This is a genomic window from Trinickia sp., assembly GCF_051953955.1.
Lineage (GTDB): Bacteria > Pseudomonadota > Gammaproteobacteria > Burkholderiales > Burkholderiaceae > Trinickia.
Map to the genome: position 1 here is coordinate 56,017 of NZ_JBQCIF010000084.1, position 49,684 is coordinate 105,700.

42 protein-coding genes and 1 pseudogene are annotated in these 49,684 nt (G+C 64.2%); 21 read left to right on the top strand and 22 right to left on the bottom strand.

Annotation, left to right across the window (positions count from 1 at the left end; translation table 11 throughout):
- Nucleotides 1-69: 69 nt before the first annotated feature.
- The 5 genes from ACTHNZ_RS16180 (at nucleotide 70) to ACTHNZ_RS16200 (ending at nucleotide 5,260) form a co-directional block, all read left to right on the top strand.
- A complete protein-coding gene (locus ACTHNZ_RS16180; RefSeq protein ID WP_440543539.1) occupies nucleotides 70-1,206 on the top strand; it encodes an enolase C-terminal domain-like protein in 1,137 nt (378 codons plus the stop codon).
- Nucleotides 1,207-1,222: 16 nt separating this feature from the next.
- Nucleotides 1,223-2,203 carry a hypothetical protein gene (locus ACTHNZ_RS16185; RefSeq protein ID WP_440543540.1) on the top strand — a complete coding sequence of 327 codons (981 nt, stop codon included), beginning with the start codon at nucleotides 1,223-1,225 and terminating at the stop codon, nucleotides 2,201-2,203.
- Nucleotides 2,196-2,906 carry a gluconate 2-dehydrogenase subunit 3 family protein gene (locus ACTHNZ_RS16190; protein ID WP_440543541.1) on the top strand — a complete coding sequence of 237 codons (711 nt, stop codon included), beginning with the start codon at nucleotides 2,196-2,198 and terminating at the stop codon, nucleotides 2,904-2,906. The genes ACTHNZ_RS16185 and ACTHNZ_RS16190 overlap by 8 nt, the downstream gene beginning before the upstream one ends.
- Complete coding sequence (locus tag ACTHNZ_RS16195) at nucleotides 2,896-4,539, top strand: GMC family oxidoreductase (protein WP_440543542.1); 1,644 nt, start codon at nucleotides 2,896-2,898, stop codon at nucleotides 4,537-4,539. Before ACTHNZ_RS16190 ends, ACTHNZ_RS16195 begins: the two co-directional genes overlap by 11 nt.
- A gap of 145 nt (nucleotides 4,540-4,684) precedes the next feature.
- On the top strand, nucleotides 4,685-5,260 hold the full coding sequence (locus tag ACTHNZ_RS16200; RefSeq protein WP_440543543.1) for a DUF3005 domain-containing protein: 576 nt from the start codon (nucleotides 4,685-4,687) through the stop codon (nucleotides 5,258-5,260).
- Nucleotides 5,261-5,347: 87 nt separating this feature from the next.
- Here ACTHNZ_RS16200 and ACTHNZ_RS16205 read toward each other — a convergent pair whose 3' ends face one another.
- Nucleotides 5,348-6,361 carry a cytochrome d ubiquinol oxidase subunit II gene (locus ACTHNZ_RS16205; protein WP_440543584.1) on the bottom strand — a complete coding sequence of 338 codons (1,014 nt, stop codon included), beginning with the start codon at nucleotides 6,359-6,361 and terminating at the stop codon, nucleotides 5,348-5,350.
- Nucleotides 6,348-7,790 (bottom strand): cytochrome ubiquinol oxidase subunit I, encoded by a 1,443-nt coding sequence (locus ACTHNZ_RS16210; RefSeq protein ID WP_440543544.1) that lies wholly within the window; start codon nucleotides 7,788-7,790, stop codon nucleotides 6,348-6,350. Before ACTHNZ_RS16210 ends, ACTHNZ_RS16205 begins: the two co-directional genes overlap by 14 nt.
- A gap of 231 nt (nucleotides 7,791-8,021) precedes the next feature.
- Between ACTHNZ_RS16210 and ACTHNZ_RS16215 the strand changes: the two genes are divergently transcribed.
- Complete coding sequence (locus tag ACTHNZ_RS16215) at nucleotides 8,022-9,035, top strand: SDR family oxidoreductase (RefSeq protein ID WP_440543545.1); 1,014 nt, start codon at nucleotides 8,022-8,024, stop codon at nucleotides 9,033-9,035.
- 112 nt (nucleotides 9,036-9,147) lie between these two features.
- On the opposite strand, the gene ACTHNZ_RS16220 is transcribed toward ACTHNZ_RS16215, so the two are convergent.
- From ACTHNZ_RS16220 to ACTHNZ_RS16255, 8 genes and pseudogenes are all read right to left on the bottom strand, one after another.
- The gene (locus ACTHNZ_RS16220) at nucleotides 9,148-10,944 is read right to left on the bottom strand and encodes a thiamine pyrophosphate-requiring protein (RefSeq protein WP_440543547.1); all 1,797 of its coding nucleotides are present in this window, start codon (nucleotides 10,942-10,944) and stop codon (nucleotides 9,148-9,150) included.
- An 80-nt stretch (nucleotides 10,945-11,024) separates the two neighbouring features.
- Complete coding sequence (gene ligD, locus ACTHNZ_RS16225) at nucleotides 11,025-13,985, bottom strand: non-homologous end-joining DNA ligase (protein WP_440543548.1); 2,961 nt, start codon at nucleotides 13,983-13,985, stop codon at nucleotides 11,025-11,027.
- A gap of 89 nt (nucleotides 13,986-14,074) precedes the next feature.
- A pseudogene (ku, locus tag ACTHNZ_RS16230) lies at nucleotides 14,075-14,890 on the bottom strand (non-homologous end joining protein Ku); the annotation flags it as partial.
- Between the two features lie 164 nt (nucleotides 14,891-15,054).
- Complete coding sequence (locus ACTHNZ_RS16235; protein ID WP_440543549.1) at nucleotides 15,055-15,213, bottom strand: DUF1328 domain-containing protein; 159 nt, start codon at nucleotides 15,211-15,213, stop codon at nucleotides 15,055-15,057.
- A 329-nt stretch (nucleotides 15,214-15,542) separates the two neighbouring features.
- Entirely contained in the window at nucleotides 15,543-16,154 is a 612-nt protein-coding gene (locus tag ACTHNZ_RS16240) for a hypothetical protein (protein WP_440543550.1), read from the bottom strand.
- A gap of 52 nt (nucleotides 16,155-16,206) precedes the next feature.
- Nucleotides 16,207-16,536, bottom strand: a complete 330-nt coding sequence (locus ACTHNZ_RS16245; RefSeq protein WP_440543551.1) for a DUF1488 domain-containing protein — start codon at nucleotides 16,534-16,536, stop codon at nucleotides 16,207-16,209.
- Complete coding sequence (locus ACTHNZ_RS16250; protein WP_440543552.1) at nucleotides 16,533-17,096, bottom strand: type 1 glutamine amidotransferase domain-containing protein; 564 nt, start codon at nucleotides 17,094-17,096, stop codon at nucleotides 16,533-16,535. Before ACTHNZ_RS16250 ends, ACTHNZ_RS16245 begins: the two co-directional genes overlap by 4 nt.
- 79 nt (nucleotides 17,097-17,175) lie before the next feature.
- Nucleotides 17,176-17,727, bottom strand: coding sequence for a ferritin-like domain-containing protein (locus tag ACTHNZ_RS16255; RefSeq protein WP_440543553.1), 552 nt, complete (start codon nucleotides 17,725-17,727; stop codon nucleotides 17,176-17,178).
- A 255-nt stretch (nucleotides 17,728-17,982) separates the two neighbouring features.
- Here ACTHNZ_RS16255 and ACTHNZ_RS16260 point away from each other — a divergent pair, with 255 nt between their 5' ends.
- Nucleotides 17,983-18,378, top strand: a complete 396-nt coding sequence (locus tag ACTHNZ_RS16260; RefSeq protein WP_440543554.1) for a DUF3175 domain-containing protein — start codon at nucleotides 17,983-17,985, stop codon at nucleotides 18,376-18,378.
- A gap of 22 nt (nucleotides 18,379-18,400) precedes the next feature.
- Nucleotides 18,401-19,735 (top strand): cation:proton antiporter, encoded by a 1,335-nt coding sequence (locus ACTHNZ_RS16265; protein WP_440543555.1) that lies wholly within the window; start codon nucleotides 18,401-18,403, stop codon nucleotides 19,733-19,735.
- Between the two features lie 37 nt (nucleotides 19,736-19,772).
- Here the strand turns inward: ACTHNZ_RS16265 and ACTHNZ_RS16270 are convergent, their stop codons facing one another.
- Both ACTHNZ_RS16270 and ACTHNZ_RS16275 read right to left on the bottom strand, forming a co-directional pair.
- Nucleotides 19,773-20,273, bottom strand: a complete 501-nt coding sequence (locus tag ACTHNZ_RS16270) for a hypothetical protein (RefSeq protein ID WP_440543585.1) — start codon at nucleotides 20,271-20,273, stop codon at nucleotides 19,773-19,775.
- Between the two features lie 193 nt (nucleotides 20,274-20,466).
- Nucleotides 20,467-20,967 carry a response regulator gene (locus ACTHNZ_RS16275; protein WP_440543556.1) on the bottom strand — a complete coding sequence of 167 codons (501 nt, stop codon included), beginning with the start codon at nucleotides 20,965-20,967 and terminating at the stop codon, nucleotides 20,467-20,469.
- Nucleotides 20,968-21,143: 176 nt separating this feature from the next.
- Here ACTHNZ_RS16275 and ACTHNZ_RS16280 point away from each other — a divergent pair, with 176 nt between their 5' ends.
- Nucleotides 21,144-21,998, top strand: a complete 855-nt coding sequence (locus tag ACTHNZ_RS16280) for a MipA/OmpV family protein (protein WP_440543557.1) — start codon at nucleotides 21,144-21,146, stop codon at nucleotides 21,996-21,998.
- Between the two features lie 55 nt (nucleotides 21,999-22,053).
- On the opposite strand, the gene ACTHNZ_RS16285 is transcribed toward ACTHNZ_RS16280, so the two are convergent.
- The gene (locus ACTHNZ_RS16285; RefSeq protein ID WP_440543586.1) at nucleotides 22,054-23,562 is read right to left on the bottom strand and encodes a PAS domain-containing sensor histidine kinase; all 1,509 of its coding nucleotides are present in this window, start codon (nucleotides 23,560-23,562) and stop codon (nucleotides 22,054-22,056) included.
- A 207-nt stretch (nucleotides 23,563-23,769) separates the two neighbouring features.
- Here ACTHNZ_RS16285 and ACTHNZ_RS16290 point away from each other — a divergent pair, with 207 nt between their 5' ends.
- The 5 genes from ACTHNZ_RS16290 (at nucleotide 23,770) to ACTHNZ_RS16310 (ending at nucleotide 28,361) form a co-directional block, all read left to right on the top strand.
- On the top strand, nucleotides 23,770-24,186 hold the full coding sequence (locus tag ACTHNZ_RS16290; protein ID WP_440543558.1) for a response regulator: 417 nt from the start codon (nucleotides 23,770-23,772) through the stop codon (nucleotides 24,184-24,186).
- A 248-nt stretch (nucleotides 24,187-24,434) separates the two neighbouring features.
- Nucleotides 24,435-24,647 carry a hypothetical protein gene (locus ACTHNZ_RS16295; RefSeq protein WP_440543559.1) on the top strand — a complete coding sequence of 71 codons (213 nt, stop codon included), beginning with the start codon at nucleotides 24,435-24,437 and terminating at the stop codon, nucleotides 24,645-24,647.
- Between the two features lie 320 nt (nucleotides 24,648-24,967).
- A complete protein-coding gene (locus ACTHNZ_RS16300) occupies nucleotides 24,968-27,145 on the top strand; it encodes a sensor histidine kinase (protein WP_440543560.1) in 2,178 nt (725 codons plus the stop codon).
- On the top strand, nucleotides 27,142-27,789 hold the full coding sequence (locus tag ACTHNZ_RS16305; RefSeq protein ID WP_440543561.1) for a response regulator: 648 nt from the start codon (nucleotides 27,142-27,144) through the stop codon (nucleotides 27,787-27,789). The genes ACTHNZ_RS16300 and ACTHNZ_RS16305 overlap by 4 nt, the downstream gene beginning before the upstream one ends.
- 161 nt (nucleotides 27,790-27,950) lie before the next feature.
- A complete protein-coding gene (locus ACTHNZ_RS16310; RefSeq protein ID WP_440543562.1) occupies nucleotides 27,951-28,361 on the top strand; it encodes a response regulator in 411 nt (136 codons plus the stop codon).
- 100 nt (nucleotides 28,362-28,461) lie between these two features.
- Here the strand turns inward: ACTHNZ_RS16310 and ACTHNZ_RS16315 are convergent, their stop codons facing one another.
- From ACTHNZ_RS16315 to ACTHNZ_RS16335, 5 genes are all read right to left on the bottom strand, one after another.
- The gene (locus ACTHNZ_RS16315; RefSeq protein WP_440543563.1) at nucleotides 28,462-28,779 is read right to left on the bottom strand and encodes a hypothetical protein; all 318 of its coding nucleotides are present in this window, start codon (nucleotides 28,777-28,779) and stop codon (nucleotides 28,462-28,464) included.
- A gap of 195 nt (nucleotides 28,780-28,974) precedes the next feature.
- On the bottom strand, nucleotides 28,975-29,619 hold the full coding sequence (locus tag ACTHNZ_RS16320) for a glycine-rich domain-containing protein (protein ID WP_440543564.1): 645 nt from the start codon (nucleotides 29,617-29,619) through the stop codon (nucleotides 28,975-28,977).
- 4 nt (nucleotides 29,620-29,623) lie between these two features.
- Complete coding sequence (locus ACTHNZ_RS16325; protein ID WP_440543565.1) at nucleotides 29,624-33,031, bottom strand: bifunctional diguanylate cyclase/phosphodiesterase; 3,408 nt, start codon at nucleotides 33,029-33,031, stop codon at nucleotides 29,624-29,626.
- 435 nt (nucleotides 33,032-33,466) lie between these two features.
- The gene (locus tag ACTHNZ_RS16330; RefSeq protein WP_440543566.1) at nucleotides 33,467-34,600 is read right to left on the bottom strand and encodes a porin; all 1,134 of its coding nucleotides are present in this window, start codon (nucleotides 34,598-34,600) and stop codon (nucleotides 33,467-33,469) included.
- Nucleotides 34,601-34,766: 166 nt separating this feature from the next.
- Nucleotides 34,767-35,660 (bottom strand): LysR family transcriptional regulator, encoded by an 894-nt coding sequence (locus ACTHNZ_RS16335; protein ID WP_440543567.1) that lies wholly within the window; start codon nucleotides 35,658-35,660, stop codon nucleotides 34,767-34,769.
- A gap of 99 nt (nucleotides 35,661-35,759) precedes the next feature.
- Between ACTHNZ_RS16335 and ACTHNZ_RS16340 the strand changes: the two genes are divergently transcribed.
- Complete coding sequence (locus ACTHNZ_RS16340; protein ID WP_440543568.1) at nucleotides 35,760-36,167, top strand: DoxX family protein; 408 nt, start codon at nucleotides 35,760-35,762, stop codon at nucleotides 36,165-36,167.
- Nucleotides 36,168-36,212: 45 nt separating this feature from the next.
- Here the strand turns inward: ACTHNZ_RS16340 and ACTHNZ_RS16345 are convergent, their stop codons facing one another.
- Nucleotides 36,213-37,400, bottom strand: coding sequence for a YncE family protein (locus ACTHNZ_RS16345; protein ID WP_440543569.1), 1,188 nt, complete (start codon nucleotides 37,398-37,400; stop codon nucleotides 36,213-36,215).
- Nucleotides 37,401-37,461: 61 nt separating this feature from the next.
- On the bottom strand, nucleotides 37,462-38,277 hold the full coding sequence (locus ACTHNZ_RS16350; protein WP_440543571.1) for a creatininase family protein: 816 nt from the start codon (nucleotides 38,275-38,277) through the stop codon (nucleotides 37,462-37,464).
- 483 nt (nucleotides 38,278-38,760) lie between these two features.
- Between ACTHNZ_RS16350 and ACTHNZ_RS16355 the strand changes: the two genes are divergently transcribed.
- From ACTHNZ_RS16355 to ACTHNZ_RS16370, 4 genes are all read left to right on the top strand, one after another.
- Nucleotides 38,761-39,399 (top strand): response regulator, encoded by a 639-nt coding sequence (locus tag ACTHNZ_RS16355; RefSeq protein WP_440543588.1) that lies wholly within the window; start codon nucleotides 38,761-38,763, stop codon nucleotides 39,397-39,399.
- On the top strand, nucleotides 39,396-40,133 hold the full coding sequence (locus ACTHNZ_RS16360; protein WP_440543572.1) for a sensor histidine kinase: 738 nt from the start codon (nucleotides 39,396-39,398) through the stop codon (nucleotides 40,131-40,133). Before ACTHNZ_RS16355 ends, ACTHNZ_RS16360 begins: the two co-directional genes overlap by 4 nt.
- A 216-nt stretch (nucleotides 40,134-40,349) precedes the next feature.
- Entirely contained in the window at nucleotides 40,350-41,078 is a 729-nt protein-coding gene (locus ACTHNZ_RS16365; protein WP_440543574.1) for a pirin family protein, read from the top strand.
- An 856-nt stretch (nucleotides 41,079-41,934) separates the two neighbouring features.
- The gene (locus tag ACTHNZ_RS16370) at nucleotides 41,935-42,951 is read left to right on the top strand and encodes a GlxA family transcriptional regulator (protein WP_440543575.1); all 1,017 of its coding nucleotides are present in this window, start codon (nucleotides 41,935-41,937) and stop codon (nucleotides 42,949-42,951) included.
- A gap of 124 nt (nucleotides 42,952-43,075) precedes the next feature.
- Here ACTHNZ_RS16370 and ACTHNZ_RS16375 read toward each other — a convergent pair whose 3' ends face one another.
- Together ACTHNZ_RS16375 and ACTHNZ_RS16380 are read right to left on the bottom strand one after the other, a co-directional pair.
- A complete protein-coding gene (locus ACTHNZ_RS16375; RefSeq protein ID WP_440543576.1) occupies nucleotides 43,076-44,281 on the bottom strand; it encodes a glycosyltransferase in 1,206 nt (401 codons plus the stop codon).
- A gap of 270 nt (nucleotides 44,282-44,551) precedes the next feature.
- Nucleotides 44,552-45,217, bottom strand: a complete 666-nt coding sequence (locus ACTHNZ_RS16380; RefSeq protein WP_440543577.1) for a DUF1345 domain-containing protein — start codon at nucleotides 45,215-45,217, stop codon at nucleotides 44,552-44,554.
- Between the two features lie 188 nt (nucleotides 45,218-45,405).
- Between ACTHNZ_RS16380 and ACTHNZ_RS16385 the strand changes: the two genes are divergently transcribed.
- Nucleotides 45,406-47,082, top strand: a complete 1,677-nt coding sequence (locus tag ACTHNZ_RS16385; protein ID WP_440543578.1) for a VRR-NUC domain-containing protein — start codon at nucleotides 45,406-45,408, stop codon at nucleotides 47,080-47,082.
- Nucleotides 47,079-49,370 (top strand): helicase C-terminal domain-containing protein, encoded by a 2,292-nt coding sequence (locus ACTHNZ_RS16390; RefSeq protein ID WP_440543579.1) that lies wholly within the window; start codon nucleotides 47,079-47,081, stop codon nucleotides 49,368-49,370. Before ACTHNZ_RS16385 ends, ACTHNZ_RS16390 begins: the two co-directional genes overlap by 4 nt.
- Nucleotides 49,371-49,684 lie beyond the last annotated feature (314 nt).

A 49,684-nucleotide genomic window follows, 5' to 3' on the forward strand; every position in this document is an offset into this window, starting at 1 on the left:
GCATGCAACGCCGCGACAACGCGCATTGCGTGCCCTTGCTCAGAAACGCCCGACACGATTCCGATGACCATGAGGTCCGCCACCGACCGCCCCTCGCACTACGCCGCCGCTCACGGCATGGCACCGATCGCAGCCGTGCGCGCGCACGCTTACACAATCCCGACGGATGCGCCCGAAGCCGACGGTACGTTCGAATGGACGTCGACGACGCTCGTGGTCGTGGAAATCGAAGCAGGCGGCTGCACGGGACTCGGCTACACCTACACCGATGCCAGCGCCGCGGCGCTGATTCGCGACACGCTCTCGCAAGTGCTGTTGCATGAGAGCGTCGACCGGATGACGGAGCTCACGGGACGTCTGTGGCGGCGCGTGCGCAACATCGGCCGATCGGGATTGTGCGCGAACGCCATCTCCGCGCTCGACTTTGCACTATGGGACGTCAACGCCAAATTGCTCGGCGTGCCGCTCGTGCAGTTGCTCGGAGGTGCGCTGCGCGAGCGCGTGCAGATCTACGGCAGCGGCGGCTTCACGAGCTACGACGACGGCCAGTTGCGTGATCAGCTCGCCCATTGGGTTCATGTCGATGGCTGCGTGGCCGTCAAAATGAAAGTCGGCTCCGATCCTGCGCGCGATCCGGCGCGCGTGAAGGCAGCGCGCCGAGCGATCGGCGACGCCGCCTTATTCGTCGACGCGAACGGCGCGCTGACCGTCAACGGCGCACTGCAATGCGCCGAGCAATTCGCCGAATACGGCGTGGCATGGTTCGAGGAGCCCGTTTCGTCGGACGATCTCGACGGCATGCGCCGCGTGCGGGACGGCGCCCCCGCGATCATGGACGTCGCCGCGGGCGAATACGCCTATAACAGCGACGATTTCCGCCGGATGCTGCAAGCGCAAGCCGTCGACGTTCTGCAAGCCGACGCAACGCGCTGCGGCGGCGTGACGGGCTTCATGCAGGCCGCCCAGCTATGCGATGCCTGGCATGTCCCGCTGTCCGCGCATTGCGCCCCCGCACTGCACCGTCACTTGGCCGCTGCCGCGCCGCGCTTGCGCCACATCGAATGGTTCCACGACCACGTCCGCATCGAATCAATGCTGTTCGACGGCGCGCCGAAGCCCGATCACGGCACCATCGCGCCCGATCTCGCCCGCCCCGGTTGCGGGCTCGAGTTCAAACGCGCCGACGCCGAGCCCTACGCACTATGAAAGGAGACGAATGCCGATGAATCGCACGGCCAGCGGCATCTTCACGGCTTTGGGGGTCGTCGCGGGCGCCGCGGCCGCGGCCGCCGTATTCAAGTCCGAACCCAAGTCCGAATCGTCGGCCGGCCCGAAGCGCGACACGCTCGCCTCGGGCGCATTGCAACTGCTCGGCAAAGGCGCTCGAATCGATGCGCACGTGCGGGCGGCACGGGCCTTCAATCGCAGCTCCGCGCTGCTTGCATGGTCCGCGCTCACGGATTCGGCGGTCGAGCACTATCGCGGTTCGTTCGAGAATCGCGCGATGTACACGCCGCTCGCCGTCGGCACGCTGTCGCTGCTCGCCGGCATCCATGGCGGGGCCGACGACGTCGGGAGCCGTCACCCTTTGCGCAACGCGGTCTACCTGGCTGCTGCCGGCGTCGGGATCGCGGGCACGGGCTTTCACTTGTACAACGTGACGAAACGCCCGGGCGGATTCAGTTGGCACAACCTCTTTTACGGCGCGCCGCTCGGGGCGCCCGCGTCGCTGCTGCTCTCCGGCGTACTCGGTGCCGTGGGCGAACGGCTGCGCGACGAACCCGTACACGATCCGCGGCTGTTCGGCATGCCGGCCGGCAAAGCGCTCTCACTCGTCGCAGCCGCCGGGCTGATCGGCACGGTCGGCGAAGTCGCGCTGCTGCACTTTCGCGGCGCGTTTCAGCATCGGGCCATGTATGCGCCCGTGACCGTGCCGCCCGTTGCGGCGGCATTGCTGGCCTGTGCCGCGCTCGCGCCGCCGCGGCCGAACTTCTGGACGCGCGTCTGGTTGCGCGCGACGGCCGCGCTCGGCGCCCTCGGCGTCGCCTTTCACATTCGCGGCGTGGCCCGTCAACGAGGCGGCTGGCGCAATTGGTCGCAAAACGTGCTGAACGGCCCGCCCATACCGGCACCGCCGAGCTTCACCGCACTGGCGATGGCCGGTCTTGCCGCCTTGCGTCTTCGAGAGACCGAACATGAGTAGTCGCTCCGATCAATCCCGCTACCCCGGCTACGACGTGCTGCTCAAACGCGACACGCCTTCGTGGGACGACGTCACGCGCGAAGTCGTCGATGCCCGTCTCGCGACGCGCAATGCGCCTCGCTTCTGCAACGACGCCGAGTGGCGCGCATTGAGTGCGCTCTGCGCGGTGCTCGTGCCGCGATCGTGCAGGCAAACCTCGAACGAAACCGCGGACGGCCGCGGCGACGACGGCTTGCGTTGGCTGGAACCGATCGTGCCCGTCGCCGCCATCGTCGATGAAAAGCTCGCGAACGATACGCGCGATGGCTACCGTGACGCACGGCTGCCGCCGGTTCGCGACGCCTGGCGCGTCGGGCTCGCCGCACTCGATGCCGAGAGCCGCAGCGCTTACGATTCCGCGTTCGCCGATCTCGACGGCGCCAAGCAGCGCGAGCTCGTCAAACGCATGCAGAAAGGAGAATTGAAAGACCCTGCGTGGGAAGGCATGCCGTCCAATGTCTTCTTCGAATTGCGCGCGATGCACGACATCGCCGCAGCTTACTACTCGCACCCACAGGCATGGAACGAGATCGGGTTCGGCGGCCCGGCCAATCCGCGCGGCTATGTCCGGATGCAAGCGAACCGGCGCGATCCGTGGGAGAGTGCTGAAGCGAAGCCCGGCGAGGAAGCGCAAGCGCATCGGGAGAACCGCCGTGCGCGATGACGCCCTTCATACCCCGCGCGGCAAGAACGGACGCGCGCCCGACGTCTTCACCGTGGGCGGCTGGATGCCGATGCGCGAATACCGCCAAGACGATGCCGTCGACTTCGCGATCGTCGGAACGGGCGCGGGCGGCGGCACGCTGGCCTGCCGGCTCGCCGAGCAGGGCTTTCGCGTCGTGGCATTCGATGCCGGCGCGTGGTGGCGCCCGCTCGAAGAGTTCGCATCCGACGAGACACATCAAGCGAAGCTTTACTGGACCGACGAACGCCTCTGCGACGGCGAGCAGCCGCTCAAGCTCGGCAGCAACAACAGCGGCAAAGCCGTGGGCGGCAGCACCGTGCACTTCGCGATGGTATCGCTGCGCTTCAGGCCCGAATGGTTCAAATCGCGCAGCCTGCTCGGCTATGGCGCCGATTGGCCCATCGATTGGCGGGAGATGTGGCGCTACTACGGCTACGTCGAAGATGCGCTGAAAATCTCGGGGCCGGTCAACTACCCCTGGGGTCCGCATCGGCCCCGCTACCCCTATCGCGCGCACGAGTTGAATGCGGCCGCGCTCGTGCTCGCGCGCGGCTGCGAAGCGCTCGGCATCGACTGGTGCCCGACGCCGCTCGCGACGATTTCCGCACCGCGCGGCCAAGCGCATCCCTGCGTCTATCGCGGCTTTTGCGTCGCGGGGTGCGCGACGAACGCGAAACAAAGCGCGCTCGTCACCTGGATCCCGCGCGCGGTCAGAGCCGGCGCCGAGATTCGCGATCTGGCGATGGTCGGCCGCGTCGTCGTGGACGAACACGATCGCGCCGTGGGTGTCGAGTATTTGCGGGAGGGACGCTGGCAATTCCAGCGTGCGCGCAACGTGGTCGTCGCGGGCTATGCGATCGAGACGCCGAGGCTGCTGCTCAACTCCGCGACGCCCCGCTTTCCGCAAGGCCTCGCGAACCGATCGGGCCTCGTCGGCAAGAACCTCATGGTGCAAGCGAATCAAGCCGTATGGGGCTTGATGGATGAAGAGATTCGCTGGTACAAGGGCCCGCCTTCGCTCGCGATGACGGAGCATTGGAATTATACGGACGAAGGCAAGGATTTCCACGGAGGCTATTGCTACATGAGCCAAGGTCCGCTGCCGAACGCTTGGGCCGCCGTGCAAACGGGCCGCGGGCTCTGGGGGGAAGCACTGCACGGCGAGATGGAGAAATACAACCATCAAGCGGGATTGAAGATCGTAGGCGAAACGCTGCCGCAGGAAATGAACCGCGTCACGCTGGCCGATGAAAAAGATCCCTATGGGTTGCCGATCGCGCGCATCACGCACTCGCCTTGCGAGAACGACAAGCGGCTCGTCCAGCATGCGCTCGATTTCATGAGCACGGCATTGGACGCCGCGGGCGCGAAAGAGATCTGGCGCCAGGAAGACGACACATGTCATCTGAACGGGACGGCTCGCATGGGCGACGATCCGGACAAGAGCGTCGTCGATGCCGATTGTCGTAGTTGGGACATTCCCAATCTTTGGATTTGCGACGGCTCGGTGTTTCCGACTGTCGGCGGGGTCAATCCCTCGTTGACGATTCAAGCCATCGCATGCCGCACGGCAGATCGCATCGCGGCGCTGCGCGCGCAGGGCGAGTTGTGAGCCTGGGTTCTAGGAGTCTGCATCCGGTGAACCGCTGAACCGTTGAACCTGCGAATGGCTGAATCGCCGTGCCAGCGGCGCGGCGGCTCCCGGCACGCTCGTTGCGTGAAAGCACTCTGAATCGTACAACCCACGGAGGTCTGCGATGGCAGAGAACGCGCAAAACAATCCGACCCAGGCTCAGCAAAACGAGATCGCGGCAAAGAGCCCCGTGAAGACGCCCGCGGCTGGTGATATGCCGGGCGCGAAGACGCAAGGACGCGAGTTCGGCAAAACGAAGCGAGCGACATCGGCCGAAGCGGTAGCGGCAAAAGATCCCGCGCCGCTGCCGGCGATCGAGCACGGGATGAAAGATGCGGACAGCCCCGACCCCGTCGCGAGAGCGAACGCGCGGACGGTTTCCGTGGACAACGCCGGCATGGCCGCGTCGGACGATACCGTCGACACCGACGGCAAGGGGCTCGAAGCAAGACGCGACGCGTCGATATGGCAAGACAACGTCATCCATTCCAATGCGACACTCGAGAACAACGTTCCGGTGCCGCCCGACGGCCTCGTCGATCTCGACAGCCGCCCCGGCGGCAATCTGCCTATCGTCGCGACGCGGGAAGGATGGCGCGTGTCCTACAAAGGAACGGTGGACGTGCCGGAACGCAATGGGACGCGTGCCGAGCAGGTGTTTACGCTCGAGCAGACGGGGAACGGGTATTCCCATGGATGATGTCGGCCTGCGCCCACGCACTCGCGCAGGCCGCGCGCCGTGCAAGCGGAACTCGGGGACGCCCGAGGCCTGCGACGCATCGCGCCTTCACTCATGCCCATACCCGCCGTGCTCGCTGGCTTTTCCCCGAAACACCCAATACGACCACACCACGTAGATCATCAGGATCGGCAGCACGAATGCCGTCCCGATCATCAAAAACTCATGCGACACCGGGGCCGCCGCAGCCTGCCATAGCGTGACGGACGGCGGCGCGATCATCGGCCACAAGCTGATGACGAGCCCGGAGAACGACAGAAAGAATAGCCCGACCGAACAAACGAAAGGCAACACCTCGCGCTCCCGGTCCGCCCCGCGCACGAGCAGGCCGGCCAGCAGCAGCGTCACCAAAGGCACGGGCGCGAAAAAAGCGAGATTCGGCCAAGTGAACCACCGCGCGGCAATGCGCGGACTGAACATCGGCGTGAGAATGCTCACCGCACCGATGAAAATGAACACGAGCACCATCACGCGTTGCGCCACGCGCCGCGACCAAATCTGCAGCGGCCCCTGCGTCTTCATGATGAGCCAAGTCGCCCCTTGCAATGCATACCCGGCGATGAGCCCGAAGCCCGTGAAAATCGGAAACGGCCGCACCCAATCCCAACTCGTGCCGACGAACTTCCCGCCCGCTTCGTCGAAGCCCTGAACGAACATGCCCAGGATCACGCCCTGAGCGAACGTAGCGAGCAACGACCCGCCGGCAAATGCAATGTTCCACAAACGTCGATTCGCGCCCGGCAAGCCGCGGAACTCGAACGCCACACCGCGGAATATGAGGCCCAGCAACATCAGCAACACAGGAAAGTAGACAGCCGGAATGATGATCGCGAACGCACCGGGAAAAACCGCCAGCAGCCCCGCGCCGCCCAACACGAGCCAAGTCTCATTGAAATCCCACACAGGGGAGACCGATGCCATCATGACATCGCGATCCGCTTCGCTCTTGCGCAACAGAAAGAGGATGCCGACACCGAGATCGAAGCCGTCGAGCAAGATGTACATCAGCACCGCGAACCCCAGAATGGCCGCCCACAGCGGCACCAAGTCAAGCTGCGTCATCATCGTCTCCTCGGGTGCCTGGGAACACCGGTGCTCGGGGCTCGTCACCGTCCCCGTCCGCCTGCCGAACCGCCGACAACGGACGGGCCGCGCGGCGATCGATCCTTACCGGCGCCGGCTGCCGCGAATCGGGGCCGAGGCGCAGCAGCCGCGCGATCAGGATGCCGCCCGAACCGAAAATGAACAGATAACTGAGCACGTAGAGCGCAAGCGATATCGACACGTCGGCGGTCGTCAGCGAAGGCGTCACCGAATCGGCCGTGCGCATCAAGCCATAAACGGTCCACGGCTGCCGCCCCGCCTCGGTCGTCGTCCAGCCCGCCAGCACGGCAATGAAGCCGAGCGGGCTCGCCAGCCGGCACAGCGCGAGCCATCGTCGGCTCGCATAGAGCCTTCGCTTCGGCCAGAGCACCAATCCAGCGATCACGAGGATCAACATGAGCAACGCAATACCCACCATGATGTGGAAAGCGAAGAAGACGATCGGCACGTTGGGCCGATCCGCACGCGGCCAATCCTTCAGGCCGTGCACGAGCCCGTTCGGATCGTGCGTCAAATAAATGCTGCCGAGCACCGGTATCGAGATTTCGAAGTGATTGCGCTCTTGTGCATCGTCGGGAATCGAGAATAGATTCGCGGGCACGCGCCGGCCCGTATCCCAAAGCCCTTCCATCGCGGCGAGCTTGACGGGCTGATACTCGAGCGTATTGCGTCCGTGTTCGTCGCCGATCGCGATTTGCACGGGCACCATGACGATCAGAAACCAAAGGCCCATCTTCACCATCACGCGTCCCTCCTCGGGCGCCCGCCGTTTCAGCAGATAGTGGGCGCCGACGCCGAGAACGACGAACGCGGTCGTGACGAGAAAAGCCGTGACCGTATGCGCCAGCCGATACGGAAACGACGGATTGAAAATGACCGCAAGCATGCTGTCAGGCACGAACTTCCCATCGACGATCCGATAGCCGCTCGGCGTTTGCATCCAGCTGTTGACGGCGAGAATCCAAAACGAGGACATCAGCGTACCGAGTGCGACGAACATCGCGGAAAGCACGTGCGCCCACTGCGGGACGAGCTTTCTGCCGAACAGCAGCACGCCGAGAAACGCCGATTCGAGAAAGAACGCCGTCAACACCTCGTAAGCCATCAGCGAGCCGATCGTGCTCGACGTCGCGGCGATGAACCGGCTCCAGTTCGTGCCGAACTGGAACGGCATGACGATGCCCGACACGACACCCATTCCGAACGAGACGGCAAAGATGCGAATCCAAAACGCCGACAGCCGCCTGTAAACATCGCGGCCCGTTGCCCACCAGAGCAGTTCGAGCGTGGCGATGTAGCAGGACAAACCGACCGTGAACGCGGGCAGTAGGATATGCAAGGCGATGACCCAGGCGAACTGCATGCGAGACAGCAAGAGAGCGCTCATGGAAGGCGGTACCGAAGTTGGGGGAAGACAGCGCTCGAAAGCGCTCGACAGAGCTCGAGCGTGCGCGGGGCGCGGCCACGCCCTCTCCTTTATAGGCGATCAAAGCCGATGCCGCGATGCAGTAATCGATAAAGGAACGCCCGGCACGCGATATGCGGGAAAACGGCCATTCACCACGCGGGACGTCGGCCCGCGCATTCCTGACGAACATCACGTTTTCCGGAGACTGCCATGGTCCGTTCGCCTCGCTTACCGAAGCTCGTTGTCGTTACCGGAGCCAGTGCAGGTGTCGGCCGCGCCGCGGTGCTCGCGTTCGCGCGTCTCGGCGCCGACGTCGCTCTGCTCGCGCGCGACGCCGAGGCGCTGGGCCAAGTCGCCGACATCGCGCGCAACTACGGCGTGCGCGCGTTGCCGATAGCACTAGACGTGGCTGCCGCGCACGAAGTCGAGGCCGCCGCCGATCGTATCGAAGTCGAGCTCGGCCCAATCGACGTCTGGGTCAACAACGCCATGGTGACGGTGTTCGCTCCCGTCGCGCAAATGAAGCCGGAGGAGTTCGCGCGCGTCACCGACGTCACCTACCTCGGCTACGTCTGGGGCACGATGGCCGCGCTGCAGCGGATGCGCAGCCGCAATAAAGGCATCATCGTGCAAGTCGGCTCGGCGCTCGCTTATCGCGCCATCCCCTTGCAGGCGGCTTACTGCGGCGCCAAGCATGCGATCCGAGGTTTTACCGATGCGCTGCGCTGCGAGCTACTGCACGAGAAAAGCAACATCCATGTGACGATGGTGCAGATGCCCTCGCTCAACACGCCGCAATTCGACTGGGCCAAGAGCCGAATGCCCGGCGCACCGCGGCCGGTCGCGCCCGTCTACGAACCCGAGGTCGCCGCGCGCGCGATCGTCTGGGCGGCCACGCATCGACGCCGCGAGCTCTATGTCGGGTTGCCGTCGATCAAAGCGATCATCGCGAACAAGTTCGTGCCGGGTTATCTTGATCGGTATCTCGCGAAGCGCGCGTTTCCCGGGCAGCAACGCAAGAGCCCGACCGAGCCCGACCATGCCGTCGACCTCTGGAAGCCGGTGCCCGGCGCACACCGGTTGCGCGGCTCCTTCAGCGCCGAGGCCAAGTCGAACTCCGCCTCGTTGTGGCTGGACACCCACCGCGGTGCGGCGTTCGGTGCAGCGTTGGTCGTGGGTCTCGTCGCTTGGATCGCGCGGCGGCGCCCCGGCGTGCGCGCTTGATCGCCGGGCGGCATCCGCGCGAATGTGCTCGACGCCGCCAAGCTCAGAGAGGGCACGGTGGCGCCGTCGACTTCCCTGCCGTCCGGCGCCGCTCGTTCTTTCTCGTTCGGTTCTATGACTCCTTCTTGCCCGGCAGCACCGAAGCCATCACTTGCTTCGCCGTGTTGACGAGCACGCTGCCTTCCTCGGGATCGCCCTCCATCAGCGTGCGCATGAACTTGCGCGCCTGCACGAGCGTAATGTGCGGCGGCAGCGGCGGGACCTCGGGATCGGTCTTGATCTCGAGCACGACGGGCCGCCCGGCGGCCAGCGCCTCGTCCCAAGCAGGGCCGATGGCCTCGGGCGTATCGACGTAGATTCCCTTGAGCCCGATCAATTCGGCGAATCGGTGATACGGCACGTTCGGCACGTTCTGCGAGGCCTCGAACTTCGGATCGCCTTCCATGACGCGCTGCTCCCACGTCACCTGGTTCAGGTCTTCGTTGTTCATGACCATGCAGATCCACCGGCCGTCCTTCCACTGCTGCCAGTACTTCGCCACCGTGATGAGCTCGGCCATGTTGTTCATCTGCATCGCACCGTCGCCCACCATCGCGATGACCGGACGATCAGGATGCGCGAACTTGGCCGCGATCGCATAGGGCACCGCCGCGCCCATCGATGCGAGGCCGCCCGAAAGCGAGCACATCATGCCGCGGCGAATCTTGAGGTCGCGCGCATACCAGTTGGCGCAGGAGCCCGAATCGCTCGTCAAAATCACGTCCGGCGTCAGCTTCGGCGATAGCTCGGTAAAGATACGCTGCGGATTGACGCCGCGTTTGACGGACTCCTTCGCGCGCTTATCGAGCGTGTCCCACCATTCCGACGTCCACCCCTCGATTCGCTTGCGCCACGCGTCGTTGGTTTTCTGATCGAGCAGCGGCAGCAGCGCGCGCAGCGTTTCGGCGCTATCGCCGACGAGGTTGACCTCCATCGGATACCGCAAGCTCAGCATATCGGCGCCGATGTCGATCTGCACGCCGCGCGCTTCGCCTTCCTTCGGCAAGAATTCCGAATAAGGGAATCCCGAGCCGATCATGAAGAACGTATCGCAATGCGTCATCATCTCCCAGCTGGGCTTCGTCCCGAGCAAGCCGATGGAGCCCGTCACCCAGGGATACTCATCGGGCACCACGGCTTTGCCGAGCAGCGCCTTCGCAACGCCAGCCTGCAATCGTTCGGCTACGGCGATCACTTCGTCGGTGGCATGCAGCGCCCCCGCGCCGACGAGCATCGCCACGCGGCTGCCTGAATTGAGCACCTCCGCCGCACGCGCGAGGTCTGCCGGCTCGGGCATGACCCGCGGGCGCGAGTATCCGACACCCGAATGCGCCGTGCCGTGCTTGCGCGGCGGCGGGGTGTATTCGAGCTCCTGCAGATCGTTCGGCAATATGATCGCCGTCACGCGCCGTTGCGAGAGCGCGATGCGCACGGCGCGATCCACCATGTGGCGCACTTGAGCGGGGACGCTCGCTTGCTGGACGTAGGAGCCGGCCACGTCTTTCAGCATCGAGGCGATGTCGACTTCCTGTTGATAGTGCGCGCCGAGGGCCGCGCGCGCCTGTTGCCCGCATATCGCGAGCACCGGCATGTGGTCGAGCCGCGCGTCGTAGAGGCCGGTGACGAGGTGAGCGGCGCCGGGGCCCGAGGTGGCGATGCACACGCCCAGCTCGCCCGTGAACTTCGCGTATGCGCTCGCCATGAACGCCGCCATTTCCTCATGACGGGCCTGGATGAATTCGATCTTGCCCCCTGCGCGCCGCAACGCGCCGAACAAGCCGTTGATACCGTCGCCGGGGTAGCCGAACATCCGCCGCACCCCCCATTCATGCAATCTTTCGACGATGAAGTCGCCTACCGTTTGCGCCATCTGTGCCTCCGATACAGTCGGTCTTGGAGACTCGATGTCGCGCAAGAAGCGCGCCCATTGAACGCAATGCCCCGCGCGGCTCACCCTCCGTTCATACCGAGGCGCTTGCGCATGTCGCGCGTGATGCGCTGCTTGGTGCCGGCATAGTCGGCCCATGGGTCGACGCTCATCGCTTCAAGCCGTTCCTGAATGTTCTGCACCGTCCACTGCGCGCCACCCGTCGTATCCGCGAGCTCGTCCCAGGCGATCGGCACCGACACGCCCATGCCGGGCCTCGCGCGAGGAGAGAACGCGGCAACGGTGCTCGACCCACGGTTGTTGCGCAAGTAATCGACGAAGATGCGTCCGCGGCGGTTTTGCGCCCCCATCTTCGCGCTGAAGCGATCAGGCAGCGTAGCCGCCATGTGCTGCGCGGCCGCCTGGGCGAACGCTTTGATTTCGTCCCACCCCTCGTGGCGTGAAAGCGGCACGACGACATGCAAGCCTTTGCCGCCGCTCGTCTTGCACCACGACTTCAGGCCGAGTTCCGCCAGCAGTTCGCGCGTGAGCTGCGCCGCCTCGATCATGCGATCCCAACCAAGCTTGGGGTCGGGGTCCAGATCGAACACGATGCGATCGGGCTTTTCGATATTGGCCGCCACCGCATTCCAGGTATGGAGCTCGACCGTTCCCATTTGTGCGGCGCCCACGAGCGCCTGCTCGCTGTCCAGCGTGATCAATGGCGGATGATCCGGGTCGAGCCCTTCGTGCGAGGTGACGAACGGAATCGATAGCCGGTTCGCGTGTTTCTGAAAGAACAATTCGCCTTCGATGCCCTCCGGCGCGCGCACGAGGGCAACGGGACGGCCTTTGACGTGAGGCAGCAGCGCGGGTGCGATGCGCTCGAAGTAGCGGATCAAGTCGCGCTTCGCGAATCCGATCGATTTGTCGATCATGCGTGCCGGATGCGAAATCCGCACGCCGGCCACCGTGTCGCCCTCCTTCAAAGGCTCATCGGATGGGCGAGCGAGGCTGCCCGTCGCCTTTTCGGCTTCGGTGGCTTCGGTGGCTTCGGTGGCTTCGGTGGCTTCGGTGGCTTCGGTGGCTTCGGTGGCTTCGGTGGCTTCGGTGGCTTCGGTGGCTTTGGTGGCTTTGGTGGCTTTCGTCGCTTTCGTTACGTTGGTCGCTTTCTTTTCTTTCGTCGCGTCGGTCGTCTTGCGGGCCACTGCTTTCGCGGCCGGCTTTGCTCGGGCTCGGCCGCCATCACCTCCGGCCTTGGCCGGTGTCTCATGCACGATTTCCCTCGCCGGCTTGTCGCCGCGCAGGCTAATGAACGACGCCTGCCGCACGATGCCCTCGCTCGTCCATTCCGAGAAATTGCATTCGGCGATGAGCTCCGGCCGCACCCAATGCACCTTCGTGCGGCTGCGCTCGCTCGGCTCTTCCGCAAAAGGCGAACGGGCGATCTCCCTCATATCGAGCTCACGCTTGATCGAGCGCAGCGTCGCCGCATCGAAGCCGGTGCCCACCCGCCCCGCGTAGCGCAGCTTCCCGCGCGCGTCGTTCACGCCGAGCAGCAACGCGCCGAAGCCGGTGCGGCTCCCGCTCGGTTCCGAATACCCCCCGATGACGAACTCTTGACGACGCCGGCACCGCAGCTTGATCCACGAGCCGCTGCGCGTCGACGTATAGCGGCTGTCGCGACGCTTGCCGACGATGCCTTCGAGCGCCATCTCGCAAGCACTCGATAGCAAATCGTGCGCGTCGAGCGCGAAGTCCTCCGAGAAACGCAGCGTGTCGTCGTCGAGCCCCTCGAGCAACGCACGCAGCAACGCCCGCCGCTGTACGAGCGGAACGTTGCGCAAGTCGTACCCGTTCAGATACGGCAGATCGAACGCGAAAATGACGATATCCTGCGGACGGTTCGCGTCGAACGCGTTTTGCAGCGCTTGGAAGCTCGGCACCCCATGTTCGTCCAGCACGACGGCCTCGCCGTCGATCCACGCGGTATCGACGCCTAGCGCCGCAAAGGCCTTGGCCTGCCGCTTGAACTTCTCGGTCCAATCGAGCCCGCTGCGCGTGAAGATCCGCACGGGGTGGGCGTCGCTGCGGTCGATACGCGTCAATGCCCGATAGCCATCGAACTTGATCTCGTACAACCAATCGCCCCCGGGCGGGACTTCGTCGACGAGCGTGGCCAGTTGGGGCTTCAACGATGACGGCAGCGGGGCCTTCTCGGCGCCTTCGATCATGGGCGAGCGGGCCAACTCGCGCAGCGACTGCGTCGTGCGCGTGGCGACGATGTCGGGGCGGCCCGAGCGCGCCTCGCCGGCATGCGGTGCCTGCGCGGGAACCGCGATCTCGCCTTTGCGCCTCCTGCTCGCCGAAGCCGGATCGGCGCCATCGGCGCCGCTTTTCGCCGTACGCTTGCGCGCCTTGGCCGCCTTTTGCGCGGCGTCACCGTCGGCCAGCGCGCTGCCAGGCCGAGCCTCGATGACGTCGTACTCGCTTTCGGGCCGTGCTTCTTCGTCACGCTCTTTGATCAACAGCCACTGTTCCTTGTCGCCGCTACCGCGCATCGAACTACGCACGAGCGCCCACCCGCCGTGCAGCTTCGCGCCGTGCAGCCGGAACTTGAGGCGCCCGGATTCATAGGCTTTGCGTGCCTGCGCCACACCGCCATCGGGCTCCCAGGTGCCGCGGTCCCAGACGATCACCGTACCGGCGCCGTAGTTGCCGGGTGGAATTTCGCCCTCGAACGTACCGTATTCGAGCGGATGATCTTCCACGTGCACCGCGAGCCGCTTCACCGAAGGGTCGAGGCAAGGCCCCTTCGGCACCGCCCATGACTTGAGCGTGCCGTCCAGTTCGAGCCTGAAGTCGTAATGCAAGCGCCTCGCATGATGCTCTTGAATCAAGTAGGAAAGCGCCGGAGCGGCGCGCCGCGCGGCAACGGCTTCGGGGGCTCGCTTGGCGGCGCCGCGCGCGCGCGCCGCACCGGCGGGCTCGGGCGTCTCGTCGAAGCGCCGCTTCTTTCGGTAGGTTTCGAGCTTATCCGCCATGTCGAGTGAGTGAATCAATGAATCAGTGGATCAGTGGAGGTGAGCCGGGGATGGACCGGTGCCGATCATCCCGCGGCGCGCCACCGTCAAGCGGCGTGTTTGCCCTTGCCGCGGCCGAGGCTGCGCTTGAGCAACTCCGACAGATCGACGACGTCGGCCGTCGTGCGCTTGCGCGCCGGCGCTCGCGCACCTTCGCTGATCTCGTGCGTCTTGCCCTCGCGCACCTTGCGATCGACGAGGGCGAGAATTTCATCGCGAAACGTATCGTGATAGTGCTCGGGCTCCCAGCGCTCGGTCATGTCCTCGATCAATTTTTCCGCCATTTCGACCTCGCGCGGGCTGACGCCGGCCGCCTTCGCATCGGCCGGCGGCAATGACAGATCGCCGATATCGAGCACTTCCCCGCCCCAGCGCAACGTATTGAGCGCTAGCACCGGCCCGGCCGGGATCAACGCCGCCAAATGCTGCTTGTTGTGCAGGACGACGTTGGCGATTCCGATCTTCCCGGTTTTCGCCAACGCTTCGCGCAGCAACGCGTAGGCTTTCTTGCCCTGCCGCTCGGGCACGAGGTAATACGGCGTATCGAGGTAGAGAAACGATACGGCGTAGGCTTCGACGAACGCGAGGATGTCGACCGTCTGCGTCGACTCGGGGCTGGCAGACCGGATTTCGTCGTCAGTGAGAATGACGTAGTTGTTCTTCTCGTATTCGAAGCCGCGCACGATGTTTTCGCGGCGCACTTCCTTGCCTGTTCGCTTATTGATCTGCTTATAGCCGACCGGATCCGCCGTTTCCTTATCGAGCAGATTGAAGCTCGTCCTTTCGGGCCGCGTGGCCGCATGCAATTGCACCGGCACGTTGACGAGACCGAAACTGATCGCCCCTTTCCAAATCACGCGTGACATGGCGGTTCTCCTTTCACCGGCTTTAGCGCAGCCATCGCGCCATTCTCTCGGCCGCGCACGCCGTTGCAGGACCCGCTATCTTCAGGGCTGATTCGCCCGCTGCGCATTCCTTGCAAAGCGGTCGTAATCCCTGCAACGGCGATTACTCTATTCTCCTCGAGCCGTTACCTGAATACGCCGATCAACAACGTGGCCAAGAAGATGACGAGGAAGATGAAGAACAGAATCTTCGCGATTTCGGCCGCCCCGGCAGCGATGCCGGTGAAACCGAAGACGGCCGCGATGAGCGCGATGATGAAGAAAACAACGGCGTATCTGAGCATGGCGTCCTCCTGGATGAATGCCGGAGTCCCGGCCTCGGCGTCGCCGCTGCACTGGCTTACCGCGGCGGGCACTGAAGCGTTGAAGTTCGTTCTAGGCAACGCTTGGCTTTCATACTGCAATGAGTATGCCCATCGGAGAACTGCTGAAGGCGCTAGCCACTGAAGGCGTTTACGAAAGCCGTGTGCCGTGACGCCGAAGCGAGCGCCCCCGGCCCTCCGTTACGAGGCCCTCGTATCGATCCGCCAATCGGTCTCCAACGCCCGGCACCCGCACGGGCAGAAGCACGCGCGCAGAAGCGCCGCGGGTGCCACTGAGAGACACCGAGCGCCTAGCGCTCCGCGTGCGCTTCGGCGCGCGGGGCCGCTCCCGCCGCGGCTGCCGAATCCTTGAGCGGCTCGACGTCCTTGGTCGGATCGAAATCGGCCCATCGCCCGTGCTGCCAACGCCCGTGAGCGCGCTCGACCTCGAGACTGCCGGCCTCGCGTAGCACGCGCGCCGCTTCCTGCTGGTTCTCGGGCGAGACGTGCACGGCAACGAGCACGCCGGAATCGCGCGCCTCGTGCGGGACCTCGCTGTCCGGCACCTTGCCGCCGCCGCGCGTATGCGACATCGCCCCCGCGAGGGAACCTACGTAGGCGCCGACACCGGCCGCCACGATGAGCACGAGGAACGGCGACGAAAACGCGCTGAACAGTGCCACGCCGATCACCGCGCCGATGACGGCGCCGATCGCCCCGCCCTTGCCCGCGCCCTTCGACGTGCGCGCCGCCTGCGGGTCCACATAGCGGTCGCCCCCGATCGGAAAGCGCGCATGCTGCCCGCGCGGATTGACGAAGAACAGCGTGACGTCCTCTTGCACGAACCCCGCTTGGAAGAGCCGATTCGCGGCCGCTTCGGCACCGGCGAACGTCGTGAAGCGGCCTGCCACGATCAACGACATGACGCGTCCTCCTATTTCGTTCGTTACTTTCGTTCGTTACTTATCGAGCGATTCAAGCGGGCTCGATCCGGAACAAGCCGCTGCGCAGCACGACCGCCGCACCGCCGCTCGCTTCGATCGCGCGTTTGCACACCTCGTGGATACGCTCGCGGCCTTCGGCGAAAGCGCGCAGCAACTCGGCCTCGAGCGTGGAGGGCGCACCGAAGTGATCTTCGAGCGCCTCCGCGGTGATCGCGCAAGACAGCGAAACACCGTCGACCACGGCGACGAAGCGCACGACCATCTGTGCGCCGTCGAACGCGGGCGCGTCGTCAGGAAAGGTTACTTGCACGGCTGGCCCCCGTCGTCTGCTTCGTTCATTATCCGCTCGTTCGAGGCTCATCGCGCGGCGGCGCGATGTTCCAATTGAGCGATGAGTTTTCGGTTGAACGCGGGAATGTCGTCGGGCTTTCGGCTCGAGATCAAATTGCCGTCTTCGACGACCTCCTCGTCCACCCACGTCGCGCCCGCATTGCGCAAATCGTCCTGCAAGCTCGGCCAGCTCGTCATCGTGTGCCCGTTGACGATCCCCGCCGAGATCGGCAGCCAGCCGCCGTGGCAAATGACCGCAACAGGCTTGTGCGCCTCGTCGAGCGCGCGCACGAACGCCTGCGCTTCGGGCACCGTGCGGATCGCGTCGCCGTTGACGACGCCGCCCGGCAGCACGACCGCGTCGTACTGCTCCGGCCGCACTTGGTCGAACGTCGCATCGACCGTCACCATCCCGCCGCGATCCGTATGGCGGAAGCCCTGGATTTGCCCGTGCTTCTTAGAGATGACGTGCACCAATGCGCCGGCTTCCGACAGCGCCCGCTTCGGCTCGACGAGCTCGGCCTCTTCGAAACCGTCCATCGCCAACATCGCGACTTTGCAACCTTCCAGCGTTTTGGTCTTCGTGTTCATCGGCGCAGCTCCTCTAGATCGAATGAAGTGCTGCAATGCACCGCAGCAAACACGGTGCCTACGGCCTGCATGGAGCGCTTCACTTCTTGAGATCGCTCGGCAATCCGGCGAGCAAATCGGCCATGTCATCGGCATGCTCTTCCTCTACGGCCAAAATGCTTTCCATGACGCGCCGCGAGGTAGGGTCCTTTTCCCCGAGGAAGGCCACGATCTCGCGATAGCTATCGATCGCCACGCGCTCCGCCACGAGGTCTTCCTTGATCATGTCGACGAGCGAGGAGCCCTCGACGTACTCCGCATGGCTGCGCGCGAGCAGCCCGTCGGGCGAGAAGTTCGGCTCGCCGCCGAGTTGCACGATGCGCTCGGCCAGTTGATCGGCATGCTGCTGCTCCTCGTTCGAATGCTCGAGAAACTCGTCGGCGATGGCCTTCGAATGGATGCCCTTCGCCATGAAATAGTGCCGGCGGTAGCGCAGCGTGCAAACGATCTCCGTGGCCAATGCATCGTTGAGCAGTTTCAACACCGTCGCGCGATCGGCCTGATAGCCGGCGGTCACGGCCCCTTCCTCGATATGCTCGCGCGCACGCTTGCGAATGGCCTGGACGTCGGACAAAAACGGTTGATTCGCCATGGGGTTTCTCCATCGATTGTATTTACGAAACACGGCATTGCCCGCGAACGCCGGAGCCTAGCCGTCCGCCCGCGATACGAAGGCCAGACGTGCATAACCCGTGCCAGGTTCGTCGGCCCTCAACGGTGTGGCATGGGCGTTGCGCGGCAAACCGACGAAACACTATGAAACGCAACGCACGCAACGACACGCCTGTGCGGCGGCGACGCGCACGACTGACTCGGACGACACCGGACGACACGACAGGACCCACCGATGGCTGCTCACACTCCTCATTCGTCGACGCGGCGCCGCGCCGGCCACCCGCCCCGGCAACGCCACGCGCAAAGCCGAGCCCATCATGAAAAAACGCGCGCCGACACGCGAGCGCGCAAGCCGCCGCGCCGTTGGTCGCACGAGGTCATGGAAAAGAGCGACGCGCTCGATCTAGAGGCCGGCATCTTCACATCCGGCAACGCCGAGGACATCGCGCGATCGCTGAAGCAATCCTCGCTGGCCAGCAAGCGGCGGCGCGGCACCCCCTACCAATCCGCCATGTCGATGCTGAACTTCTACATCAACCGAGCCGGCAAGAATCTGCCGAAATCGCGCCGGCACGTACTGGAATCGGCGAAGGGCAAACTGCGCGAGGCGTTCGGACGCCCGCGCTGAGCGCCCGCTCGATTCTCCCGGCATGCGCGAAACCATTTGGTTCCTCATCGTCGGCGGCATGTTCGTCGGGATGGGCGTGGCGAGTTCGCTGTTCAAGCGTTTACCGTTGACCGGCGCCATGCTCTATCTCGCCGCCGGCTTTGCACTCGGCCCCAAAGGCGGTGGACTGTTGGCGCTCGATATCACGAAGGACGCCGCGCTCGTGCGGCTGCTCACCGAAGTTGCGCTGCTCGCGTCGCTGTTCGCGATCGGGCTGCGACTGCGAGCGCCGATCTTCGCATCGTTGTGGACGCTGCCCGTGCGCCTCGGCTTGCTCGCGATGCTCGTGACCGTCCCGCTGCTCGCCTGTTTCGGCGCGTGGGGCTTGGGGCTCGCCTGGGGGCCCGCATGGTTGCTGGCCGCCATGCTGGCCCCGACCGATCCCGTCCTTGCCCACGACGTCCAAGTGCGCGACGCCAACGATCTCGATATCGTGCGCTTTGCGCTCTCGGGAGAAGGTGGGCTCAACGACGGCATCGCACTGCCGTTCGCGCTGATCGCGCTGGCGTGCTGCACCGCCGGCCCAGGCAGCGCGCACGCCGTGCCCGTGCTCCGGACCCTCGCCGAAACGGTGTGGGGCATCGTAGGCGCAATCGGCATCGGCGCGCTGCTCAGCTTTGCGACGACTCATGCGATCGCGTGGCTGCGCACGCGGTATGCGCAAGCGCTCGGTCTCGAGGGCTTCTTCGCGTTCGGCCTCATCGAACTCTCGTACGGCGCGGCGCAATTGCTGCATACGTTCGGCTTTCTCGCCGCCTTCGCCGCGGGCGTGGCGATGCGGCGGGCCGAGCATCGCGCGACGGGCGAACGATCGCCGCAAGATGCGATCGGCTCGATCGACTCGTCCGACGTCGCCGCAACGGCTGCACATCCGGACAAGGCTCATGCTTACATGGCCGAGTCGGTCCTCGGTTTCACGATCGAGCTCGAGCGGATCGCCGAGATGGCAATGATGATCATGGTGGGCAATTTGATCGGCACGTTGGACGCGCCGCTCGTGACGTGGCGCAGCATCGCACTCGTGCTCGCGCTGTTCTTCGTCGTGCGGCCGTTCGCCGTGGAGCTCTCGCTCTTGGGTTCGCGCGCGCAGCCGATGGAGCGCCACTTGATGAGCTGGTTCGGCATTCGCGGCATCGGCACGATCTATTACCTCGCCTACGCGCTCGAAAAAGGAAAAGCGAGCGATATCGCGCCGCTCGCGCCCTACGCCCTAGCCGTCGTCACGGCTTCCGTCTTCGTGCACGGCGTATCGGCCACGCCGTTGATGAGACACTACAGGCGCAAGCGAGCCAGAGCCTGCCCCGCGCAGGACGGTTAGCCGCGCATCGTGGGGCCGTCGGGGCCTTCAGCAACAGTCAGCCGCCGTCGTGCGGGTAAGCCTGCTTGTCCGGATCGTCGAGCGTCCGGTACGGCAACGCCTCGGCGTTCGGGGTAGCCGTCGTCTCGTCGATCACACGTTCGACGTCGGCCGTCTTGGCAAGCTCCGATAGAAAAGCCCGTTTATCGAATTCGGGCGCCACGCAGCCCTGCACATAGATGAACCGCCGCTGCAGCAGCAACCAGAGCGTCGTCCGCTCCCGCCAGTGTGTCGCGGCCTCGATGTTCGTCAGTCGCCGGTTCACCGCCTCCTGGATCTCCTTGTCGTAGAGATAGCTGTTCGACAGCCGGCAACGCCCCTCCCACCAGCAACTGTTGCCGCGCTCGATCCGATAATGCGAATCGGCCAGCCATTCCTGTTCGGTTTGAAGCGGCCCGAGCGGCACGGGGCAGCCGGAGACGGCATGCGATACCTGCAAGAACGGATCGTTCCCGTGATTGATGCGCGCGGCGCCGGCCGATACGGACAGCGTCGGCATGGCAGCGAACAGGCCTGCCGCCGCCAACGCCCGAACGGCGTGCACACTCAGAGAGTGCCTCATGGTCTCCTCCTACGCGAATGCGGGGCGCCGTGTGTCCGGGTCGGGCACCGGCCCGGCGCGATTGCACCACACCCTATCCGCGCTGGCAAGGAGGACTTCGAGACCGGCGCCGGTTGCGCGTGCAACGAGGCTAGCCGCCGGAGCAAGCGGCTCCGTCACGCAAATCGCCGACGTCGTCGGCAACGCGATGCGTGCCCTCGCTCGCGAACTCCAGTACGCGCAGGATCAGTTGCGGCGTCAACGGCTTTGCGCAGTGCGCGTCGAACCCCGCTGCGCGTGCGCGGTCGCGGTCGCCCGCCGAGGCATAGCCGGTGCACGCGATCAGCAGCATGTGCGCCGTGGCAGAGTCGGCGCGCAGCCGCCGCGCGACCTCGAGGCCGTCGAGCCCCGGCATGGCGATGTCCAGCAGCACGGCGAACGGCTGCCAGTCGCGCGCGATCACGCAGGCCTCGTGCGGGTCGCTCGTGGCTCGGCATTCGAAGCCGTCCGCATCGAGCAATAGTTGCAACGCATCCGCGGCGTCGCGGTAGTCGTCCACGACGAGCACGCGGCGATGATCGGCCATGGCTGGCCGGATCGCACGCCACAGCACAACGTCGTCGCTCGGCTCGGCATTGTCCCGCTCGGTCACGGCCTTCTCTCCCTGGTTGATCTCGACGCAGTCGCGAAGCGACGCAAGTAACGATCCCGGACGAACGCACCGTCGTAAAAAAATGGCATGCGCGTTGCTCTCAGGTCTGGCACGATTTGGTAGGACGTTCTCGTTCAGTCTGTCTCGATGGCGACATCGAATTAGGAAAAAGAGCTATGTCGACCTCTCACGCGGCATCCCGCCTCGCCTGCGCGGGCGCGCTTCTCGCGACGTTCGCGCCGGCCCCGGCCCATGCGCAAACGCCTTCTCCGCTCGCCGAGTGGCAATACTCGTCGGGCATCCTGCTCGAGCAGATGTTCGAGCCGAAGCTGCCGACCTGGCGCATCCGCCTTGGGCCCTCCGTCAGCTTTCAGCCGCGCTATGACGGCTCGGACCGCTATCACGCCGTAGCCGGCCCGAGCATCGACATTCGTTATCGGGACCGCTTCTTCTTGTCGACCGGAGAAGGGCTCGGCATGAACGTCCTCACGGGGCCGAATTGGCGCGTGGGGTTCGCGGCCGCCTACGATCTCGGCCGGCGCGCAGCGGACGATCTCGGCCACTTGCAGGGGATGGGCAACATCAACCCGGCACCGAGCCTCAGGCTCCTTGGCGAATATGCAATTTCGAAATCGTTTCCGCTCGTCTTGAGCGCCGATCTGCGCCGCAATTTCGGGGGCGACAACGGGTGGATAGGCGACCTCGGCGCCTATATGCCGATGCCGGGCAGTTCGGAGCAGTTCTCTTGGTTCGCCGGCCCCACGATGACGATCGCCGATTCGCGCTATATGAATAGCTGGTTCGGCGTGAATGCCGGACAATCGGCGCGCTCGGGCTATCGGCAGTACGACGCATCGGCCGGCATCCGCTCAGTGGGCTTCGGCGTCACGGCTTCGTGGACGGTGCGAAAGCATTGGATCTTGAATGCCGACGGCGCCTTCCAGCAACTCGTCGGTTCGGCGGCGCACAGCCCGATTACGCAGACGCGCGCGTCGGGCTCGTTCGACGTCTCCGTGATCTACGAGTTCTAACGAGCGAATCCGCCCGGTGCGGCATCGGGTGCGACACCCGGGTGCGCTCGGCTTGTCAATGCGCGTCGGACATCTCGACCGCGTCGCGCGGCACCGACAACCGGAGCGCGAAGCCGCCGCCCGCCTCGCTGCCGATCGCGACCGAGCCGCCAAGGCGACGCACGCGATCGCGAACGCCGGCGAGCCCCGAGGGACTGGGCCGCGTCTCGTGCCGGCTGGGCCGCCTTTCGATGCCCGTGCCGTTGTCGCGGATCGAGACGTCGCACGTTGCGGCCGTGCAGATGAGCTCGATGTCGACGGCCGTCGCGCGATGTGCGTGACGCACGACGTTCGTGAGCGCCTCCTGCACGATGCGGAAGAGCGCGGTCGAGGCCGCCTCGTTGAACACGACGTGCTCGGCGTTGCTCGTCAGGCTGATGCGCAGGCGCGAGCGCTGGCGAAAATCGTCGACGAGCCATTCGAGCGCCGGCAGCAATCCGAGGTCGTCCAGCACCGCGGGACGCAGGCCAGCGGCGAGCCGCCGCACCGATCCGATCGCGTGATCGACGGCCTCGCGCATCGCCGTCGCGCGGAGCCGTACCGCCTCGAGCGCCTCGGACGGGTCGTGCGCTAGCGGCACCTCGTCGGATGTCAACGCGGTCAAATCCATCTTCAGCGCCGTCAACTGCTGCCCGAGGTCATCGTGCAATTCACGCGCGATGCGTTTCTTTTCTTCTTCGCGCGTCGCCTCGATGCGAGCGGCCAACTCGCTCGCGTACTCGAGTTGACGCAATTGATTGCGCTCGGTGATGTCACGCACGACTTTGGCGAAGCCGACCAACTCGCCGGCCACGCCGTAGACCGAGGTGACGACCACGTTCGCGCAAAAGCGAGAGCCGTCCTTGCGCAAGCGCCACCCTTCCATTTCGATGCGGCCGTTGGCCGCTGCATCGGCGAGTTCGCGCTCGGGCTCGCGCGAGGCGATGGCCTCCACCGGATAAAAGCGCGAGAAATGCCGCCCGACGATCTCGGCCGCGTGAAAGCCCAGCACCCGCGTGGCGCCCCCGTTCCAGCTCGTGACTTGCCCCTGGGGATTGAGCATGAAGATCGCATCCTCGACGGCGTCCATGAGCCGCCGCATGCGCTCCTCGTTCTGCCGCAGTTGCTCTTCGTTGCGCCGCCGTTCGGTCAAATCGCGCGTGATCTTCGCGAAACCCATGAGCTCGCCGCGCTCGTCGCGCAGCGCGGTGATGACCACGTTGGCCCAGAAGCGCGAACCGTCCTTGCGTACGCGCCAGCCCTCGTCCTCCCATCGGCCGAGGTCGGCGGCGCGGCGCAACTCTTCGGCCGGATAGCCGCGCGCGGCGATGTCCTCGGGATAAAAGACCGAGAAATGACGTCCGATGATTTCCTCGGCGCGGTAGCCCTTGATTCGCTCGGCGCCCGCATTCCATGTCGCGATCCGGCCCTTTACATCGAGCAAGAAGATAGCGTAATCCTTGATCGATTCGATCATGATGCGGTAACGCTTCTCGGGCGAGATGCGATCGATCGAGGGGCTTTCGCCATGGCCATTAGACGACATCGACTCAATGCTCACTGACCGGCTCCCGCTCGAGAATACTTCAGTCTAGCGCTCCGGGCCGTTCACCGCCACGAAAGGACGCCGTGCAGCGCAAACGTTTGCCCCCATCGGACTGTAAGCCTTCTCCGACAGGCTCACCGAAAGCCGGACACGAATTCAGTCCGCCGCTGATTTCCAGGCACTCGCGTTTCCCGGACACTCGAAGGCGTGAACTCGAACCAGCTCGTCGTTGCCATGAAGGTTTTACTCGTAGAAGACTATGCGCCCATTCGCGAGCGCCTTTGCGATCTCGTCCGCACCATCCCCGACGCACGAATCGTGTCGGAAGCCGACGAAGCGTCCGCCGCCCTAGCCGCGATCGAGGCCAGCGACCCTGACGTCATCATCGTCGATCTGCAGTTGAAGGCTGGCACGAGCGGCTTGACGATCCTGAAGTGGCTGCGCGAGCATCGCCCCGCCACCGCGGTGATCGTGCTCAGCAATTCGGCCTACGCGCAAATGCGCAAGGTCTGCATGGATCTCGGCGCGCGGATGTTTCTCGACAAGGCCAGCGAGTTCGCGCAGCTGCGGGGCGCCTTGCTCGAGTTGGCCAGCCGGCTGCCGCCCCCCCCCTCGCTGTCCTGAAAGATGCTCGCTGCGCGCTTCGCTGTGGGGCCACCCTCGGCCGCCGAGCGCGTGATCGCCAGGCAAGCCGCCGCCCCGTGTAGGCGAATGCCGACAGCACCGCCGCCCCGCCTACGCGATCTTCAGCGCGGCCTTATTTGCAGTGCCCGCGACACCGCCGATACTTCAGACAACGGATACCGAATCCGCCAGAGCCGGGCCGCAAGCCTCCAGCCCGGCACCGACGACGCGCCATACGGAGCACTGCCATGTCGACCCAAGCCGCGAAGCAAGCCTTCCCTCCCGTCGCGACGAACGACGTCGACGATATCCTCGAGCTCGCGCGCGGCGCAGGGCTGCTCGTGACGCTCGACGGGCAGATCGGCCGCGAGAAATATCAAAGCGTCTTCGGCTCGGTCACGTCGCTCATGCGCTTCGTCGATGCGCTGCGCGACACGCTCACCGCTGACGTTCCCGCCTGACTCGCGCGCGCTCGCAGAGCGCTTGGCTGGGGCGCGTCCGCATCCCGGCTACCGGCCCCCAGATCCGATTCTGGCTTGCGCCACACGTGTTTTTTTCTCTGATCTATGCTTTTTGTCGTGCCCTCCCCCTGGCGTGGAGGACACTAGTGCTGAGCGGCCGATAAGCCTGCTCGGCGCGCCGTGATTGGCAGCCGCGCGCTAATCTAGGACAATTTGCCGGAAATCCGCGCAAGGAACGCTGAGCGCGGGTGCGATCTCGGCTTTTTGGCCCCGCGCCTATCGTTGGACGGCGCGGGAATGCGATTACCGGCAGGATGCGCATGCCCGCAGCAGGAAATTCGTCCCCGTCCATCGAGCCGCCCGCCGGTAACGGCAAGCCGCGCGAGTCGCTGCGCGCGCCCGTTCTGGCGGCAGTGGCTACGGCCATCATCGTTTTCATCGCGGCCGCCGTGTCCGCGCTGGTCGTTCGCGATCATCTGCTCGACGTCGCGCGAGCGAATTTCGACATGCGTGCCTCCCATGTCGATTCCGATATCCGCCGGGAACTGCTGCTTTGCACGCAGTTGCTGCGCGGCGCGAGCGGGTTCGTCGTCGCTCAGGCTCAGAGCGCGGGGGACGGCATGCCTTCGGCCGACGCCTGGGACCGATACGTGTCCCGCCTCGATCTGGACGATGCGCCGCCTTGCGTGCGAACGCTCGGCTATGCCGCCGCGAAGGATGCCGGCGCTGCCGCCGACGCGGGCGGCACGAGCGCGGCCGGGCCGCTCGCGCGCTCGGTTCTGATGTGGCCGCCGCGCGGCGAGACGTCGGATGGCGGCGACGTCGGCGTCAACGAGGCCACGCGCGCCGCGCTGATGCGCGCGGCCAACAGCGGCCAAGTGGCCATGACCATCCGCTCGCTGCCGCGCGAAAGCGCGAACGAATCGTCGGCTGCCGAGGGGCCGCTGCGCGCGCGCGTCGATTTTTACATGCCTGTCTACCGCACCGCTCCGCCGCCGGCTTCCGTTCCGGCGCGCCGCGCCGCGCTGCTCGGATTCGCGTTCGGCCGGCTCGACACCGAATATTTATTCGCGAGCATTGCCGCGCACGAGCCGCGCATGGAACTGCGCGTCTCGGGCGGCCAGCCGAGCGTCACGCTCTACCCACCGGGCGCCGCACCCGCGGAGCAGGACCTCGGGCCGGCGCGCTTCAAACGAAGCGATACGCTGCATTTCGGCGGCGACACGCTATCGATCACCTACGCGACGAGCGATCCCTCGCTTGCCGCGTCGGCCGATTTCAGCAGCAGCGCCATCCTATCGGCAGGGTTTGCGGCCGCCCTCGTGGCCGCGGCCGCCGTTTTCATGTTCGTCCGCAAACGCGGCACGATACTTGCTGAAGCGGGGATGGCGCGCACGCGTTCGTCCCAAGATGAAGCGCGATTGATGGCCATCATCCGCTCGTCGGGCGAGGCGATCATCACCATCGACGAACAACAGCGCATCGTGATGTTCAATCCGGCCGCCGAGCAAGTCTTTCGCTGCTCGGCGATGGACGCGATCGGCACGTCGATCGACCGTTTCATCCCGGAGCGCTTTCGCCAAGGGCATCGCAAGCACGTCGAGCGGTTCGGCGAAACGGGCGTGACCGAGCGCAAGATGGGACGGCAGCAACCCGTGCTCGTCGGGCTTCGCACCGACGGCGAGGAGTTTCCGATCGAAGCTTCGATTTCGCAGATCCATGACGGGCGCGGGAAGCTTTATACCGTCATGCTGCACGACGTCACGGAGCGGGTGCGCGCCGAGGACGAGCTCAAAGCCTCGCGCCAGGAACTGCGCGCCTTGTCAGCCAACCTGCAAAGTGTCCGCGAAGTCGAGAAAACGCGCATCGCACGGGAGTTGCACGACGATCTCGGCCAGCAGCTCACCGCGCTGAAGATGGACCTGTCCTCCGTCGAGCAATCGCTGGCGGAGGTGCCGAGCGCGCCGCCGCCCGTGCTCGCGCAACTACGCACGATGCGCGGCCTGATCGATTCGACGGTCGGTTCCGTGCGCCGCATCGCGGCCGATTTGCGGCCCGTCATGCTCGACGATCTCGGCCTTTTGCCGGCGATCGATTGGCTGCTGACCGATTTCACGACGCGTTACGGCATCGACATCGAGCGTCGCATCGAGCCCGGCCAAGCGCAATTCTCGCGCAACGGCGCGACGACGCTCTTTCGCATCGTTCAAGAAGCCCTGACGAACGTGGCGAAGCATGCGGAGGCGACACGCGTGTCGATCGCGCTCGCCATCGAAAACGATCAATGCCTTCTGCGCGTAGCGGACAACGGCCGCGGCGCATCCGGCACACGGGGCAACGAAGGACAAGCAGAGCAATCCTTCGGGCTGCTGGGCATTCGCGAAAGAGTGCACATCCTAGGTGGTTCTGTCTCGATAGATACCGCGGCAAAGCAAGGGTTCACGCTGACCGTGCGGATTCCGCTCGCCGCCATACAAGAGGAAGAGGCTCTGCCATGACAAAAGTACTCCTGGCCGACGATCACACGCTCGTCCGTGACGGACTGCGTCACATTCTCGAGGGCACCAGCGGATTCGAAGTCGTCGGGGAAGCCTACGACGGCCCCACCACGATATCGCTCGTACGGAGCACGCCGGCCGACGTGCTCGTGCTCGACTTGTCGATGCCGGGACGCAACGGCATCGAGCTCGTCAAGCAGATCAAGGACGAACTGCCTGCACTGCGCGTGCTCGTGCTCACGATGCATGCCGAGCAGCAATACGCGGTGCGGGCGTTCAAGGCCGGGGCGTCGGGCTATCTGACGAAAGAAAGCGCCAGCAAGGAGTTGGTATCGGCACTGACGAAAATTTCGGCCGGCGGCGTCTACGTCAGCTTGTCGATGGCCGAGCGGCTTGCGCAAAGCTTGAACGAGCCGACCGACATGCTGCCGCACCAGCGGCTGTCCGATCGCGAATTCGACGTCTTCCGGCGCATCGCGGCCGGCCAGACGATCAGCGAAATCGCTCATGAGCTTTGCGTGAGCGCCAAGACCGTCAGCACCTACAAAACCCGCATCCTCGAAAAGATGCAAATGCAGCACGAAGCCGCCCTCGTGCGCTACGCCATCCAACACAAATTGTTCGAAGACAACGAAGATTTGTAAGCGCTCGTAACGACTGTGCGGCCTAGATCATCGCGAAGGCCCGCCGCTCGGGGGGGCGCTTTTCTCTGTAGGCCGAAGCCTACAATCACCTTCCGGACCACCTACAACACATTCCTACCGAACCGATTTTCATTTCGCGAAGCGCTGACGATACTGTGCTCATGAACTCGAGCACCCCGTCACCGCTGAGAGTATTCGTCGTCGATGAATCGACGCTCGTACGCGACCGTTTATCGCAACATATCGGGCCGGACGGCGCGGCTTGCATTGTCGGCGAAGCCGAGGACGTCGAGACGGCCCTGCAGGGCATCGAGGCCACGGACCCGGAAGCCGTCGTGCTCGACCTGCGCTTGATCGAAAGCAACGGCATGGAACTGCTCCACGCGTTGCGCGACCGGACGGACCCGATCGTCACCATCGTCCTCACGAACTACGCGTCGGACGTGTTTCGCGAGGCAAGCGTCGTGGCCGGCGCCGATTACTTCTTCGACAAGACGACCGAGTTCGATCTGGCCATGGAGACCATCGCGCGCCTGGCCCGAGAAAAAGCCGAGGGCGCGGCCGGCACATGATGCATCGCGCGTAACCGCCCACGGCTTATTCGTTTCTTTTCCCCTATCGGCGTACTCGGGCTTTCCCTCGCGGGGATCGATCGCCGTTATTCGTTATTCGTTACTCGTTGCGGCGAACGGCTTCGCGGCCTCGTCGGCCGAGTTCACGCTCGGCATGATCGAACGCCGCTCTCACGGCCGCCTCGGGCTCCGCATTCGTGCAATGCGGCAGGGCAATGAATTCCTTCTCGGGCGTGACGACGTCGAGGCGGACGTCGTAATGCGTCCCGCCGGGGCCATGCACGGCCTCGACGGCAAGATGGCAGGTGCTCACGTACTGGGCGAAGCGCATGAGCCGCAGCAACTGCACGCCTGCCTCGGCTTCGATTGCTGCCGCCCCGGGAAACCCGAAGTAGGCGATCTGCATGCCGATTCCCATTGACCGTCTCCCGCCCGATTGACCGCGCTTGGCTGAAAGCAGTGCGCACGAGTATCGGGCGCCCTCGTTCTCATCTTCGCGAAGCCGGCCGAAACCGGCTTGATTTGGGTCAACCGCACGCGACTCCGCGGCCGCGAAACCGTAACGGTTCGCGGCGTGCGCTCGATTCGATGATCGGGGATAGGATGGCGGCGTCTACGCGCTGCGTTGCGGCATAGGTGCGGCGACGGGACGAACGCAGTAGGCTGCGGCCTGGCCTTCCGTTTCGGGCTTGACGCAGTACGCTTTGGCATCGCTCGGGGCAACCGCTTTCACGCAATACGCCTTGGCATCGCTCGGGGCGACTGCCTTCACGCAGTACGCTTTGGTGTCGCTCGGGGCCACCGCTTTCACGCAGTACACGATGGCATCGCCCTTCGCCTCGGGCTTGACGCAATACGCCGTCCCGTCATTGCGCACGCCGAATTCGCGCTCGGCCAATTCATCGCTCTTCGCCGCCAGCGCGAAATGCCGCGCTTCGTCCTCCACTCCGTCGAGCCCGCTGTACGGATCGTGATGAATCATGTAGCCGAAAATACGCTCACAGTCGGCGCCATAGCGCTGCGTGTCGAGGATGTGCATGTGCCAGAACTCGTCGACCTCCTCGCTCGGCACGATCGGCGCATCCGGATACTTCGCCGCGAGCTTCAAGAATTGCCGGTAGCCCGCCTCCGCACGCTCGACCTCGCGCAACGCGATCACTCCGTCGCGCCCGCGCATGAGCTTTGCCTTGATACGGCCGAAATCGAGTTCGTCAATGGCTTGGTACATCTCGGCAACATCCCGTTGTGTTGTCTGCATGATGCTATTCCTTGAAGACGTAATGAGCGCGTGCGGGTCGATCGACTTCGGCGCCATGGAGTGACGATCTCGCGCCGGGCGCTCGACCAGGGTCCGTCGCCTTGCCGAGGAAAGCCTCGACGTCGGCGGCGGGAATCGGACGGCTGAAGAAGTAGCCTTGCACTTCGTCGCAGCCTTCCTTGCGAAGAAAATCGATTTGCGGCTGTGTTTCGGCGCCCTCGGCAATGACGGTCAGCCCTAAGCTGTGCCCGAGCGCGATGACGGCGCTCGTGATCTGCGTGTCGCTGTGGCTGTCGGGCACGTTGCGAATGAACGAGCGGTCGATCTTGACCGTATCGATCGGGAAGCGGTTCAGATAGGCCAGCGACGAGTAGCCCGTGCCGAAATCGTCGATCGACAGGCGAACGCCGGTGCACTTGATGGCCGTCAGCCAGCGCGCGGCCTGCTCCGGATGGCGCATCACCATGCTCTCGGTCAGTTCGAGCTCGAGGTATTCGCCCGACAGTTGCGCATCGGCAAGCGCGTCCAAAATGCTCTCTTGCAGGTGCGGATCGGCGAACTGGCGCGCCGATAGATTGACGGCCACGTGAATCGGCGCCAATCCGCGCTCGTGCCACTCGGCCGCTTGCCGGCATGCCTCGCGCAGCACCCACGCGCCGATCGGCACGATTGCGCCCGTTTCCTCGGCAACGGGAATGAAATCGGTGGGCGACACGGCGCCGAGCGCAGGATTATTCCAGCGCAGCAGCGCCTCCACGCCCGTGCAATGATTCGTGCGCAAATCGATCCGCGGCTGATAGGCGAGCGTGAACTCGCCGTTCTCGACGGCATGCCGCAGTTGCGTCTCCATCTCGACGCGCCGATGCAGCGACATGCTCATCTGCCGCACGTACATTTGGTAGGTGTTCTTGCCGCGCTGCTTGGCGCCGTACATGGCCATGTCGGCATGCTTGAGCAGCGTTTGCGCGTCCTCGCCGTCGCCGGGGAACGAGCTCACGCCGATGCTCGCGCTGACTTGCAACTGCGATCCGCCGATCGCGAACGGATGCGCCAGCGCCGCTTGAATCGCATCGATCGTGTCGATGACCACGGCCGCCCGGTCGCTCGGCTGCTTGACGAGGACGACGAACTCGTCGCCGCCGAGGCGCGCGATCATATCGGCCTCGCCAAGCGCATCGTGCAAGCGCGACACGACGGCACGCAGCAGCAAATCGCCGACGTTGTGCCCGAGCGAATCATTGACGTCCTTGAACCGGTCGAGATCGATGAAGAGAACGTGCAGCGCCGTGGCATCGGCGCGCGCGCGGGCCAACAGTTCATCGAGATGCTCACGGAACATCAAACGATTGGGCAGCCCCGTCAGCGCATCGTGAGTCGCGAGGAAATGCAAATTGTCCTCGGCCTGGCGACGCTGCAGGAAGTGGCTCATCTGACTGACGATCGAGCGCGCCATGACGAGCGCCTGCGGCTCCGCGTGGCGCCGCTCGTGCGAGTAGAACTCGGCCACGCCGACGATGACCGACCCGAGACGCAATGCAAACGAGAACGTCGTCGCGATACCGGCATCGGCCAGCCAGCTTTCGTACCCCACGCGCGCGGCATGGCGGCCCGCCACGCTCCAGCGCGGCGCCGCCGGCGCATCTTCCTCGACGATCGCACTGGGTCCCTGGCTGAGCAGCCAGAAGTCGAAATCGCTGTCGCTCGCCGTCGACGTCGAGCACAGCAACTGCTTCATCCCGGCCGGCGTCGGGCGGAACGCGCCGCCGTCCCAATCCATGCCGTGCACGATCGACTCGACCAAGTGGCGACAGACATCGAACTCGTTGCCGGCGGTGGCGAGGTAAAGCGTGAACGCATGCTCGAGATCCCGGGCGCGCTCGATCGATTTTTGCTTCGTGATTTCCAGCGCCGTGCCGCGCAACAGGCGCGCGCCGGGGGGGCCATACGCGTGACCGATCACGCGCAGCCAACCGCGGCGCCCGCGCCCCGACCGATAGCGGCACTCGAGCTCGAACGCATCGCGCGTGGCCATCGTCCGCCTTGCCTGCTCGAGCAGCGCGCGGCGATCGGACGGATCGATCGTCCGCAGCAGCGCCTTGACCGTTTGCGCCTGCCGGCGCGAACCGATGAGGCGCCCCATCTCCTTCGACAGTTGCGCATCGCCGTTCTCGACGTCGACGCGCCAATCGCCGAGATGCGCGATCCGCTGGGCTTCCGCGCGAGCTGCTTCGCTCTTGCGCAGATCATGCGTGATTTTGTCGGCCAGCTTGATGGCATGCGAACGCGAACTCGACAGCGCATAGGCCAAGCCCGACAACAGCATGCTGATCATGACGCCCGCCGCGAGCGCGACGTCGGGCAACACCCGCTGCGTGCCGCTGAGCGCAGCCGTATCGGCCGAAAATTGAATCACCCAGCGCCGGCCCGCGAACGGCTGCTCAGCGCGCCGCTGCAGCACCACGGGCTTGGCCGAGTGCGCCGCGCGCGGCGAAGCGGGCACGACGGCAACCGCGGGATGCGCAGCGCCATGCGCCGCCACGCCGATTGCGAAGCCGGGACGAGCCATGGCGGCGCCGTTGACGCTGTCATAAAGCAGCGATGCGCTCGACGACGGCCTCGCCGGGCCGCTCAGGCTCCCCGCGTCGTAAATCTTGAACTTGATGACGCGCAACGTCTCGGCGCTGAGCAGTCCATCCATCATGTCGTTGACGCGGATACCGGCTCCCACCGTGCCGACATAGGCGTCGCGGCGCTGCTCGACGTTCGCGATCGGCATCCCCTTGCGATAAACGGGCATGCGCATCGCCAGCCCGACGAAGTGCGCACCGCGATCGTCGAGAATCAAGCGCCCGCTGCTGAGCGCATCGCCCGTGTCGCGCAGCCGCTCCATCGCCGCGCGCCGCAGCGGAAGCCCTGACATATCGAGGCCGACGGCTTCGCGATTGGATTCGAGCGGCTCGAGGTAGGTGAGTACGTCATAGCCGTCGCGCAAGCCGGGCGGGTGCACCGAGAAGTCGATACCCGCTTGCTGCAAGATCGGATCCTTGCGCTGCGCGGCGACGAATGCGGGAAGATCGGCCGCGCGCACGAAGGGCGCATAGTTCAGCGTTTGAAACCCCGGGTAGCGCCCCGGCAAATCGAGGCCGGCCACGAAATCGCGAAATTCGGTGCGCGTCACGTCCGCGTCTTCGCCGAACAGCGCGCGCATCGTCACGAGCACGTCGGTATAAAGCCGCACGCGCATCGCGATTTGCTGTTCGACGCTGCGTGAATCGTTATCGAAGCGCAGTCTCGCCTCGCGCTCGACGAATTGCCCGCAAATCGAATAGACCGTCAGCGTAATGGTCAGCGCGAGCGCCAGCACGCCGAGTGCAAAACCCGGAGCGTACCAATCGCGGCTGTACCGCCGCATACGTTGAAATACTTCGCGCACTTCATTTCCCCAAGACGGCGCACCGCGGCCGTTACGCCGCCGATGCGAAACCGATGCACGCACGCCTCCCTCGCCGCGCGCTCCAAGCGCTGCGCGGCTCGAGTCGGCGGCACGGGACGCCGCAAACCTTAGTTGATCGATGACCGGTCGCTGCCGGCACACATGCGCCCGACTAAGCGAGCGACTAAATGAAACGGCTACCGGAATTTTTCGTCGGGCGCCGCAATGGAATCGGGTTTCTTATAGGCTCTTTTGTACGAAGGATAACGGTCGAGAATCTTGATTCAAGTCAAAGAAACCCTATCGACACTAACCCTCTAGGGGCCTTGTCAGCCAACGCTGACAAAGAGATCCGGCATAACGGAATGCTAGGAACGCCAAATCGCCCGAATCGGCAGAGGTTGCCGCCAACGGTTAAAAAAGATGCCGGACGCCGAGCGAGACGACCGTTTGCGAATTGGAGCTGGAAGCGGGAAGCGTGAATAATTGCGCACGCACGCCACTGCTCGCGCGCAATAGGACGCCATTGCAGTAAATGTCCGTGCGTTTCGACAACGAGTAATCGATACCGGCGACGAATTGATTCCAGTGAGCCTGCCCGAGCTTCGAATACGCATAGCTGCCGGACAGCGCAAGCGCGAAAGTCATCGAATACCTCACGCCCCCCTCCGCCGTTCTCAGCGATGCACTGGCGCTGCCTTGCCGGAAATCGACGAGCGTGAAAACGCCGTGCAGGAACGCGGGGCCCCATTGGTAGCCGGCACCGGCACCTGCGACCGACAATTTGTCGAAGACGACGGGCCTCGCGAGCAGCCCTTGGGAAGCGGTGCCGACGAGCGGCGCGCCAAGAACGGTTGCGCCGATGCCGAATGCCGACGTGAAATTATGGATGCCGACGTAAGCCGCGCCCGCGCTGAATGCCCCGTGCGAATAAGTCGCACCGAACGCCACCGCGCTGTTCGCGACGAAATTGCCGGGACGCCCGCCGAACGAATAGAGGGCGCCGAGTTGCAAGCCCGCCAAGCTCGGTGTCACGTAGCGAACCGAATTATCGAGGCGCTCCGCTCCGAGCCGATCGAGGTCGCCGAGATGGAACCCGAATACCGAGGGCGTCAGCGTACCGGCCGCGAATTGCGTGAGGTTCGTCGACATGAAATCGTACTGGCGGCCGAGCGTCAACGTCCCGAATCGATTGCTGGCGAGTCCGACGAAGGCCTGGCGGCCGAATTCGAGTCCACCTTGCGAAAACCGTCCGTCGTTGAGCGTGAAGCCGTTCTCCAGCTTGAAGACGGCCTGCCACCCGTTACCGAGCGGCTCGATGCCGCGCAATCCCCAGCGATCGGATTGCCCCACGCCGCTCGTCTGCGCCCACGCTCGGTGTCCGCCTTCGTTCGTGGCGAACGTCAGCGCGTCGTCGATGATCCCGTAGAGCTGAACCGTGCCTTGCGCCCGAACGGTGCCGGCGGCGGACAGCAACGTCGCGCCGGCGAGAAGACCGCGGCCCGTCGCACGGCGTAGCCGGCCCTTCCAACGATAGGACTTCGCCATCCCGCGCCTCCGTTGCATGTAGCCGCTGAAACGACACATTGGGGCGCTCGTCAGACAAGAGCGCAGCCGACGAGCAAACGATAGAGGTGCGCGACCGACATTGCAATATCGAAACGACTGACGACACGGATAGGAACGGCAAAATTTTCCGCATCGACGGACATCGTCATCGCAGGCGAGCGTCTTCGCAAAGAAAATCCAGGAAGGTGCGCACCTTGGGCGATAAATATTTCCGGTGCCGATAAACGCCGTAAAGCTTCGTGCCGAAGAAGCGATAGTCCGTTAGAACGGGCTGCAGCGCCCCGGCTGCCAAATCGCGCGCGATCAGCCACTCGGGCAGGAACGCGAGTCCCATCCCTTCGAGTGCGGCCAGCCGAAGCAGCGATTCGTTGTTCGTCTGCAAGACAGAGTCGAACTTGAACGCCTCGACACCGCCCGGCCCTTCGACTTCGAGCGCATTGCCTGCCGGGAACATCGAATAGCCGAGCATGGCGTGGCTCGACAGCGTCTGCGCATCGGGGGGCACGCCGGCGCGGCGCAGATAGCTCGGCGAGCCGACGAGGCGGAACGTCACGGGGACGATCGGCCGCGCAATCAAGGCCGGTCCAAGCGATAGCGGATTCGTCACGCGCAACGCGAGGTCGAAACCTTCTTCGACGAGATTGACGAAACGGCCCGAAAGGTCGAGGTCGAGGCGCACGTCCGGATATCGAGCGCGGTAATCGTTCAGGACTGCGACGAAATCGGGGTTGGCCATCCAAACGGGCGCGCTGACCTTGAGCGTGCCATGCGGTGCGGCCGTGGATTGCCCGACGGCCGATTCGACGTCGTCGAGCTCATCGAGCAATTGGCGAACGTGTTCGAAATACGTCGCGCCCGATTCCGTGAGGCTCAAATGGCGGCTCGTTCGATTGAGCAGCAAGGTGCCCAGCCGCCATTCGAGATGCATGACGTGCTTGCTGGCCATCGCCGGCGACATGTCGAGCCGGCGTGCAGCGGCGGCAAAGCTCTTGGCCTCCACCGCCAGCCGAAAGACGCGCATGCTCGTAAGCGTATCCATCCGATCATCAACCAGGAGTAAATGATGGATGAATCATAGCCGAGTTGCCCGGGCGCGCCGACGAACGTATCGTGGCGCGATTCTTTGAGGATGAACACCATGATCAACGATAAAACCGCACCCCTCGCCGCGCTGCTGCTACGCGTCAGTCTCGGCATTCTCTTTCTGGCTCACGTCGGCCTGAAGCTGTTCGTCTTCGGCGTGCCGGGCTTCGTCGGCTATTTCGCGTCGCTCGGTCTGCCGGCCGTTGCCGCTTATTTGACGATCGCACTCGAACTCGCCGGCGGGATCGCCTTGATCCTCGGCGTCTACGCGTCATGGGTAGCGGTGCCCCTCGCACTCGAAATGCTCGGCACGATCGTGCTCGTGCACGGCGCGAACGGTTGGTTGTTCACGAACAAGGGCGGCGGCTGGGAATATCCCGCGTTTTGGGCCGTTGCGCTCATCGTGCTGTTCTTGCTCGGCGACGGCGCCTATGCGCTGCGCCCCGCCAAGCGCACCGCCTGATCGAGGCGGCGGCGTTGCACGGCCGCCGGGCGATGAGGCAACCGGCTAACGCATGTTGCCGGTATGCCCGAGCGAATAACGCCCGGGCTGCGGCCACACGGTAAGCCCGTGCGGCTCCATGCCGACCGGTATCGACTTCACGGCACCCGTTGCCGTATCGATCGCATAAACCACGTCGTCGAATCGCCCCGAGAGCCAGAGCGTCTTGCCGTCGGCGCTCACGTTGCCCATGTCGGGGCTCCCGCCTCCCGGAATCGGCCAAGTGGCCACGACGCGGCGCGCGGCGAAGTCGAGCACGGAGACGCTGCCTGGACCGTGACGCGGGCCATGCACGCGGTTCGATCCGCGATTGGCGATATAGAGCTCAGTGCCGTCGCGGCTGGGATAAAGCCCATGCGTTCCGATGCCCGTCTTGATGAAGCCGATCTTGGTGAAGCGATCGCCGTCGATCAGGTAGACGCCGTCCGCCATCATGTCCGCGACGTAGAACACCTTGCCGTCGGGCGAAATCCGGATGTCCTGCGGCATTCCGTGCTTCTGCAGCTCCAGGTAGCCGAGCACCTTGCGGTTCACCATGTCGATCTTGGCGAGCTTGCCACCGAACTCGCAGGTGAAGATCGCGTACTTTCCGTCGATCGAAAAATCGGCGTGGTTGATCCCCTTGCATTCGGGCACCTCTAGGCTCGATTTCAACTGCATCGTGTGCGGGTCGCGAAAATCGAGCCGCGCGTGCGCCTCGGCCACGACGATGGCTTCCCGGCCGTCGGGCGTGAAGTACATGTTGTACGGATCGTCCACGGCGATCGCCTTGCCGGGCTTGCCCGTCGTCGGATCGATCGGCGTCAGGCTGCCGTCCGTGCGGCCCTCCGCATTGTTCGTTACCCACAGGGTTTTCAGATCCCACGCGGGCACGATGTGCTGCGGGCTGCGCCCGACGGGGAATGTGTCGACGACCTTGAGCGTCGAGGGATCGATGACGTAGACGTCGTCCGAACGCAGGTTCGGCACGTAGACGCGAGAAAGCGCGCCGGACACGGCCGCGCTCAGGTGACGGGCGCCCGCCTCGCTGTACAGATTCGATGCGTCGACGACGCGCGGCATGCCCGGCACCGTCTGCACGCTCGGCACCGCGGCCGTCCCCGCCGCGCTCGAGATCGACACCATCGCGGCCCCGGCCAGCGCGGCGACGATCGATGAAGCAACCCTGGTGCTGCGACGTCCCGTCGAATCCATGATCTCCCCCCATGTCGAAAACCTGCGCGGCGCTAGCGGCTACGCGGCCCGCGATCGCACTTCAGCGGGCCGCCGCGTCCTTGCGGATCGCCGCGATCGTTCTCGTCACGATCGCATCGATGCCTAAGCGCCCGAGCTCCGCGCTCGCGCGGCGCGGATCACCGCCATAGACGCCGTCCGCCGGTCCCGGCTTCGGCGCCGTGCGCAACGCATCGAGCCGAACCATCCGCGGCGCGACCGCCAGCAACAGCGAAGTATCGGCCAGCCCCGCATGCGTGCCGATCTCGTCGTCGCGAAAGCCCTTCTCGCGCAGCATGCGCGCATAGCCGGCCGAGCTTTCGCCGTAATACTCGGGCGGCGAGAACGCGCGCGCCTTCGTGCCGGCCCATGCCTTGTTCAAGCGCGCCACCGCATGCTTGATGTCGTCTTGGTAGCCGCCGTGGTCGCCGAGAAACACCACATTCTTGAAGCCGTGCACTTCGAAGCTGTTTGCCGCTGATTCGAGCGTCTTTTCGAAGACGTCGTCCGGCACCGTAATCGTGCCCGGAAAGCGCATGTGCGAGGTGGGCGGAGCGTAGCTTCCTTCCGGCACATAAGCGATGACCGGGGCGACGAGCGCATTGCCGAGCCCTTCGGCGATCCGCGCGGCGAGCACTTGCACGCGCGCGTTGTGCTTGCCTAGCGCGACGTACGGACCGCTCTGCTCCGTTCCACCGATCGGTACGATGATCGTGGTCTTGCCTGCCGCGATCTCGTCGCGCAGTTCGGTCCAAGTCAAATCTTCGAGCTGGACGGTATGCGGCGCTTGGGCAAACGAGAGCGCCGCCGCGCACGAGAGGCCAACGCAAACGAAAGCATTTCGTAATAAATGGGACATGCCTCTCTCCGCAAGAACGGCGACGCCCGTTCGGCGTCATCCCGATTATGAGCAAAATCGGCCTCGATGATCGAGCAAACGAGCGCCGATGCGCCGGACGCGATATGCCACACCCCGCCGTACGACGACTCGAAACGATCGCAATCGTCGCATCGATACGACGGATAGAAGACGGATAGAACCATCGAGATACCAATTGCAGAGCAAAGCATGCGGGCGTGCCGCGGGACGCCACACGAAACGTACTTTCAGGCAATTGCACCTTGGTATTAACGGCGATCTCGCGGTAGGATGCTTGCAATTGACTGTCGGAATTACCGCAGGGAAAACCTTAATTAATTAGATGAATGCAGGCAATTATGATGGGTCGAATCGTGGGTCGTCGCCTGCTTCTCTCGCTATCGCATGACCACCGCCCTTTCTGACCTGGCGCGCGCTGAGATCGATCGTGGTCTTTTGGGCCAACGGACGTGCACGACGCGGATATTGCTAGCGGACGACCACGCGGTGTTTCGCGAGGGCTTGCGCGAAGTCCTCGACGAGATGCCGGGTGTTCGCATCGAGGGCGAAGCCTCCGATGCGGCGTCCACGCTCGCACTGGTTCGCCGTACGCGAGCCGATCTCGTTCTGCTCGACCTTTCGATGCCCGGACGCAGCGGCATGGAATTGATTAGAGCCATTCGCGAAGAAGCGCCGCAATTGCGCGTGCTCGTTTTAACGATGCACGAGGAGCGTCATTACGCGTTGCGTGCTTTTCTCGCGGGCGCGCACGGCTATTTGACCAAGCACGCGGCGGCTCCAGAATTGTCGTATGCCATGCGAAAAGTCGCGGCGGGCGGCACCTACGTCGGCCCCTGGATGGCCGATTACGTCGCACGCAACCTCGCCGCCGCGCCGGAGGTGGCACCGCATCAGCAGCTGAGCGACCGCGAATTCGACATCTTCATGCGGCTCGCCCGCGGCGATACGGCCGGCGAAATCGGGCGCGCCTTGAGCCTGAGTGCGAAGACGGTCAGCAATTACAAGGTGCGCATTTGCCACACCATGGCGTTTCCGAACGATGCGGCGCTCGTCCGTTACGCCGTGCGCCATCAATTGATCGACGATCACGACATCGCGTGAAACCTCCCGACGATCACCGGCCGAGCGACACACTGCCAGGCGAGCCCGCGAGCGCGGATGCGGGCGCGATCGGCCTCGCGCTCGAACGTTCGGTGCGCGAACAGGAGCGCAAGCGCATCGCGCAAGAACTGCACGACGATATCGGGCAACAGCTGAGCGCGCTCGAACTGACTGCGCGACGCGTCGAGCGGCTCGCTAGCGCACCGGTGAAAGGCCCGGACCCGCTCGGCGCCGCCATCCGCGATCTGCAAGGGCAAATCGAGTCCGCCCTCGTTTCGGTCAAGCGAATGACACGGCAGTTGCAGCCCCTCGCACTGGAAACGCTGGGCTTTCCCGCGGCGATCGAATCGCTGGCCGCCGAATTCGCGAATCGTTCGAACGTACGGCTTGCCTGCCGCTTCAGAGTGGAGGGGCTCGACGTCTCGGAGGGCGCGGCCATCGCCATCTACCGCATCGTTCAGGAAGCGCTAGCGAACGTCGCGCGCCATGCATCGGCGCAATCCGTGACGATCGATTGTTTTCGCGACGGCGAAGTCTGCATGCTCCGGATCGCCGACGACGGCGTGGGCAAGGCACCCGCAATCTGCGGGGAAGCGCGGCGATCCTTTGGCTTATCCGGCATGGCGGACCGTGCCGAGCAATTCAACGGGACGCTCTCGATTCGCAGCGCCGCGGGCGCGGGCTTCGCGATCGTCGTGCGCCTGCCGCTCGCGGCGATCGCGAAGCCTCGATGATCGACGGCTGCCGCTGCGCACCGGTGACTCCCGGTTCGCACCGACGCCCATGACGCCCATGACGCGCGGGAAAGCTAGCTTCGGGAGATTGTCCCATCCGTGAGACGGTGAGTCCGCGCCGCATGCCTTCTGACGTTCGATCCATTGGCATAGACTCCGTAGCCATCGACACCTCTTTACTGCATTCGTCGGTGTCCAACGTTTCGGAGAAACATAATGATCGAAATCAGGCGCGCAGCCGATCGCGGCATCGCAGAGCACGGCTGGCTCAGTTCGCGTCACACTTTCTCGTTTGCCGATTACTTCGATGCGGAGCACCTCGGTTTCTCGGATCTACTCGTCATCAACGACGACCGTGTTGCGGCCGGACGCGGTTTCGGCCGGCATCCGCATCGCGACATGGAGATCTTCTCCTACGTGCTCGAGGGTTCGCTCGAACATCGCGACTCGATGGGCAACGGCTCGACGATCGTGCCGGGAGACGTGCAACTGATGAGCGCCGGAAGCGGTGTCGCCCATAGCGAATACAACCCGTCGCCGAACGATCCCGTGCATTTCCTCCAAATTTGGATCTTGCCATCGGAATCTTCGCTGGGCGCGCAGCCGCGGTATCAGCAAACGCATGTCGGCGAGCAAGAGAAGCGCGGCACGTTGCGCCTCATGCTCTCGCCCGACGGGGCCGACGGGTCGCTCGCGCTGCGGCAAGACGCACGCGTGTATGCCGCGCGATTGGACGGCAGCGAAACGGCATCGCTCACGCTGGCGAGCGAGCGTTTCGCCTATGTGCACGTCGCCGAAGGCAGCGTCACGCTCAACGGCGTTCGATTGAGCGCAGGCGACGGTGCGAAGCTGCGCGGGGAGACTTCCCTGACGTTGACGGACGGCGACGATGCGAACGTACTGGTGTTCGATTTGCGCACGCGAGAAACACCACGCATGCGATGAGGCTGCCATGATTGGACTATGAGGTTGCCGCGATTGTGTCGCGATTGCTCGACGAATCGCGAATCCTGACTTCACTGTCCGAGCCATTAGGAGCCGGGCGACGTTTCCCCAAACGCGCGTCCGGTTTCGCGCTTTTCCGCACTGTCCTATCGAATGCCGGATGGCGCGGCTTTCGCATACCGTAGCGCCCCCTCCCCGGCGTACCGCCCAGTCGAATCGACGCGCATGGCAGTTTAGTCATGGCGCAATAGTATGGTTTTCGAGTCCGAGTAGGTGTTATCAGCCATTTTCAAGGGCGCTGTTGCGTTGGATTGACCATCGCGGCATATTTTGGCGCAGTGATATGGACGGCGCGAATCTCGCTCCCGCGCTCGACGATCGGCGTTTACCCGTGAGATATCTCAGTCAGCACAATTAAGTAGTTGCTTAATTCTATTAAATAGCCTGCATACGCACCGCCCAATCATCAGCAAGCTAAAATGACCCATTGCGAACATGCTTAACGAATACATTTTGACGAAATTGTTTTATGTGGAAATTTAACGCACGTCCTTTTATTATCGATCGCGAGGACGCTTCCGCGCCCGGCATCGTCAAAAGGGGGTAGAGCACGAAGCACCGATATTCGCCTGAAGTAGACGACATGCGCCACTGACTGCGTGCGCAACCATCCGAGCCGACTCCTGCTGCACGCAATCCGCGCAAGCCCAAGCCTGCGGCTGTTCCAACGTTTTTGACTGATCGACGAACCAATAAAACCGATGCACGAAAAATAAATAAAAAAAATGCCTGGAAAATTATGTAGATCGAGATTTCGTTTTGAAAGCGCACGCATATGGAAATCAAGGAGCCAGCTATGCTTGTCGAAAAAATTGAAAGAAATAGCATCATCCAAAACATCGAACCGCCGCGTGCCGTAGCGCAGGAGCAGAACCCGCGCTGCAAGCAAATCGGACTTCTGCTGTTCAAGGGCTTTTCCTTCATGACGGCGGGCATGGTCGCCGAGGTGTTCGATTTGGCGAACGAGCTCGGTGGGCAAGGCGCGGAGAATACGAAGCTGTACAGCGTCCGCTTGCTGTCGATCGATGGCGGCGACGTCGTGTGCTCGTCCTCGGCCCGCGTCTCGACCGATCGGTTGGAGGCACGTCATCTGGGCGACTTGCATACGCTGATCATCGTCGGCGACGCCGGGGCCGCGCTGGCCGCGCGCGATAATCCCTTCGTCCGCTGGCTGCGCGTCATCTACCAAAGAACGGATCGGATCGAGCCGCTCGTCAGTCAGGCCGCGCTGGCATCGTTCGACGCACATCGCCAGAGAAAATTCGGCAGCGCCGGGGCATGGCCCTCGCCGCTCGAGCCGCGCACGAGCGGCGAGTACGTGCCGAGCTCGAACGACGACCAGCATCGCCTGCTCTGCCTCGCGCTGTTCCAGGTCAAGCGGGACCTAGGCCTCGAACTGGCCATGAAGATCGCCGAGCGCCTGATGCCGGGCACGAGCCGGGTGTTGCTGCCGAAGCTGAGCCGCACGAGCCACCGCAGCACGAGCGATCAAGTCCGAGAATCCGCGCGCTGGCTTCTGGCCAACTGCGAGCAAGACATTACGATCGTCGATGCCGCGCGCGTGGCGGCGATGAGCCAGCGCAACTACCTACGCCACTTCAAGCGCGAGATGGGCACGACGCCGTCGGAATTCCTGCTTCAGGCTCGCCTGGAGCTCACGCGGCGTCTGCTCGTCGAGACGAAACTGCCTGTCGACGTCATCGCGCGTCACAGCGGCATGCGCAACGGCGACAATTTGGCGAAGATGTTCCGCAAGCGGCTGACCGTGTCGCCTACCGAATATCGGCTGCGTCACACGCGACCGAGGATCTAGGCCGTCGCATGCGTCAAGGCCGGTGCCGGCGATGATCTCGCCGGCGCCGGAATCGGCTTGGCAGTGCAAGCCGTGGCCGCCTACGGCCGGCCGAGCGGAAGGCGCGTCGATGCGACGAGCCCGCTCAACCGCTCGTCGAAGTGGTCCGCACGATTTTCTTGAAATGATCGACGGTGTCGGTCGTCAGACGTTCGCAGCTCTCGAATTGGGAAGCTGCGCGGGCGCTGCCGCACAGTTCGAGCGCCTCATCGATCGCGGCGTTGATCGATGAAGCGGATAAATCGGGCAGCAAAGGACCCAACCCATCGCGCTGCGCAAACCATCCGATCAACCCGGCTTGCGCCGCAATTACCGTTTTTCCATAGCGGCGCGCCTGTGCGAGCACGCCGCTCATGCCGTAATGGCGCTTGTACCCGACCCACACGACGTCGCACGCGCAGAACAGATCGGCCTCCATTTCCGGCGAAATGAACTGATCGAACACGGTCACTCGGCTGAACAATCCGCCGCCGATCGAAGCGAGGAAAGCACGTACGTCTTCGCTTTGCTCGCCGGCGATGACGACCAACGGATGCTCGTCGCGCCGCATGCATGCGTACAACAACTCCTTGATGCCCTTGCGGTCGGTGATCGCGCCATACACGAGGATGCAGCGCTCGCCCCCTATTCCCAAACGAGCCCTCGCCTCACGCGCGGGGACATGCTCGGCGTCGGGCGCGGGGCCGGCCAGGTAATGGAGCGGCGGGCAACGAGCCGCCAGCGGCGACTTCGAATGCCATACGGGAAGCGTCGGATCGATCGTCAATACCGCCGACAAGTTGGCCCCGGAAAGCGCCCGATAAAAAAGCCGCTTTTGCATGAACGCCGCGAACGGCCGGCGCGGTGCGTCGACTTTCATGTCGCGCAGATGGAACGATTGCTCCGTCACGATGCAGATCCAGCGCGTCCCGCCGAAAGGCGAGCCCAACATTCCGGCGGCACCGAGCATGGCGTCGCCCGAGGGCACCACCACGAGATCGACAGGCCCGGAACGAACGACGCGGCGATAGACGGAGCGAAAAGCGGCGTAAAGGCCAACACCCGCGTGGACGGTTTTCAATGCCGCATGCGCGACAGCGAGCGCGCCGAGGCCGGCGTGGCCGTGATCGACGATTTTCACGGGAGAGCGCGAGACCTCGTAACCAAGCACGAGCGCATGGGTGCGATATCGCGCTTCGGTCCATAGCATGCACTCGTATCCGGCTTCGACGAGCGCTTCGATCGTCCACTGGACATATCGCCAACGATAACCGGAAAGGTCCGGCTCGATCACCAGCGCGCGCGGTTTCATGGCGCGGAACGAACCGCTTTGACGCAGGCTGGGATACGCGAACTGCCGATGACGAATTGAATGCGCATATTAGGTACGGGGAGAGGCGTCGAGTTCGACATCTTTGCCTGCCGAAATATGCCGCGTTGACCGCGGCGGAGCAATGCCGGCTACGAAAATGACCGAAAACACCTAGCCCGGAACATACCAACGCCCCTGCAGCAACGGTCGAACGCCAGCGGACGCTTTTAAAAACTTACCCTCGATCGAGGCGACAATTGAGATCTCAGATCACGATCCCAGCAAACCCGCCGCGATATTGACGCATAGCCCGAGCACCGCGGCATTGAAGAAAAACGACAAAATCGATTGTGCCAGCACGATCCGCCTTGCCCGCCGCGAGCAAACGGATACGTCCGAAGTTTGCGATGCCACCGCGATCGTGAATGAGAAATACATGAAATCCCAATAATCGAGAGGCTCGTCGTTGTTCGGAAAGCTCAACGAAGGTTTACCCTCGCCGGCCTGATGGTAGTGCCGCGCGTATTCCAGCGTGAATATGGTCGGAATCAAAAGCCAGGCGCCGATCATCGTCGCGCCGGTCAACGCATAGTTGAAGCTGGCTTGAGCCGCACCGAGCCCTTTTGCGGACGCCAATTCCACGACGATGGCCATCACGCTCGCAATGGCGGCGGACGTGATGATCGCAAGCACTGCCGTGGCCCCTTCGTCCTCTCGCTCGGCCACGCGCTGCACGTCCTCGGAGCTCGCGCTGGCCATCCGAACCCAAATGAGGACGAGATAGGCCCACATGCCGACATCCCACGCCAGCAGCGGCCGTTGAATCGGCCGCAAATGCCAAGGCGCGATGAAGAACGCAACGATGCCGATCGCGATGGCGACGAAAATTCGCGGACGGTTGCTCAAAATGCGGACGGTACGTGCGGATGCACCCATGGGATCCCGATTCGATTCGTGTGTCGTGAAGGGAAGTGAACGCGTGGCGACCGCCATCGGCTGCGCAGCGGTCCGCCGCTATTATCGCCGCTCGAACCGGGCCGGAGGGGGCGGCCGCTCCAACCGGGCCTCCGCCCCCGCAGATTTGCTATCATCCCTGTATATTTATACAGTCCCACCGAGCCGTCGTGTCGCCCCCCGCTTCCTCGCCGTACTACCTGCTGAACTTCGAGCGCGCGCTAGCGTGGATCGGCGAGCGTTCCGACGGCCTGCTCGATCCGAACGAGCGCGATTTCCTGCACGCGTTCCCCACCCTGCCGCAGCCGTCGCGCGCGCTGCTCGTTCGCATGCTGATGCGGCAAGGTCCGCTGTTTCGCGAGAGCCGGCTCGAATACGAGGAAATCGGTTGCCCTCGCGAAGCCGCCGTGCCACTGGCGGCGGTCGGATGGATCGATGCGGATGCACCGTTGACGATCGACGAGCTGTTCGCGGTGGCGACGCGTCCGGAGCTGGCGCGCATGTTCGCGGTAGGCGCCGGCCGCAAGCAAACGCGTAAAGCGGCCTGGCTCGAGGCGATTCGCGCCGACTACCCGCACCCGCGACGCTACGGCGAGTGGGCCGACGATTCCGACGACCGCGTGCTGCGCACGGTCATCCAGCCGCTCTGCGACCGGCTGCGGCTCATGTTCTTCGGCAATCTCCATCAGGATTGGTCCGAGTTCGTGCTTGCCGACTTGGGTGTCTACCAGTACGAATCCGTGCCGTTTACGCCGTCGGCGCGCGCGTTTCGCACGCGGGGCGACGTGGATGCCTATCTTTCGCTGCATGCGTGCCGTGCCGCGCTCGACTCGCTCGCCGATGCGCAAGACATCGAAGCGTTGCTCACCGCCGCGACGGCGATCGAGATCGACAACCCCTGGCTCGAAACTCGCCGCGCGAAGCTGCTGTTTCGCGTCGGCAACCATGCCGAGCGCCTCGCTCATTGGCCCGCCGCCCTGAACGCCTATGCCGTGAGCCGATGGCCTGGTGCGCGGCACCGCCGCATTCGCGTGCTCGAACGCGACGGCCGATTCGCCGATGCGCTCGAACTAGCGGGTCGAGCGCTGCGCGCCCCCGAAAGCGAAGCCGAAAGCCAGCGCGTCGGCCGGATGATGGTAAGGCTCGGCAAGGCCGTCGGGCTATCGACGGCCACGCGTCCGCAGAAAGAAAGCGCGGTTGCACGGGAAACGCTCGTTTTGCCCTATCCTACCGAGCCGTTCTCCGTGGAGTGCGTCGCGCGAGACCATCTCGGCACCGAGACGGCGCCCGTCTTCTACGTCGAAAACGGGTTGATCAACTCGCTGTTCGGGCTGCTCTGCTGGGAGGCCGTGTTCGCCCCCGTCCCGGGCGCATTCTTTCACCCGTTTCAACGCGGGCCGGCCGACCTGTACGCGCCCGATTTCCAGGACCGCCGCGCGCGGATCTTCGCACGCTGCCTATCCGAGCTCGATAGCGAGGATTATCGTTCGACGATCCGGCGGCACTTCGAACGAAAAGCCGGCCTTCAATCGCCGTTCGTGTTTTGGAGCATGCTGACGCCCGAACTCGTCGAACTCGCGCTCGAATGCCTGCCGGCGGCACACCTTAAGCGATGGTTCGCGCGGCTTTTGGCCGATATCCGCGAAAACCGGTCGGGCTTACCCGATCTCGTTCGGTTTTGGCCACTCGAACGGCGCTACGAACTCATCGAAGTCAAAGGCCCCGGCGACAAGCTGCAAGACAATCAGGCACGATGGCTGCGCTACTGCGCCGGCCACGGCATGCCCGTGCGCGTCCTCGACGTTCGTTGGGCGCCGCGCGAGGACGACGAGAAGGCCGCGGCATGAAGTACGTCGTCGCCGTGCGCACGCTCTGCGAATTCACGGCCAAGCAGGGGAACCTCGATCTGCGCTTCACGCCCTCGCCGACGGCGCTCGAAGGAATCGAAGGCCATGCGACGGTGGCCGGGCGGCGCCCCGCCGGATACGAAGCCGAGTTGACGCTGAGCGGCACGTACGGCGAATTGACGGTCCGCGGCCGGGCCGACGGCTACGATCCCGCGTTGAACCGGCTGGAAGAGATCAAGACGTATCGCGGCCGGCTCGATGCGATGCCGGACAATCACCGCGCACTACATTGGGCGCAAGCGCTCGTCTACGGTCATCTGCTGTGCCGAGCGCGGGGGCTCACCGAATTGAACGTCGCCCTCGTCTACTTCGACATCGGCTCGCGCAAGGAGACGGTGCTCGCGCAGACGCACGACGCAACCTCGCTGCGCGCCTCGTTCGACGCGCAGTGCAAGCGGTTCCTCGAATGGGCAATGCGAGAAGCCGAGCACCGCAGCCGGCGCGATGCAGCGCTCGAACGGTTGTCCTTTCCGCACGGTGCGTTTCGGCGCGGGCAGCGCGAACTCGCGGTGGCCGTCTACCGCGCGGCCCGCGACGGGCACGCGTTGACTGCGCAAGCGCCGACGGGCATCGGCAAGACGCTCGCCACGCTGTTCCCCGCACTCAAGGCCTGCGGACAAGGTCATGTCGATCGGATTTTCTTTCTCACCGCGAAAACACCGGGCCGCGCGCTGGCGCTCGATGCGATCGATTCGCTGCACCGCGCCGAGCCCGCATTGCCTTTGCGCACGCTCGAGCTCGTGGCGCGCGAGAAGGCTTGCGAACACCCGGACAAAGCATGCCACGGCGAGTCGTGCCCGCTCGCCCGTGGCTTCTACGACAGACTCTCGCCGGCGCGCGAAACGGCCCTCGAAAACCGCCGCCTCGATCGCGACACGGTGCGCCGCGCCGCGCTCGCGCACGACGTGTGCCCCTACTACCTCGCCCAGGAACTCACGCGCTGGTCCGATATCGTCGTAGGCGACTACAACTATTACTACGACGGCAGCGCCCTGCTCTACGCGCTGACGCGCATCAATCAATGGCGTATCGCCGTGCTCGTCGACGAAGCCCACAACCTGCTCGATCGCGGACGGAAGATGTACACGGCTCAGATCGAGCAAGCCGAGTTCAAGGCGGCGGCCAAAACGGCGCCTGCGGCACTGAAAAGGCCGTTGCAGCGATTGCAGCGCGAATGGAATGCGCTCAATCGCGAGCAAACGAATGCGTACGAGGTGTACGCGGAAGTCCCGGCACGCATCGTGTCCGCCGCGCAAAACTTGATCGGTGCCGTCTCCGATCACCTCGCCGAGGCCCCGCTCTCTCTCGCACTCGGCGATACCTTGCTACGCGTGTTCTTCGACGCCATGCATTTCGTTTCGTTGGCCGAGCAATTCGGCGAACATTCCGTGTTCGACGTCCAACTGCGCGCAGCAGGCCCTGGGCGTGCGCGGTCTTCGTCGACGCTGTGCGCGCGCAATGTCGTGCCCGCGCATTTTCTTGCTGGCCGCCATGCGGCAGCTCGAGCCACCGTCATGTTCTCGGGCACGCTCTCTCCCGAACGGTTCTACCGTGACATGCTCGGGTTGCCCGATGGTACCGCCACGATCGACGTCGAGGGTCCGTTCCGCGCAGAGCAACTGAAGGTTCACGTCGCCTCCCACATCTCCACGCGATGGCGAGATCGCGAACGCTCGCTCATCCCGATCGTCGATTTGATGGCTCGCCAATACGCGGACCTTCCCGGTAATTATTTAGGTTTCCTGAGCAGCTTCGAATATCTCGAACGCATCGCGGCTTCGATGCGGGAACGGCATCCCCACGTGCCGGTCTGGGCGCAAGAGCCAGGCATGGACGAAGCGGCGCGCGCTCGATTCCTCTCGCGGTTTCGCACGGACGATCGCGGCATCGGGCTGGCGGTGCTCGGCGGGGCATTTTCCGAAGGAGTCGACCTCGTCGGCGATCAACTGATCGGTGCTTTCGTCGCCACGCTCGGCCTGCCGCAAGTGAACGGCGTCAACGAAGCCATGCGCCGCAAGATGGACGCGCGATTCGGCAGCGGGTACGACTATGTCTACTTGTATCCCGGCCTGCAGAAGGTCGTGCAAGCGGCAGGACGCGTCATCCGCACCGAAGCCGATGCCGGCGTACTGCACCTCATCGACGATCGATACGAGCGCGCCGAAGTCAGGCGGCTGTTGCCCGGATGGTGGGCGATGCCTGACGAGCAGGCAGATACGCATCCGTGATCTCGTCAGCGCGGCCTACGTCCCGACGAGATCGTTTGTCCGTCGGACCGCCGAATTGCATTTTCCTTAAATTATGCTAATTGCATAAACGGCGGCCTCGATTCATCAATTAATCGAAACGCATAAACGACGAGACATCACATCGAATTTGTTTTTCAGTTCTTAATTAAGACAAAGTTTACCAATTCCCGACAAAATTAAAATTTGACAACTCAATTCCGCTGACCAATACTCAGATCGCTTCCCCCGCTGCAATGTACTCAATATGATTAACACTCAATGCATGGAGACCAATCATGGCAACGCAAAACTGG

What these genes read in the sequence shown, in the direction of transcription:
- ACTHNZ_RS16180 (WP_440543539.1), top strand. Translation starts at nt 70, where the DNA reads ATGAGGTCCGCCACCGACCGCCCCTCGCACTACGCCGCCGCTCACGGC.
- ACTHNZ_RS16185 (WP_440543540.1), top strand. Translation starts at nt 1,223, where the DNA reads ATGAATCGCACGGCCAGCGGCATCTTCACGGCTTTGGGGGTCGTCGCG.
- ACTHNZ_RS16190 (WP_440543541.1), top strand. Translation starts at nt 2,196, where the DNA reads ATGAGTAGTCGCTCCGATCAATCCCGCTACCCCGGCTACGACGTGCTG.
- ACTHNZ_RS16200 (WP_440543543.1), top strand. Translation starts at nt 4,685, where the DNA reads ATGGCAGAGAACGCGCAAAACAATCCGACCCAGGCTCAGCAAAACGAG.
- ACTHNZ_RS16205 (WP_440543584.1), bottom strand. Translation starts at nt 6,361, where the DNA reads ATGACGCAGCTTGACTTGGTGCCGCTGTGGGCGGCCATTCTGGGGTTC.
- ACTHNZ_RS16210 (WP_440543544.1), bottom strand. Translation starts at nt 7,790, where the DNA reads ATGAGCGCTCTCTTGCTGTCTCGCATGCAGTTCGCCTGGGTCATCGCC.
- ACTHNZ_RS16215 (WP_440543545.1), top strand. Translation starts at nt 8,022, where the DNA reads ATGGTCCGTTCGCCTCGCTTACCGAAGCTCGTTGTCGTTACCGGAGCC.
- ACTHNZ_RS16220 (WP_440543547.1), bottom strand. Translation starts at nt 10,944, where the DNA reads ATGGCGCAAACGGTAGGCGACTTCATCGTCGAAAGATTGCATGAATGG.
- ligD (WP_440543548.1), bottom strand. Translation starts at nt 13,985, where the DNA reads ATGGCGGATAAGCTCGAAACCTACCGAAAGAAGCGGCGCTTCGACGAG.
- ACTHNZ_RS16235 (WP_440543549.1), bottom strand. Translation starts at nt 15,213, where the DNA reads ATGCTCAGATACGCCGTTGTTTTCTTCATCATCGCGCTCATCGCGGCC.
- ACTHNZ_RS16240 (WP_440543550.1), bottom strand. Translation starts at nt 16,154, where the DNA reads ATGTCGTTGATCGTGGCAGGCCGCTTCACGACGTTCGCCGGTGCCGAA.
- ACTHNZ_RS16245 (WP_440543551.1), bottom strand. Translation starts at nt 16,536, where the DNA reads ATGAGCCTCGAACGAGCGGATAATGAACGAAGCAGACGACGGGGGCCA.
- ACTHNZ_RS16250 (WP_440543552.1), bottom strand. Translation starts at nt 17,096, where the DNA reads ATGAACACGAAGACCAAAACGCTGGAAGGTTGCAAAGTCGCGATGTTG.
- ACTHNZ_RS16255 (WP_440543553.1), bottom strand. Translation starts at nt 17,727, where the DNA reads ATGGCGAATCAACCGTTTTTGTCCGACGTCCAGGCCATTCGCAAGCGT.
- ACTHNZ_RS16260 (WP_440543554.1), top strand. Translation starts at nt 17,983, where the DNA reads ATGGCTGCTCACACTCCTCATTCGTCGACGCGGCGCCGCGCCGGCCAC.
- ACTHNZ_RS16265 (WP_440543555.1), top strand. Translation starts at nt 18,401, where the DNA reads ATGCGCGAAACCATTTGGTTCCTCATCGTCGGCGGCATGTTCGTCGGG.
- ACTHNZ_RS16270 (WP_440543585.1), bottom strand. Translation starts at nt 20,273, where the DNA reads ATGCCGACGCTGTCCGTATCGGCCGGCGCCGCGCGCATCAATCACGGG.
- ACTHNZ_RS16280 (WP_440543557.1), top strand. Translation starts at nt 21,144, where the DNA reads ATGTCGACCTCTCACGCGGCATCCCGCCTCGCCTGCGCGGGCGCGCTT.
- ACTHNZ_RS16285 (WP_440543586.1), bottom strand. Translation starts at nt 23,562, where the DNA reads ATGTCGTCTAATGGCCATGGCGAAAGCCCCTCGATCGATCGCATCTCG.
- ACTHNZ_RS16295 (WP_440543559.1), top strand. Translation starts at nt 24,435, where the DNA reads ATGTCGACCCAAGCCGCGAAGCAAGCCTTCCCTCCCGTCGCGACGAAC.
- ACTHNZ_RS16300 (WP_440543560.1), top strand. Translation starts at nt 24,968, where the DNA reads ATGCCCGCAGCAGGAAATTCGTCCCCGTCCATCGAGCCGCCCGCCGGT.
- ACTHNZ_RS16305 (WP_440543561.1), top strand. Translation starts at nt 27,142, where the DNA reads ATGACAAAAGTACTCCTGGCCGACGATCACACGCTCGTCCGTGACGGA.
- ACTHNZ_RS16310 (WP_440543562.1), top strand. Translation starts at nt 27,951, where the DNA reads ATGAACTCGAGCACCCCGTCACCGCTGAGAGTATTCGTCGTCGATGAA.
- ACTHNZ_RS16315 (WP_440543563.1), bottom strand. Translation starts at nt 28,779, where the DNA reads ATGGGAATCGGCATGCAGATCGCCTACTTCGGGTTTCCCGGGGCGGCA.
- ACTHNZ_RS16320 (WP_440543564.1), bottom strand. Translation starts at nt 29,619, where the DNA reads ATGCAGACAACACAACGGGATGTTGCCGAGATGTACCAAGCCATTGAC.
- ACTHNZ_RS16325 (WP_440543565.1), bottom strand. Translation starts at nt 33,031, where the DNA reads ATGCGGCGGTACAGCCGCGATTGGTACGCTCCGGGTTTTGCACTCGGC.
- ACTHNZ_RS16330 (WP_440543566.1), bottom strand. Translation starts at nt 34,600, where the DNA reads ATGGCGAAGTCCTATCGTTGGAAGGGCCGGCTACGCCGTGCGACGGGC.
- ACTHNZ_RS16335 (WP_440543567.1), bottom strand. Translation starts at nt 35,660, where the DNA reads ATGGATACGCTTACGAGCATGCGCGTCTTTCGGCTGGCGGTGGAGGCC.
- ACTHNZ_RS16340 (WP_440543568.1), top strand. Translation starts at nt 35,760, where the DNA reads ATGATCAACGATAAAACCGCACCCCTCGCCGCGCTGCTGCTACGCGTC.
- ACTHNZ_RS16345 (WP_440543569.1), bottom strand. Translation starts at nt 37,400, where the DNA reads ATGGATTCGACGGGACGTCGCAGCACCAGGGTTGCTTCATCGATCGTC.
- ACTHNZ_RS16350 (WP_440543571.1), bottom strand. Translation starts at nt 38,277, where the DNA reads ATGTCCCATTTATTACGAAATGCTTTCGTTTGCGTTGGCCTCTCGTGC.
- ACTHNZ_RS16365 (WP_440543574.1), top strand. Translation starts at nt 40,350, where the DNA reads ATGATCGAAATCAGGCGCGCAGCCGATCGCGGCATCGCAGAGCACGGC.
- ACTHNZ_RS16370 (WP_440543575.1), top strand. Translation starts at nt 41,935, where the DNA reads ATGCTTGTCGAAAAAATTGAAAGAAATAGCATCATCCAAAACATCGAA.
- ACTHNZ_RS16375 (WP_440543576.1), bottom strand. Translation starts at nt 44,281, where the DNA reads ATGAAACCGCGCGCGCTGGTGATCGAGCCGGACCTTTCCGGTTATCGT.
- ACTHNZ_RS16380 (WP_440543577.1), bottom strand. Translation starts at nt 45,217, where the DNA reads ATGGGTGCATCCGCACGTACCGTCCGCATTTTGAGCAACCGTCCGCGA.
- ACTHNZ_RS16390 (WP_440543579.1), top strand. Translation starts at nt 47,079, where the DNA reads ATGAAGTACGTCGTCGCCGTGCGCACGCTCTGCGAATTCACGGCCAAG.